Here is a 54898-nt window from a genome sequence, read left to right as displayed (position 1 = left end):
GCCAGCTCGCGCTCGGCGGGCTCGACGACGGTGATCGCTCCGGGCGTCGCGCCCTCGGCCGCACCCTTGCGCAGCAGGGATTTGATCCGCACCGCCTGGTACAGCAGATAGGGACCGGTCTTGCCCTCGAAGCTGGTGAAGCGGTCGAGGTCGAAGATGTAGCTGGTGCCGCGATAGTTCGACAGGTCGGCGAACTTCAGCGCCGCCACCGCCACCTTGCGGGCGATCTCCTCGAACTCGTCCTGGGGCAGCGCCTCGCCCAGGCCGGCCTCGCGCAGGCGCTCGCGCGCCTTGTCCGTGGTCATCGAGATCAGGTCGTGCAGCTTGAGCACGCCGCCGGCGCGGGTCTTGAACGGCTTGCCGTCCGTCCCGTTCATGGTGCCGAAGCCGATGTGCTCCAGCGCGCCGTCCTCGGCGTAGCCGGCCAGGTAGGCGGCGCGGAACACCTGCTCGAAGTGGTCGGCCTGCCGCTGGTCGACGCAATACAGCATCAGGTGCGGGTCCTGGCTGCGGCGGCGGTCGAGGATGGTGGCCAGGTCGGTCGTGCCGTACATGGCCGAGCCTTCCGACGAGATCACCAGCAGCGGCGGCAGCTCGCGCTTGTCGCCCTCGCGCGTCACCCGGACGATCTGGGCGCCCTGGTCCTCGACCAGCAGGCCCTTGGCCTTGAGGTCCTCGACCATGCCGGGGATCAGCGGGTCGGCGTCGCTCTCGCCCTTCCACAGGTCGAAGTCGACGCCCAGGGCGTGGAACTCGCGCTCCAGGGCCACGCGGCTGACCTCGATGAAGCGCCGCCACAGGGTCAGGTAGCCGGGCTTGCCGGCCTGCAGTTCGGCGGTCGCCTTGCGGGCGCGGTCGCGGTAGGCGGGGTCTTCCTTGGCCTTGGCGGCGGCCATCGGATAGAGCCGGTCCAGCATCGCCAGGTCGATCCGCGCCAGGGCCTCGGCGTCGTCGGCGCCTTCGCCGAGGGCGGCCCAGCGCGGGTCCTCGTCGCCGGCGGCGACGATCAGGAGGCCCATCTGGAAGCCCCAGTCGCCGAAGTGGGCGTCGCCCCAGACGGTATCGCCGCGGAAGCGGTAGATGCGCTTGATCGATTCGCCGATGATCGCGGCGCGCAGGTGGCCGACGTGCAGCGGCTTGGCCACGTTGGGGCCGGCGTAGTCGACGATCACCCGGCGCGGCCGGGCGACGATCTCGGCGCCGGCGCGCGCGTCGGCGGCGATCTGGCGGGCGCGGGCCGACAGGGCCTGGTCGCTGATCTTCAGGTTGACGAAGCCGGGGCCGGCGATCTCGATCCCGGCCAGCATGGGGCTCCCGGCCAGGCGCGCGACCACGGCGGCGGCGATCTCGCGCGGGTTGCGCTTGGCGGCCTTGGCGGCGGCCAGGGCGCCGTTGCATTGGAAGTCGGCGAGGTCGGGGCGGTCGGAAGGCGTGACCCGTCCCAGGTCGGCAGGCAGGCCCTCGGCGGCGAAGGCGGCGCTGACCGCTTCGCCGAGGGCCGTTTTCAGATCGCTCATGGCTTGGCGGCGGCCTGCTGGGTTCCGCTGGCGTTGACGCGGAAGCGTTTGCCCTCGCGGTTGAACTGAGCCATCTCGGGCGTGACGTCGAAGCCGACCAGGACCTCGAAATTGTTGCCGCTGATGGTGGCCTTGGCGCGGGGGATGACGATCTCGTTGATGGTGTCGGTGACGTAGACGCGGTCCTGACCGGCGGGGAAGTCGGCCTTCACGTCGAAATACTGCTTGGCCAGCACCGAGCGGTTGCGGTCGGTGACCGCCACCCAGTAGCGATAGGCGTGGGCCGAGCCCTCGGCTTGCGGGCCGCGCCCGAACTCGAACAGGACCTCGAGGGCCAGCTTGATCGGCTCGTCCGACTTGTACTCGCAGCCCGAGCCCAGCTTCTGGATCTCGCCGGTGTAGCCGGCCTGGGCCGAGGCGGTCTTGTTGTCCTTGAACTCGACATAGCGGCCGGCGTCGTAGAGCACCTTGACGTAGGGGCAGGGGCCGGCGTTGCGCAGCTGCTTCAGCGGGGCCTGGCCGTTGCCCCATTCCTGGTCGCGCTTCTTCTTCTTGGCGTCGTCGGCGCCCTGGTCCTGGCCGCCCTGGCCTCGGCCGCCGCGGCTCTGGGCGTAGGCGGCGGGAGCGCTCGCGACGAGAGCCGCGATCACGGCGGAAACCAGCAGGAACGAGCGGCGCATGGACGGTCCGGAATTGTAAGGAGCGGGCCGCGAGACTGCGGCGCGCATCGACTAGAGCCTGAATAAAGGCTTCTGTTTGACGTCGCAATGCAAACGGCGCGTGGCGATCGCCCCGCGGAAGGCTTAAGTTCCGCGCCATGAGCGCCCAGATTCCCGCCGCCGCCGCGCCCCGTCCGCCCCTGACCGTGCTGCTGGCCAGTCCGCGCGGCTTCTGCGCCGGCGTCGATCGGGCCATCCAGATCGTCGAGCGCGCCATCGAGAAATACGGCGCCCCGGTCTATGTGCGCCATGAGATCGTCCACAACCGCCACGTGGTCGAGCGCCTACGCGCCCTGGGCGCGGTGTTCGTCGAGGAGCTGGACGAGGCGCCGACCGACCGGCCGGTGATCTTCTCCGCTCACGGCGTGCCCAAGTCGGTGCCGGCCGAGGCCTCCCGTCGCCAGATGCTCTATCTGGACGCCACCTGCCCGCTGGTCTCCAAGGTCCACGTCGAAGCCGAGCGCCATCACGACGCCGGCCGCGAGATCGTGCTGATCGGCCATGCCGGCCACCCGGAGGTGATCGGCACCATGGGCCAGCTGCCGGCCGGGGCCGTGGCGCTGATCGAGACCGTGGCCGACGCGGCGGCCTTCCAGCCGCGCGACGCGGCCAATCTCGCCTTCGTGACCCAGACCACCCTGTCGGTGGACGACACGGCCGAGATCATCGCCACCCTGCAGGCGCGCTTCCCCGGGGTCGCCGCGCCGCACAAGGAAGACATCTGCTACGCCACCACCAACCGCCAGGAAGCGGTGAAGCGGCTGGCCGAACGGTGCGAGCTGCTGCTGGTGGTCGGTTCGAAGAATTCCTCCAACTCGGTGCGGCTGGTCGAGGTCGGCCATCGCGCCGGCGTCGCCGAGGCGCGCCTGATCGACGACGCGGCGGGGCTGGACCTGGCCTGGTTCGCCGGCGTGGGCGTCGTCGGCCTGACCGCCGGCGCCTCGGCGCCCGAGACCCTGGTCGAGGGGGTGATCGAGGCCCTGCGCGAACGCTTCGACCTGACGGTGGAGGAGGTGTCGCCCACCCGCGAGGCGGTCAGTTTCAAGCTGCCCCGGGTGCTGACCGAGCCGGCCTGACGCCCGCCTTCCGACTGGCGGCTTGACCTTGGCGCGCGGCTACCGCATCCCCGCGCCATGGCCGTCTACACCGACATCACCGACGCTGAGCTCGACGCGTTCCTCGCCGACTACGACCTTGGGCGGCCCCTGGCGTTCAAGGGCATCGCCGAGGGCGTCGAGAACTCCAACTTCCTGCTGGAGACCGAGGCGGGGCGTTTCATCCTGACGGTCTATGAGCGGCGGGTGCGCAGCGAGGACCTGCCCTATTTCCTGGGCCTGATGCGCTGGCTGGCCGACCACGATTTCCCGTCGGCGGCGCCGGTCGAGGACCGCCGGGGCCGGGCGCTCAAGACCCTGCGGGGCAAGCCGGCCGCCATCGCCGACTTCCTCACCGGGGTCTCGGTGCGCAAGCCCGGCGTCCAGCACTGCCGCGAGGCGGGCGAGGGGCTGGCCCGCCTGCACCTGGCCGCCGAAGGCTATCCGGGGCGACGGCCAAACGACCTGGGCCACGCCGCCTGGGCGCCGATGTTCGCCGGCCTGCGCGGCGCGGCCGAGGCGCTGAAGCCCGGGCTGGCCGCGGTGATCGAGAAGGACCTCGCCACCCTGGCCCTGACCTGGCCGCGCGACCTGCCGGTCGGCGTCGTCCACGCCGACTACTTCCCCGACAACGTCTTCTTCCGCGACGGCCGGTTCGCCGCCGCCATCGATTTCTACTTCGCCTGCGAGGACGCCCTGGCCTACGACGTCGCCGCCGCCCTCAACGCCTGGTGCTTCGAGGCCGACGGCACGTTCAACGTCACCAACGCCCGCGCCTTCGTCGCCGGGTACGAGCGCCGCCGGCCGCTGGCCCCGGCCGAGCGCGAGGCCCTGCCCATCCTGGCCTGGGGCGCGGCGATGCGCTTCTTCATCACCCGGCTGGCCGACTGGGGCGCCACCCCGTCGGGCGCGCTGGTCCGCCCCAAGGACCCGCTGGAATACGAACGCAAGCTGGCCGTCCACCGCGAGGCCCAGGGCCACGCGCGCGGCCTGATGCTGTTCGAGGCCGAGGCGTGAGCGCGAGCCTGGGCGAGCCCAAGGTCATCATCTACACGGACGGCGCCTGCCGGGGGAATCCTGGTCCGGGCGGCTGGGGCCTGATCCTGATCTGGGGCGGGCTCGAAAAGGAGATGTGCGGCGGCGAGCTGTCGACCACCAACAACCGCATGGAGCTGATGGCGGCCATCCAGGCGCTGGAGGCGCTGAAGCGGCCGTGCAAGGTCGAGCTGCACACCGACAGCCAGTACGTGCGCAACGGCGTCACCCAGTGGATCCACGGCTGGAAGGCGCGCGGCTGGAAGACCGCCGACAAGAGCCCGGTCAAGAACGAGGACCTGTGGCGCCGCCTCGACGCCGCCCGCGCCCGGCACGAAGTCGATTGGCGCTGGGTCAAGGGCCACGCCGGCCACCCCCTGAACGAACGCGCCGACGGTCTGGCGCGCAAGGGCATGCTGCAGGTGCTGGGCGAGGCCTGACCGCCGGCGGCGGCTCGTCCTTGATGGTTCGCGTCGCCCGACGCCGAGGGCTTGTAGGACAGCCGTGCGCCCAAGCGGCATGGCTTATGGTTGCATGAATCGTCGATAGTCCGCCTACCTTGCACGCGCAGGGTGCAGCAGGGGCGACATGGCCAAGCCAATTTTATGCAGCGATCACCGCCGCTCGATTTCAGGTCGTCAGGCGGCTGTCTGGCTGGCGGTCGCGGGCCTCGCGGCGCTGTGGACCCTCGTCGTTCGCGGGCCGTACCTTGATGTGGTCGCCCTGGATGGCGATGAGGCGCTGTTCTTGATGATCGGCAAGGCCTGGGCGTCGGGCCATCCGCCCTATACCGTCATTTGGGATCTGAAGCCGCCGGGGCTCTACCTGATCTACGCCGCCGTATGGTCGATGTTCGGGGACGATCTGGTCGGCCCCAAGGTCGCCTGCTTGGCGGCGGTCATCGCCACCAGCTTGGGGCTCTACGTTTTTGCGGCTTGGTTCCTAAAGAGCCGAAGAACGGGCGTGGCGGCCCTGCTGCTCTACCCGCCGATGACCCTGGTGCTGGACGGATTGGCCAGCAAGCCGGACCTGTTGATGACGCCGTTCCTGGCCTGGGGGGCGGTCGCGGCGTTCGCCAGCTTGCGTTCGCGGAACAACCGGTCGGCTGTCGCGCTTGCCGCGGGCCTGCTCGTGGGATGCGCGGGCATGGTGAAGCAGACGGCCGCGTTCGAGGCCGCTTATTTCTTTTTCGCCCTGGCTATCGCTGACAAGGGTCTTGGCCGGCGTGCTATGGCTTTCGTAGCTGGTTGCGCCTTCGCGCCGATGCTCTTCGTCTTCTGGTTTACGAAGCTCGGGTTGGTGAACGCCCTGTTTCAGGGCGCTGTTCTATCGGCGTTTCAACGGCTCGGCGGCGACGGCGTCGCCTTCACGGAGACGCCCGTCAGGTTCCTGGCGATGCTCAAGCCGGTGTTGCCCCTGGTTATCGGGGCCGGGCTGGCGTGGTGCGAACGTCGACGGCTGGTCTCTGAGGGGTGCCGCGCCGAGCTGAGCTTCATCGCGGGTTGGGCCGGAGCCAGCGCGGCGGGGGCGTTCGTCATGCGCGCGATGTATGCAGCCTATTTCCAGCCGCTGCTGCCCACGCTGACGCTCCTGACGGCGGCGTTTCTGATGCTTGGAATCTGGCCTGCGCTGACCGGGCGGGCAAGGACGGCGACAGCGGTCGTCCTGGCGGTCTGCGCGATTGCCTACCCGATGGTCTTCTTGCAGGTTTCGCAAGAGCACCGCCTGATCGCCAATCGGACGCCTCGGGAGATCGGAGCCTATCTCCGCCATGAGGCGCTGGCGCCTGGCGACAGCATCTATGTGGTGGACTATGAGCCCGTCGTTTATCTGCTTGCGGGCGCGACGGCGCCGACCCGTTTCGTTCTGCCGCAGCATTTGGTCTGTCCATTTCCCGCCTCCGGCGTCCAGGCGGATCAGGAAATCATCCGAATCATGGCCAGCCGGCCGCGCTGTCTTGTGTTGGCGGCGAGTCGTCGGCGAATGGCTTGTGAGCAGGAAACCCTCGTGCGCCTGCCCGAGCGTCTCGGCGAGGGGCATTATACCGTGCATCAGCGTTTTGTCGGCGGTGGAGAGGCGGTGGACGTCCTTTGCCGCCAATAGTGAAGCCGGACCTGAGCGCCGGCGATGTTGGCGTCCCGTTCTGCGCAGGCGTGGCGAGCGGCTTCAAGTCGTGCGGGGACGGGGGAGCGGGCGGCGTTGATAGTTCAGCATTAAACTAATACGATGGTTTATCGTTGAACCATTGGAGGCCGCCGTGTCCTCGTCTCGCCGCGATGTCATCCGCCTGGTCGGGGGCGGGGCGGTGGCCGCCGCCGTTCCCTTGGCCGGATGCGCGCCGCTTCCCGACGTCCGGGCCGCCTGGGTCGATCCCGGCGCCGGCGAGGCCGACCCGCGCCGCCGCGCCCTGGCCTGGGCCCTGCTGGCGCCCAATCCCCACAACATGCAGCCGTGGATGGCCGACCTGCGCGAGCCGGGCGTCGTCACCCTGTACGCCGATCCCGCGCGGCTGCTGCCGCAGACCGATCCCTTCAACCGCCAGATCGTCGTCGGCTGCGGGGCTTTCCTGGAGCTTTTACGGCTGGCGGCGGCCCAGGGCGGGCTCGACGCTCGCATCGCGCCTTTCCCCGAGGGGGAGGCCGACCGCCTCGACGGCAGGCCGTTCGCGCGGGTGACGTTCGCTCCAGGGGGCGTCGCCGACCCGCTGTTCGGCCACGCCCTGGCGCGGCGCACCACCCGCGCCCCGTTCGACGACAGGCCGGTGGCCGAGGCGGCGGCCCGCAGGATCGCCGGCGCCGCGCGGTCCGGCGCGACGGCCGGTTTCACCCTGGAGCCTGGTCGGACGGCGCGCCTTAAGGCCCTGGCCTATCGGGGGGCGGAGATCGAGGCGCATACGCCGGCGGCCCACCGCGAAAGCTGCGAGCGCACCTTCATCGGTTCGCGCGACGTCGCCGCCCATCCTTGGGGCGTGCCGCTGGACGGGGCGGCGATCGACGCGGCCCACGCCGTCGGCCTTCTGACGCGGGAGAAGCTGGAGACGCCGGGGACCTGGGCCTACGGCCAGTCGCTCGCCTTTCTGAAGGGCCTGGCCGACACCGCGCGCGGGTTCGTGTGGCTGACCACGGCGCAGAACCGCCGCGCCGACCAGATCGGCGCCGGGCGGGACTATTTCCGCGTCAACGCCCAGGCCGCCGCCGAGGGCGTGGCCATGCACCCCTGGAGCCAGTGCCTGGAGGAGTATCCGGCCATGGCGAACCTGCTCGACGAGACGCACCGGGAGCTGGCGCCGCAGGGCGGCCGGGTGCAGATGTTCGTGCGCATCGGCTACGCCAAGCCTGTACGCCCGGCGCCGCGCCGGGGCCTGGCCGCCCAGATCCGGAGCGCCTGATGTCGGCCAAGGATCGGCCCGACGTCCAGGTCTTCACCGAGATCGGCATCATCGATCAGTTGGCGCGGACCCAGCTCGAGCGGGTGCTGCCGCCCGGCCTGAGCGAGGCCCAGTTCACGGTGCTCAACCACTTCGCCCGCCGGGGCGGGATGGAGAGCCCGGCGCAGCTGGCCTCGGCCTTCCAGGTGACCAGGGGGGCGATGACCAACACCCTGCAACGCCTGGAGGCGCGAGGCTTCGTCACGGTCGCCGGCGATCCGGCCGACGGCCGCAGGAAGCTGGTCTCGATCACCCCGGCGGGATTGGCCGCTCACGAGGCCGGGTTGATCGCCATGCGTCCTTACCTGGAGCGCCTGCGGGCCGCGTTCGCGGACGCCGACTTCGCGGCGGCCCTGCCGTTCCTGCGCGCGCTGCGGGCGTGGCTGGACGACAACCGCTGACCGGGCCGCAGGCTCAGGCCGGGCGCACCTTCAGCCGCGCTCCGCCCAGCACGCCGACCACCTGCACCGTCTGGCCGGCGGCCGGCTGGGCGTCCCCGTCGACCTCGGCGATCCATTCGGCGCCGTCGACCAGCACCCGGCCGTGGCCCAGCGAGAAGTCGTTCGTGGCCTGGCCCTCGCGGCCGATCAGGCTGGCGGCGCGGTCGTTGATGTCGGGCCCGGGCTGCAGGCGCTTGGGCGGCAGGTAGCGGCGGGCGAGGAAGGTCGAGACCAGGGTCAGGACCGCGAACAGCGCCAGCTCGCCCGGCAGGCCGAGGTCGAGCCCGGTCAGGGTGAACAGGCCGACGACCACGGCCGAGGCGGCCGGCCACAGCAGGTAGCCCGAGCCGGTGGCGACCTCGGCGGCGAGCAGCAACGCGCCGACCGCCAGCCACACCCACATCGGATGACCCAGATAGAACACCATCAAGCCATGCATCTAGGCGTTCGCGCTCCGTCTATTTCACTGGGGGGACCGCCCCCCGGCCGCCCGGCGCGGGCGGCGTATGGGGCGCATTCTGCGCCGCCTTGACCAGTTCCGTCACGCCGGCGATCGATCCGACCAGGCCGGCCATGTCGGCGGGCACGATCACGGTCTTCTGCTGGGGCGAGGAGGCGAGGGCGGCGAAGGCCTCGACGTATTTCTGGGCGATGAAGTAGTTGACGGCCTTGACGTCGCCCTTGGCGATGGCCTCCGAGACGTAGGCTGTGGCCTTGGCCTCGGCCTCGGCCTGGCGCTCGCGGGCCTCGGCGGTGCGGAAGGCGGCCTCCTTGCGGCCCTCGGCCTCCAGCACCGTCGACTGCTTGCCGCCTTCGGCGCGCAGGATGGCGGCCTGCTTCTCGCCGTCGGCCTCGGTGATCGCCGCCCGCTTTTCACGCTCGGCCTTCATCTGGCGGGCCATGGCGTTGGTGATGTCCGGCGGCGGCTGCAGGTCCTTGATCTCGATGCGCGTGCACTTGACGCCCCAGGGATGGGTCGCCTGGTCGATGGTGGTCAAGAGGCGGGTGTTGATGGCGTCGCGCTGCGACAGCACGTCGTCGAGGTCCATCGAGCCGACCACGGTGCGCAGGTTGGTCATGGCCAGCTGGCCGATGGCGTAGTTGAGGTTGTCGACCCGATAGGCGGCCTGGGCGGCGTCGATCACCTGGATGAACACGATGCCGTCGATCTGGACGGTGACGTTGTCCTTGGTGATGACGTCCTGGCGCGGGATCTCCAGCACCTGCTCCATCATGTTCACGCGGCGGCCGATGGCCTCCACGAACGGGGTCAGGATGCTCATGCCCGGCTTCAGCGTGCGGGTGAACCGGCCGAACCGTTCGACGGTGAACTCGCGCCCCTGGGGCACGATCTTGATGACATTGAACAGCACGAAAGCGGCGAGGAGCAGAAACGCGACCGCGACGAACAGAGACATGGACGCCCTCCCAAGCGATGCCAGGCCCACACCCTAGCGCGGGGTTGCGTCGTTCGCCACCGCCGCCGCATGGGTTGTCGTGCGGCCGAGCTCGGCGGCGAGGTCGCGGCCGCGCTCGGCCGCCGCCGCCAGGGCCGCGCGACTGTCGTCGTCGCAACGGGGATAGCGGACCTGGGCCCGGCGATAGCCGGCGTTGAACGCCTCCTTGAGGTCGATCTCCTGGTCCTGCGGCGCATGCTCGTTGTCCAGCAGCCGCTGCATCCGGCCGCGCCAGAACTGGTCGCCGGTTCCCCGGCAGGCCTGGCGCAGGGCGTGGCTTTCGCCGATCACGGCGGCGAGCTCGGCCAGGACCTGGTCCCTGGCGCCGTCGCGGTCCTGGGCGGCGGCGGGCCGGACGGGCAGGGCCGCCAGCGCGAGGCAGGCGATGAGGGCGGCGCGCTTCATGGCGTCATTGAACACCCGGCGCGGGGGCTTGTCATGGGGCCGACCCCTCCCAGCCCGGCGCGAAGGGGAAGCGTTCGGCCCAGAACGCCTGGAGGCGCGGCTCGGCGTCGACCCGCCGCACGACCTCGGCCAGCCTGGGCGCCTCGCGATAGAAGCGCGCGCGCCTGGGACCCCAGCGCGAGACCACGGCGACATAGAGGTCGAGCACGCCCAGCGTCTCGCCCAGGATGAAGGGGGCCGGCGCGACCTGGGCGTCCATCTGGGCCCAGCAGAAGGCGATGCGCTCGGCGGTGCGTTCGGCGAGCACGGCCTCGTGCGCTTCGTCGGCGGCCAGCCGCGAGAGGTCGTCCCGAATCCAGTAGAGCGAATAGATCGCCGCCGAGACATAGGCCATCCAGCGCAGGAAGGCCGGCCGCGCCGGATCGCCCGGCGGCGGGGCGAGGCGGGCCTCGGGGAAACGCTCGGCCAGCCAGATCAGGATGGCCGCGCTCTCGGTCATCACCCCGCCGTCCGGCAGCACCAGGGCCGGCACCTGGCGCAGCGGGTTCACCGCCCCGGCGCGCCGGTCGCGCAGGGGGGCGGACAGCGACGGCTCCTCGATCAGGCGATAGGGCGCGCCCGCCAGGGTCAGCGCCGCCTCGACAGGTACGGAGCCGGCCCCGCGCGCGCCGTAAATCGTGAATGGCTTATCCACAGCGGTAACCTTATCTTGTGAATTGAGGCCTAGTTCACACTACATATGGTGGTCAGCGAGCCCTTCGCTGCTTACCGTGACGCCAGTCTAGACCCGACCGCTCGATTCGCCTGAGGACGCCGCCATGACCGCCGCCAAACTGACCGGCCTGCTCACCCCCTCAGCCGCCTACAAGCCGTTCCGCTATCCCTGGGCCTACGAGTTCTGGAAGCGCCAGCAGCAGGTCCACTGGCTGCCGGAAGAGGTGCCGCTCGGAGAGGACTGCAAGGACTGGGCGACCAAGCTGTCGGACGGCGAACGCAACCTGCTGACCCAGATCTTCCGCTTCTTCACCCAGTCGGACATCGAGGTCGCCGACAACTACATGGAGCGCTACGGCCGGGTGTTCAAACCGACCGAAGTGAAGATGATGCTGTCGTCGTTCGCGAACATGGAGACCGTCCATATCGCGGCCTACGCCCTGCTGCTCGAAACCATCGGCATGCCCGAGAGCGAGTTCGGCGCGTTCCTCGAATACCAGGCGATGCGCGACAAGCACGACTTCATGCAGAAGTTCGGGGTCGACACCAACGCCGACATCGCCCGCACCCTGGCCATGTTCGGCGGCTTCACCGAAGGCCTGCAGCTGTTCGCCAGCTTCGCCATGCTGATGAACTTCCCGCGCTTCAACAAGATGAAGGGCATGGGCCAGATCGTGTCGTGGTCGGTGCGCGACGAGAGCCTGCACTGCGAAGGCATCATCAAGCTCTACCACGCCTTCAACAAGGAGACCGGCGCGGTGACCAAGGCGGTGGCGGACGACATCGTCGACTGCTGCAAGACGGTGGTGAGCCTCGAGGACAAGTTCATCGACCTGGCCTTCGAGATGGGCTCGGTCGAGGGCATGACGCCCGAGGACATCAAGGCCTATATCCGCTTCATCGCCGACTGGCGTCTGCGGCAGCTCGACCTGCCGGCGGTCTACGGCGTCACCGAGAACCCGCTGCCCTGGCTGCAGGCCCTGCTGTCGGGCGTCGAGCACGCCAACTTCTTCGAGGCGCGCGCCACCGAATATTCCAAGGCCGCCACCCGCGGCCAGTGGCAGGGCGACGCCGGCGTGTGGAGCGAGTTCGACCGCATGATGACCAAGCGTTCCGAGAACGTGCTGCCGGCCGAATAGCGGCGATCGCGTCCGTGCGCGACTGGCGTCTGTTCAAACTGCTGAGTTGGGTCTGGGCGCTGGCGTTCTTCGCCTTCGTGGGGCTGGCGCTCGCGGGCGCCGGCGTTCCGGTGATGCTGTGGTCGGGCGGGGCGCTGCTGGTCGTCAGCCTGGTCCAGCACTTCTGGCGCTGCCCACGATGCGGCGGGCTGTTCAACATCGGTCGCGATGCGCGCACCGGTCTTTGGACGAACCTGGACGCGCGCGCCTGCCGCCATTGCGGCTTGGCCAAGCTGGAGGCCGACGACGACGACGGCCCTCCGGGGTCGGGGGAGACCCGCCGTCAGCGCACCGGCTTCTCGACCAGCCACAGGTCCTGGCCGCCCTCATAGGTCGCCTCACCGAGCCACGCGCCCAGGCGGACCGGCTCGACTACGTCGAGGCCGGCCTCGGCGACGACGGCGCGCAGCAAGGTCTCGTCGAAGGCGATGGCCCGTTCCGGCGCCTTAGGGTCGAGGACCATGACCCCCGGCTCGAACGGCGACAGGGCCGGCTCGCCCCGTCCCGGGATCAGCGTGTAGGCGGTGAACAGGAAACGGCCGCCGGGCTTGAGCGCCCGCGCGCTCTCGCGCAGCTGCCGGGCCACCACCGGCAGGCGCAGATGGGTGAAGACCGAGGTGGCGAACACCAGGTCGATGCTCTGGTCGGGGCAGGGAAAGACGTATTGCTCGGGCGCCGCCGAGCCTCTGACGTTGTAGACAGGGTTGGCCACGTCGGCGTGGTGAAAGGCGAAGTCGGGGCGTCGGCGGCGAAAGCGGCGGCGGCAGGAGTCGACCGCGATCCGCGAGACGTCGAAGCCGACATAGCCGCCCTCGGGGGCCAGGAACTCCGCCAGGGGCGCGGCCGCCCGCCCGGTGCCGCAACCGATGTCGAGCACGCGCCAGTCCCGCCGCAGGCCGGCGATATCGACGAGCTGACGCAGAATGGCCTCGCCCGAGGCGCGGAAGTCGCCGCCGCCGACATTGTGGAAGGTCTGCCAGGGCTCGTTCCAGCGGCCAGGATCGCGCAGGCGCGCCGGCAGGCTGCTGACGTCGAGCCAGGCGCCCGCGCAAATTCGGCGCACGACGGCCGGCGTGCGGTCGGCGATGGGCCGCAGCAGACTTCCGGACGCGAGGCCGATGACGCCTCTTTCGGTCGATCGGGATTCCGTCATGAGCGCCCGTCGCCGAAGGTTGGTCCCGTGGCCGCCGTTTGGCATGTTCCGGCGTGTCGGGGAAGGCTCCGGCGCGCGGCGCCTCGAAAGTTTCACCGATCTGCGTTATGACGCTCGCGCATGACTAGGAAAGAAGATCTGCCGGCGATCGTAGACCGGCTCAATGAACTGTACCTGCAATCCGTCCAGACCCTGCGCCGAGCGCTTCAGGCCTACCTGACCAAGGGCGAAAAGCCCGATGCGGGCGCCCGGCTGGAAGGCGCGTTCACCTATCCCGAACTGCGCATCGTCTATACCGGCGAGCGCAAGACCGCCCGGCTCAGCCGCGCCTACGCCCGCCTGACCACCCCCGCCGTCTATTCGGCGACGATCACCAAGCCGGATTTCTTCCGCGGCTATCTGATCGAGCAACTGTCGCTGCTGGTCGAGGACTTCGAGGTCGACATCGAGGTCGGCCGCTCGCAGCAGGAAATCCCCTATCCCTACGTGCTGGACGGCGCCGAGGACCTGGCCCTGGACGCGGTGTCGTCGCAGGAGCTCGCCCGCTGGTTCCCGGCCACCGACCTCGCCCATATCGGCGACGAGGTCGCCGACGGCTTCTGGGAGCCGGCGCTGGAGGAGACGCGGCCGCTGTCGCTGTTCGACGCCCTGCGCGTCGACTTCTCGCTGGCCCGGCTGAAGCACTACAGCGGCGCCCCGGCCGAGCACGTGCAGCCCTATGTGCTGTTCACCAACTACCACCGCTATGTCGACGAGTTCGTGCGCTGGGCGTGCGAGGAGCTGCGCAAGCCGGACAGCCGTTACACGGCCCTGTCCTGCGCCGGCGGCGTGGTGGTCACCGCCGAGACCGAGAACCCCGAGGCGGCCGTCGCCAACGGAACCTGGCGCAAGCACCAGATGCCGGCCTATCACCTGATGGCGCGGGACGGCAAAGGCGTGACCCTGGTCAACATCGGCGTCGGCCCGTCCAACGCCAAGACCATCACCGACCATCTGGCGGTTCTGCGGCCCCAGGCCTGGCTGATGATCGGCCACTGCGGCGGCCTGCGCCCCAGCCAGACCATCGGCGACTACGTGCTGGCCCACGCCTATCTGCGCGACGACCACGTGCTCGACGACGTGCTGCCGCCGGAGATCCCGATCCCGCCGATCGCCGAAATCCAGCAGGCGCTCTACCGGGCGGCCGAACTGGTCAGCGGCGAGACCGGCGACCAGCTCAAGAAGCGGCTGCGCACTGGCACCATCGTCACCACCGACGACCGCAACTGGGAGCTGCGCTACACCCTGTCGGCCCTGCGCTTCAACCAGAGCCGGGCGGTCGGCATCGACATGGAATCGGCGACCATCGCCGCCCAGGGCTATCGCTTCCGCGTGCCCTACGGGACCCTGCTGTGCGTGTCGGACAAGCCGATCCACGGCGAGATCAAGCTGCCGGGACAGGCCAACCGCTTCTACGAGCAGGCGATCAGCCAACACCTGGCCATCGGCCTGACCACCATGGACATCCTGCGCCAGGAAGGGCCGCGCCTGCATTCGCGCAAGCTGCGCGCCTTCGACGAGCCGCCGTTCCGGTGAGGCGCGGGGACGGACGCGGCCGCCCGGCGGCCCGTCCGTTCAGCAGTCCCAGGCCTGGACGTTGGTCTGCTCGACGATGCGGCCGCCCGACAGGGTGAGCATGGCCGAGCACGACACCTTTAGCCCGTCGGCATAGGCGCAGGATTCGAGGAAGGCGATGTGGCTTTCGTCCGCCGAGATCGCGTCGACATGATGGGTCATGGCGCGGCCGCAGACGTCCTCGTAATAGCGCGCGATCTGGCCGCGGCCGCGAAGCTCCAGCGGTCGGCTGGGCGGGTGGTCGCGATCGATGAAACGCACGACGGCGTCCTCGGTGTAGAACGACAGCAGGGTCTCGGCGTCACGCCCTTCCAGGGCGCGGGTCAGGTCCTGGGCGGACAGGGGATGCATGGCGGCCTCCCGGATTTGCGCAAGAAGACGAAGGTTAGGCTCGCCGGGCGCGGCGGTCGAATCAAACCCTGTTGTCCGGGGCGGCTTCGTCTCGCTTTTGTCGCAGGCCGGCGCTAACAACGGCGCATGACCCAGCGCATCCTTCCGTTCGACGGCGTAGAGAATTTTCGGGATTTCGGCGACTACGGCGCGGGCAGGGGCCGGCTGCGGAAGGGTTTCCTCTACCGCTCGGCCCACCACGCCCACGCGACCGAGGCCGATCTCGAGGCGATGGCCGGGCTCGGCCTGCGGACCATCGTCGACCTGCGCCGCGTCAACGAACGCCAGCGCGACCCCAGCCGGCGCTGGACGGGTTTCGACGCCGAGGTCATCGACAATGACATCGGCGAGTCGACCGAGGACCCGTGGATGGAGTTCATCCGCACATCGGACCTGACGGCGGAATCCTTCCGGGGGCACGCCCACGAATTCTACGAGCGCGCGCCCTACGAGCAGCGGCATATCGACCTCTACGCCCGCTATTTCGCGGCCCTGGCCCGGGCCGAGGGGCCGCTGCTGATCCATTGCGCGGCCGGCAAGGACCGCACCGGCATCCTGGCGGCGCTGACCCACCACCTCGCCGGCGTCGCCGACGACGACCTGATCGCCGACTACCTGCTCACCAACGATTCCGCCCGTATCGAGGCGCGGGCGCCGCATGTCGCCAGACTGATCGCCGAGGTCGCCGGCCACGCGCCGAGCGACCAGGCCGTGCGCGTGGCGATGGGGGTCGAGGCCCGTTATCTTGAGATCGCCCTGGCCGCCATGGCTGCGACCAGCGGCTCGGTGGACGCCTATATCGAGACCGTCCTGGGCGTCGACGGCGCCATGCGTTCGTCGATCGAGGCGCGCCTGCTGGCCTGACCGCCGGGCGGCCGGCCCTATCCGCCGATAGCCGCCCCCGCCGGATAAAGAAACGCGCCCGCCGACCGGCCCTGGGCCGTCTGCGGACGCGTAAGGCGCTTGGACCTCCATCCAGAAGACCGAATAGTGCGCGCGCCTCCGGCGTCGCTCCAATCAACAGCGTGTGAAAGTCGCCGGGCGTCTCGAACTGTTGATTTGCAAACGATTCTCAATATCATAGACTGATCCCGAGCGGCGGGTCGCTGAAAATGCGGGGAGCAGGCTTGACGCGATACGATTTAGATATATCTGTAATTCCGACATATCGAAATTGTGTCGGAAAGAAAGAGACCCATGTTCAGACATCACCATCATCACCACCATCATCCGCACGCCCGTTTCGGCCCGCGTGAGTTCGGCTTCGGCGGCCGCGGTTTCGGCGGGCGCGGCCACGGGCACGGGCCGGGACGTCGCGGCCGCTTCTTCGACCAGGGCGACCTGCGCTTCGTCATCCTGCAGCTGATCTCCGAGAAGCCGGCCCACGGCTACGAGATCATCAAGGAGATCGAGGAGCGCCTCGGCGGCGCCTACGCGCCGAGCCCCGGGGTGGTCTATCCGACCCTGACCCTGCTGGAGGAGCTGGGCTACGTCACCGCCGAGGCGGACGGGGTCAAGAAGCTCTACACCATCACCGAAGCCGGCCGGCAGGCGCTGCGCGACAACCAGCCGTCCATCGACGCCATCTTCGAACGCATCCGCGACATCAGCGCCCGCTTCGGCGGCGGCGTCTCCATGCCGATCATGCGCGCCCGCGAGAACCTGAAGACGGCCCTGCGGCTTCGCCTGTCGCGCGGGCCCCTGACCGACGAACAGATCGTCGCCATCGCCGCGGCGCTCGACGCCGCCGCCAAAGCCGTGGAGGAAGCCTGATGAGCCACGTGTCTCACGCCCACATCGAGACGGAGCGTCCGGGGGGGCGCTACCTCCAGCAGCTGTGCAAGCACTTCGCCCACAAGCTGCCGGTGGAGTTCACCCCCGATCTCGGCCGCATCTCCTTCCCCACCGGGGTCTGCTACCTGGCGGCGGAGGGCTCGATGTTGCGTCTCAACGTCCTCGCCCGGAACGAGATGGAGCTGGTCCAGCTCGAAGACGTCGTCGCCCGCCATCTCGAACGGTTCGCCTTCCGCGAACCCCTGGCCATCCAGTGGGTGCGGACCGGCGCGGAGCGTTAATCGCCGCGTCACGCAAACCATGCTGACAACTGTTTGAATTCGGTTCAGCTTACCGCCCGGTAGCGGTCGCGTATCAGACGGCCCACCGGGAGGAAGTATGACCGAGGCCGTTCACGCCGGGATATCGCCGGCAGCATCCGATTCGTCGGCGCCCGTCGCCGCGGAGAACCAGACTCCCTCGAAGCTGTCTCTCGGGGGACTGGCCTGGGCGCTGTTCGAGGGCGCGCGCAACCCCTACGTCATCCTCGTCACCATCTACGTGTTCATGCCGTACTTCTCGACCGTGGTCGTCGGCGATCCGGTCAGGGGCCAGGCGGCGGTGGCCGCCTACGCCATGTACGTCGGCTTCATCGTCGCCCCGACCGCGCCCTTGCTGGGCGCCTCGATCGACAAGCTCGGGCGGCGAAAGCCCTGGCTGTTCCTGTGCGTGGCCGGCATGGTTCCGCTGATCTGGGCCCTGTGGTGGACGAGGCCCGACCGCAGCGGCCTCAGCGTCAACGCCGTGATCGTCATCGCCACCGTCATCAACGTGCTGTTCGCCTACAGCGAGGTGCTGCTCAACTCGCTGCTGGTGCGCGCCGCCGGACTGAAGAACGTGCACAAGGCCTCGGGCCTGGCGCTGTCGCTCAGCAACTTCCTGGCGGTGACCGCGCTGATCTTCATCATGTGGGCCTTCGCCCTGCCGGGGAAGGTGCCGTGGTCGTTCCTGCCGCACGCGCCGCTGTTCGGCCTGGACCCGGCCCAGCACGAACCCGACCGCATCGTCGGGCCGATCTCGGCGCTGATCTTCATTATCGGCGCCATTCCGATGTTCCTGTTCACGCCGGACGCCGACCGTAGCCGCGTTCCGGTCCTGCACGCCTTCAAGGACGGGGTGATGCAGCTGTGGAGCATGGTCAAGCGGCTGAAGGATCATCGCGACGCGGCGATCTTCCTCGGCTCGCGCATGCTCTATGTCGACGGCATGACCGCCATCCTGTTCTTCGCCGGCGTCTATGCGGCGGGGGTGATGAAGTGGGGCGCGCTGGAGATGCTGGCCTACGGCGTCTCGCTGTCCGTCTTCGCGGTGGCGGGCGGCTTCATCGGCGGCGCGCTGGATCACTGGCTCGGCCCGAAGCGGGCGGTGCAGATCGAGCTGCTCGTCACCCTGGTCGGCATCGCCGGCATGCTGGGCATGGCGCCCGACAGAATCTTCTACTTCTGGGCCTATGACGCGTCGGCCCACCCGCCGCTGTGGAACGGGCCGTTGTTCCGCACCCTGCCCGAAGCGCTCTATATCTTCATCGGCTTCTTCAACGCCATCTTCATCACCGCCCAGTACGCGTCGAGCCGCACCCTGCTCACCCGGCTGACGCCGCCCGACCAGACCGGCGTGTTCTTCGGGCTCTACGCCCTTTCCGGCACGGTGACGCTGTTCCTGGGCTCGACCCTGGTGCACGTGGCGACCGAGGTGTTCCACAGCCAGCAGATCGGCTTCTCCATGACCGCCCTGCTGCTGGCGCTCGGGTTCATCGGGCTCTCGTTCGTGCGCGGCGGCGGGCGGGAGGCCTGACCGGCGTGCTCCTTGGCAGGCGCGCCCCGACTGGCGCGACAGAGGGCGTCGATGGCGCGGTGACCGCATCGGCGCTATTGGGGCGCGATGCAGGCGGTTTCCATACTTGAGGGCCCTTGGCGCGACCCGGTCGAGGTGCTGGGGGGCTTCGCCGACGAACCCTTCGCGCTCGCCCTGCTGTCGGACGGCGGCGAACGGGGGCGCTGGTCCTATGTGGCGCGGCGGCCGGACGCCGTCCTGGCCCTGACGCGGGACGATCCGCGCGATCCCGCCGCCGCGCTTCGCGATCTGCTGGGACCGCCGCTGGCCGTCGACCCCGACGGCCCGCCGTTCCAGGGCGGTCTGGCCGGATTGGCGGCCTATGAGCTGGGGGCCCGGTTCGAGCCCGTCGCGCTCGCCCGCTGCGCCGGCTGGCCCGATCTCGTCGTCGGTCGCTACGCCGCGCTGCTCGCGTTCGACCATCGCCGCCGCCGGATGCTGGCGGTCGGCCGCGGCGCGGCCGGACCGGAGGCGAAGGACCGCGCCCGCGAAGCCCTGGGCTGGGCGGCTTTTGGCCCGTCGCCCGCGCCGCCGTCGGGGCCGTTGGCCGAACGGATCGAGGCCGCGTCGGCCGCCGCCTACGAGGCGGCTGTCGCCGAGGTGGTCGGCCGCATCGCCGCCGGCGAAATCTTCCAGGCCAACATCGCCCGCGTCTGGTCGGGCCGCCTGGGGGAAGGGGCGTCTCCCTATCACCTGTTCGCCCGGCTGGCCGGGCCCAGCCCCGCGCCGTTCGCGGCCTATCTGCGGCTGGACGACCGGGCGGTGGTGTCGAACTCGCCGGAGCGGTTCGTCGCCGTCGAGGCGGCGGCCGGGGGGCTGCGCGTCGAGACCCGGCCGATCAAGGGCACGCGCCCGCGCGGGCGAGACGCGGGCGAGGACGCGGCCCTGGCCGCCGAGCTGACGGCCAGCGTCAAGGACCGCGCCGAGAACCTGATGATCGTCGACCTGATGCGCAACGACCTGGCCCGGGTCTGCCCGCCGGGGGCGGTGGCGGCGCCGGAGCTGTTTCGCCTGGAGAGTTTCGCCAACGTCCATCATCTGGTCTCGACCGTGACCGGCGTCCTGGCCGAGGGCCGGGACGCGGCCGACCTGCTGGCGGCGTCGTTCCCGCCCGGATCGATCACCGGCGCGCCCAAGGTGCAGGCGATGACGATCATCGCGGGGCTGGAGCCGCCGCGCGGCCCCTATTGCGGCTCGATGTTCTGGGCCGGCTTCGACGGCGCGTTCGATTCGAGCGTGCTGATCCGCACGGCGGCCCTCGTCCGCGACGGGGCGGGATGGCGGGTGGAGCTGCGGGCCGGGGCCGGGATCGTCGCCGACAGCGACCCCGTCGCCGAGCGGATGGAGACCGAGGCCAAGATCGCGGCCCTGCTCGGCGCGCTGACGGACCGGCGCGCATGAACCTGCCGGCGGACGATCGCGGCTTCGCCCTCGGCGACGGCCTGTTCGAGACCGTCCTGGCCCTGGACGGCCGGCTGATCCGTTGGGGCGAGCACATGGCGCGGCTGCGGCGAGGCTGCGCGGCGCTGGACCTGCCCGCGCCCGACCTCGCCGTCGTTCTCGCCGCCGCGGCCGAGGCGCTGGCGCAGGCCGGCCTGACGCGCGGGCGGGCGGCGGTTCGGGTGTCGGTCACCGCCGGGTCCGGCGGCCGGGGGCTCGACCGGCCCATGGAGCCGGCCCCGCGCGTGGTCGCGACGGCTTCGCCGTCGCCCGCCCCGCCCGCGGACGCGCCGCCGGTCCGCCTGGCGGTCGCCACGATCCGCCGCAACGAAACCTCGCCCGCCGCGCGGTGCAAGACGCTGGCCTATCTCGACAACCTCCTGGCCCGCCGGCAGGCCCGCGCCGCCGGAGCGGACGACGCGGTGATGCTGAACCTGGCGGGCGCGCCGGCCTGCGCCACGGCCGCCAATCTGTTCTGGATGCGCGAAGGGCGCCTGTTCACGCCGGCCCTGGCCTGCGGCGTGCTCGACGGGATCATGCGTCACGCCGTCCTCGACGCCGCCGCCGGCTTGGGGATCGAGACGGTCGAGGCGGTCGCCGACCTTTCCGAACTCGCCCAGGCCGAGGCCGTGTTCCTCAGCAACAGCCTGATCGGCGTCCGGGCGGCCGTCCTCGCCGGCGCGCCGGCCGCGCCGCGCCATGACATGGCGGAGCGCCTGGCGGGCGCCGCCTGGACGCTCTACGAGGGCGGCGGGCAGTCGGTGCAGGCGACCGCCGACGACCGGCGCGGCCGCAGATAGAAGACGTTGCTGAACGTCACCGGCGTCGAGATGAAGTATTTGGTGAAGGGGCTGTACCGATACTTGGCCTCGGCGACGATGACGCCGTCGCCCTTGCCGATCATGGTCACGGTCTTGGTGGTCGGATCGGTGATGTCCGACTGGATCTGGCTGAGGGTGCGCCAGCCCGCGCCCGAACCCTGCGTGGCGTTCCAGACTACTTTCAGCGATCCGGTGGTCGGGTCGGAGACCACGCTGGTGATCTTCATGCTGAGATTGGCGTCGGTGGCCGGATAAGGCGCCATGATCAGGGCCGCAGCCTTGAAGACGTCGCTGAGATTGGCCTGGTTGATGCTGCTGACCTGAGCGGTGAGATCGCCCAACGTGGCCGACACGTGATCGGCGCGTCGCTTGGCCAGATAGCCCTGGGTCAGTTCGGTCATGCCGCAGTAGAGCAGGACCATCAGGGGCGCGAGCAGGGCGAACTCGACCGCCGAGACTCCGCTGCGGTCTCGATGGAAGGTCCGAAGCAGGGACGCGAGGCGAGGGATCAGTTGCATGACGGCGGCGTCGGCGTGGTTTGGCCGTAAGGCTCGTTGCGGAACGCCGTCGAGGCGGTGACGAGAACCTGGCCCGGCTTGAGCGGAGTCACCGCGTTCTCAAGGAGCGGCGCCAGCAGCCCCCATTTGTAGTAGGCGCGAACGACGATGATGTCTCCCGGCCCGCCCATGTTGAAGACCAGCTTGGTCGGGTCGACGGTCTGATTGGTCACAGGCGCTGTCGGCGTGGTCACGTCGCGAAAGCAGCTGAAAGCGCGGACGTCGAGGCTGAGGTTTGCGCCGCAATTGGCGCTGGGGATGGCCAGGTTGCCGCACACGGCGTTCTTGAAATCGGTCGGGCCCATGCCCTGGGTCTGGGCGGAGCCGGTGCGGATCTGCCGCGCCGTCTGTGCGATGGCGTTGTCGAGCGAGGCCGAGATCGAATAGAGCAGCCCGAGATCGAACAGAACGAACAGGAAGAACAGGAACGGCGCGGCGATGATGGCGAACTCGACAGCCGTCGCGCCGCCGTTCGCGGTGGGGGCGGCGGCGATCCGCGCCCGCAGTTCCTTGATGCAAATCCCCATGGTCGAAGCCTAGCGGCCTGTCCCTAATCGACGTTTAAGCCAGGCCAATTTTTACGGCGGCGAGACGGGCAGGGCGGCTGGCCCCGCAGGCGGGCTTGGGGGAGATCCTGAGGCGTCGCTTTTGGAGATCTGTTCGCAACGGGGCGAACACGCGTACTGTACAGGCTTGGCGCCCCGATAGAGTGACATGCGGCCGACGTCGTCGCTGGACACGGTGATCTGCCCGCTGAAAAGCGGACGGCCAGCCTTGTCCAGGACCAGCAGGTTGGTGACGCCGTACCCCTTGCCCAGCACCAGGACGTTGCGCTTGTCGATCAGGTTGACGTCGGCCACCGCCGGGTTGCCGACGACAACGCTGGCGGCGTCTCCGCGCAGAGCGATGGGGCGGCTCTGATCTATCGGAATGGCCAAGCTGGCGGCCGAGGCGGCCGAGGCGAGGGCGGCGGCGGCGAGAAGGCAGGGCGTGAAGAGGGCGGAACGGCGCATGTCGGGCGACGCCTTATATTCTGGAGAGCACGCCCAGGATGGTCGGGATTGGTCAATAAAATCTGAACGTTCGGCCTGGGTGAGGGGCAATTGCGGCGCCGCCGGTTTGAATAAATTGAACTTTCTCGCGAACAGTTAATCGTTGTAAATAGTAAATGCATGTAAACTATAGAAAAATATCTAGCAATACTTCGCTGTTTACTGCCCATTAAGTGAGTGCTGCGAAATTGCTCGTGTTTTCGGGGGCAAGCAGGCCAGTGCGGCTTGATCCGCCCTAATCACTGCTTGCTGAATGGAGATCTGACATGACCAAGTTTTTCTCGCGCTTCCTGAAGGACGAGTCGGGCGCCACGGCCATCGAATACGGCCTGATCGTCGCCATGATCGCCGTCGTCATCATCGGCGCGGTGACCACGCTGGGCGGTTCGCTGAAGACCGTGTTCAGCAACGCGAACACCAAGCTGCAGCCGGCGACCACCGCCAGCTAAGAGCTATCGCCTAACGGTGATGCAAGGGCTGCGACCGCTGGAGCGGTCGCAGCCCTTCTGCTTTTGGGGCGGGTTTGCAGGACTTTGTTCACGTCGATGCGGCAGAATGAACTGTCCATCGCGGGCCAGGGCGAGATGAGGATTGATGCACGCGCTTCAGATTCTGCTGCTGCTCGCCTTTCCGGGGCTGATGATCCTGGGAGCCTTGAGCGACGCGACCTCCTTCACCATCCCCAACCGCATCAGCGCGGCCGTGATCGGCGCCTTCTTCCTCGCGGCGCTCTGCATGGGGATGCCGCTTTCCGCGATCGGATGGCATGTCGCCGTGGGCGCGTCCGCCCTGGTCCTCGGCATGGCCATGTTCGCCTTGGGCTGGATCGGCGGCGGCGACGCCAAGCTGTTCGCCGGAGCGGCGCTCTGGCTCGGTTGGCCGGCGTCGTTGAACTTTGTCCTGATCACCGGCCTGGCCGGAGGCGCCTTGGCGCTGCTTCTGCTGAACCTTCGACGCGACAGCGTCCGCCCGTTCCTCGCCGGGTACGGTTGGACGGCGCGCCTGGCCGAACCGGGCGCCGCTGCGCCCTATGGCGTCGCCATCGCCGTCGGCGCCCTGTTCGCCTTTCCCGACAGCCCGATGATGGCGCTGTTCTCCGGCTTCTAGGAGCGCCGCCGCCGCTCCGCCGCCCCAAGGATTAGCGCGCCGTTAACCAAGACCTGAGCAATTTGGCGCGGCGTCCAGAAGGGGCGACGATTCTGTTCGGGGGCGGCGATCGATCGATGTTTCGCGCCTTCCGATGTCCTCGGATGGAGTTCCGCCGCCCATGGGTTCGCCACGCGCCATCATCCTGCTGATCGTCGCCGCCTTCGCGGCGATCGCATTGGCCGTGATCGTGCGCGGCGCCTTCGGCCATAAGACCCCGACCGCCGCCGCGCCGATCATCGCCGCCAAGGCGCCGACCACCCAGGTGCTGGTCGCCCAGCGCGATCTCGGCGTCGGCGAGCGCTTGGCCCAGGGCGACCTCGGCTGGCAGGCCTGGCCTGCGGGCGACCTCAATCCCAACTACATCACCGACGGCGGCGCGCCGGTCGCTGCTTCCGCCGGCGTCGCCGCCAAGGCCGAACAGAAGGTCGCCCAGACCGCGCGGGCCGTGACGGTCGGCCAGGACCGGATGGGCGCGCTCTATGGCGCCATCGTCAAGCAGGCCCTGGTCAAGGGCGAGCCCGTGGTCTCCGGCAAGCTGGTGCGGGGCGGCGAGGGCGGCTACATGGCCGTGGTGCTCGATCCCGGCATGCGGGCCATGTCGGTGCCGATCAGCGTCGACAAGGCGGCCGGCGGCTTCATCCTGCCCGGCGACCATGTCGATGTGATCCAGAGCCGCGAACTGGCCGGCGTCGGCCCGCAGACGCGGCCGACCATGGTGTCCGACACCCTGCTGCGCAATGTCCGCGTGCTGGCGATCGACCAGAAGACCACCGCGGACAAGAACGCCCAGGCCATGGTCGGCGCCGTCGCCACCCTGGAGGTGGCGGCCAGCGCGGCTGAGGCCCTGGCGCGCGCCCAGGCCCAGGGTCAGGGGCAGGGCGGGCTCTCGCTGGCCCTGCGCTCCCTGGCCGATTCCAAGGGGCCGTCCGAGCGGGCCCACACGGTCTTCGACGAGGACGCCGATCACGGGCGGGTGGTGCGCATCTTCCGCGGCGATCAGGTCAGCGAGGTGAGCACGCGATGAGGGGACGGGGACGCATGATCCGGACCTGGGCCGCCTGCGCGGCCGTCCTGCTGCTTGCGGGAGGCGCGCGGCAGGCCGTCGCCCAGCCGCTTTCCGCCGCGAGCGACCTTTCGGGCCCGGCGCCGGCCGGCGTCATGCGGGTCGACCTGGCCAACCTAGGCCGGGGTGCGCAGAACCTTTCCATTCCGCGCGGCAAGTCCGCGATCGTCGAACTGCCCACCGACGCGCGCGACGTGCTGGTCACCAATCCGCAGGTGGCCGACGCCGTGCTGCGCTCGCCGCGCCGCATCTATGTGCTCGGCGTCGCCGCCGGCCAGACGGACGCGGTGTTCTTCGACGCCGCCGGGCGGCGAATCCTGTCGCTCAATGTCCGGGTGGACCAGGATGTCGGCGCGCTGGCTGAGACCCTCGCCCGCGTCCTGCCCGGCTCCAGCGTGCACGTCGAGGCGATCAACGACAGCGTCATCCTGACCGGCCAGGTGGCCAGCGCCTCGGATTCCGACCGGGCCAACCAGGTCGCCGCGCGCTTCGTGTCCAAGCCGGAGCAGGTGCTGAACATGCTCTCGCTCACCGGCAAGGACCAGGTGATGCTCAAGGTGCGCGTCGTCGAGATGCAGCGCAACATCATCAAGCAGTTCGGCGTCAACACCAGCGCGGTTCTGGGACAGATAGGCGGCGTGCAGTACAATTTCAGCAACGCCGCCAGCTACGCCATCAACAACGGATTGGTCGGCGGCATGAGCGGCGGCTATTCCCTGGATACGACCCAGCAGCCTGTCCTGCAGATGCCTTGCGTGCCTGGCGACTACTCGCACATGTGTCCTACCGTGGTGCACAGCGCCGCCGATGCGGCGAACTACAAGGCGGCGCAGCTGGCCAATGTCGTCGGCTCGTCGGGATTAAACAAGGCCGCCGCGACACTGCAGGCGTTCGAACGGGTGGGTCTGGTTCGCACCCTCGCCGAGCCGAATCTGACAGCGGTTTCGGGAGAAAGCGCCAAGTTCCTCGCCGGCGGCGAGTACCCAGTGCCCGTCGGACAAGACACTACCGGCCGCGTAACCCTGGATTTCAAGCCCTATGGCGTCGGTCTCGGCTTCACGCCGGTGGTTCTGTCCGGCGGGCGCATTTCGCTGAAGGTTTCCACGGAGGTTTCCGAACTGACGAGCATCGGCGCCTATTCGTTGACGCAGACGAACAGCACGACGTCAGGCGGCACGACGAGCACCACCAGCGCGCCGACATTGGTCGTGCCGGGACTGAGCGTGCGTCGTGCCGAGAGCACCGTGGAGCTGCCTTCCGGCGGGTCGCTGATGATGGCCGGCCTGCTGCAGGAGAAGACCAAGGAGAACCTCGATTCCCTGCCCGGCATGAACGCTTTGCCGGTGCTGGGGGCTTTGGCGCGCTCGCGCGATTTCCAGAGCGGCGAGACCGAGCTGGTCGTGCTGGTGACGGCCTATATCGTCTCGCCCACCAGCCCCAACAAGTTCCAGACGCCGGTCGACGGCCTGCAGGTCGCCAGCGACGCCGAGACCCTGCTGCTGGGCCGTCTCAACAAGGCCTATAAAGCGCCGGCCGCCGCCACCGCCGGGCGCAGCTATCAAGGACCGGTGGGCTATGTCATCCAATAGGCTCCCTTGCGCCGTCATCGCCGTGAGCGGCTGCGCCCTGTTTCTGACCGCGTGCGCCACGTCGGCTCCTCCACCGGGCAAGGTCGCCAATCCGGCGACGCCGACCGAGCAGTATCCGTTGCGCGCCGAGCCGAGCTCCGACGAGATGCTGCTCGCCCTGCACATGGACCTGTCCCAGAACCAGCAGGCGGCCCTGGCCGGCTTCGCGGGGCGTTGGTCCGAGGAGCAAGGCGGCGACATCGTCGTGCTGACGCCCGATCGGGGCGGAGAGCCGGCCTCGCGCACGGGTCGCAACATTGGGGCGGCGCTGCTGTCGCTCGGCGTGCCGCCGGCCCGTGTCCGCCTGAGCACCTATGACGGCGAGCCGGGCGCGCCAGCGCGGGTGGGCTACGCCCGCTTCGAGGCGGTGGTCGACAAATGCAACCAAAGTTGGGGCAATCTGACCTCCACGCGGAAGAATCAGGCCCAGCAGAACTTCGGCTGCGCGGTGACCGCCAACATGGCCGCGCAGATCGCCAATCCGGCCGACATCGACCATCCGCGCGCCATGGACCCCGCCGACGGCCAGCGCCGCGCGACGGTGTTCGACAAGTATCGCAAGGGCGACGTGACGTCCTCGCAGAAGGACAGCCAGGCCTCGGGCTATGTCTCCAAGGTCGTGCAGTGAGGACGGCCGGGCGATGAACCCCAAGACCCTGCATGACGATCCCTTCGACCCCGGTTTCGACGCCGAGGACGAGTTCGCGCCGCATCCGGCCGTCGACCCGTGGAGCGAACCGGCCGCGGGCCACCCCGACGCCTTCCTGTCGCCCGCCGACGAGAGCCATCGGCTGGACGATCCCCTGATCGCGCTGGGCGAGGCCGATTTCGACCATGAGGGCGGGGCGGCCGCCAATCCGATCGGCGACCTGATCGCCGACGCCGAGGTGGCCCTTGGCGGCGGGGTTCCGCCTTCCGCCGCGGCCGGCGGCGCGCCCGGAGAGGCCGGCGTTCCGCGCATCACCATCCACATCTTCTGCGCCAAGGCCGAAACCGCCGAGACGGCGGAGCGCGCCGCGGCCGACCGCCGCATGGCGCGGGCGTCGACGACGATCCTGTCCGGCGGTCTGGCCGCCGCCGTCGAACACTACCAGAACCATCCGACCCCATCCCTGCTGATCGTCGAAAGTCTCGATCCGGGGCCGGTCCTGCTGGGCCTGCTCGACGACCTCGCCGAGGTCTGCGATTCCGGCACCAAGGTGGTGGTGGTCGGCGATTCCAACGATATCGCCCTCTATCGCGAACTGATGCGGCGCGGCGTCAGCGAGTACATCGTGCCGCCCCTGCAGGTGCTCGGCCTGATCAATGCGGTGACCTCGCTCTACGCCGACCCCTCGGCGCCGTTCATCGGCCGCTCCATCGCCTTCGTGGGCGCCAAGGGCGGGGTTGGGGCGTCGACCATCGCTCACAACTTCGCCTACACCCTGACCGAGCGGATGCAGACCAACGGCGTCATCGCCGACTTCGACCTGCCGTTCGGCACCGCCGGGCTCGATTTCAACCAGGACCCGCTACACGGCGTCGCCGACGCTCTGTCGCAGCCCGAACGCCTCGATCCCGTTCTGCTGGAGCGGATGATGGCCCGCTGCACCGAGCGGCTCAGCCTGTTCGCCGCGCCGGCCACGCTGGAGGACGACTACGACATCGCGCCCGAGGCGTTCGAGGAGGTGGCCAGCAAGATCCGCACGGCGGCGCCGTTCGTCGTCATGGACCTGCCGCATCTGTGGTCGGGCTGGATGCGTCGCACCTTGCTGGCGGCCGACGAGGTGGTGGTGGTGGCCACGCCCGATCTCGCCTCGCTGCGCAACGCCAAGAACATGGTCGACGTCATCCGCCAGGCCCGCCCGAACGACGCGCCGCCGCGACTGGTCCTCAACCAGGTGGGCGTGCCCGGCCGGCCCGAGATTCCGCCCAAGGACTTCGCCGCCGCCCTCGGCCTGGACCCGTCGCTGATCGTGGCCTTCGATCCCAAGCTGTTCGGCCAGGCCGCCAACAACGGCCAGATGCTGGCCGAGGTCAACGCCAAGGCCAAGGCGGTCGAGGGCCTGGAGCAGCTGGCCCAGATCATCAGCCGCAGGGACCCGCCGCCGGCGCCGAAGAAGACGCTGCTCGGCGGCCTGTTTAAGAAGTAGGGCGCGGTGTTCGGAAGACGCTCCCAGGATGGCGAGGCCGGGCCGGCGCGGGGCGAGCGGCCGCCGCCGGCGGCGGCCGGCGTCGCCATCGCCACGCGGCCCCAGCGCGTCGATCCCGCCGTCGCGTCCGCGCCGACGCCGGCCGCCGGCAAGCCGGGCGGCGGACCGCGCCAGACCAGCGCCTTCGAACAGCTGAAAGCCGCCCAGGCCGCCGCCGCGCCGCCGGCCGCGCCGGCCCAGATCGTTCGTGAGCAGAGCGACTACTATCACGCCACCAAGACGACGATCTTCAACGCGCTGATCAACACCATCGATCTGGCGCAGCTGGCCCAGCTCGACGCCAAGACCGCCGCCGAGGAGATCCGCGACATCGTCGCCGAACTGGTGGCGATCAAGAACGTCTCGATGTCGGTGGCCGAGCAGGAGCACCTCGTCCAGGACATCATCAACGACGTCCTCGGCTATGGCCCGCTGGAGCCCCTGCTGGCCCGCGACGACATCGCCGACATCATGGTCAACGGCGCCGGCCGGGTGTTCATCGAAGTCGGCGGCAAGGTGCAGCTGACCAATGTCCGCTTCCGCGACAACGGCCAGCTGATGAACATCTGTCAGCGGATCGTCAGCCAGGTCGGCCGCCGCGTCGACGAAAGCTCGCCGATCTGCGACGCGCGCCTGCCCGACGGTTCGCGCGTCAACGTCATCGCCCCTCCCTTGGCTCTGGACGGTCCGACCCTGACCATCCGGAAGTTCAAGAAGGACAAGCTGACCATGCGCAACCTGGTCGAGTTCGGCTCGGTCAGCCCGGAGGGAGCGCGGGTTCTCGGCGTGATCGGCGCCAGCCGCTGCAATGTGCTGATCTCGGGCGGCACCGGTTCGGGCAAGACCACCCTGCTCAACACCATGACGGCGTTCATCGACCCGACCGAGCGGGTGATCACCTGCGAGGACGCCGCCGAGCTGCAACTGCAGCAGCCGCACGTGGTGCGCCTGGAGACCCGGCCGCCCAACCTGGAAGGCCAGGGCCAGATCACCATGCGCGACCTGGTCAAGAACTGCCTGCGGATGCGCCCTGAGCGGATCATCGTCGGCGAGGTGCGCGGCTCCGAAGCGTTCGACCTCCTGCAGGCGATGAACACCGGCCACGACGGGTCGATGGGCACCTTGCACGCCAATAGCCCGCGCGAGGCGATCAGCCGCCTGGAATCGATGATCACCATGGGCGGCTACGGCCTGCCGTCCAAGACCATCCGCGAGATGATCGTCGGCTCGGTCGACATCATCATCCAGGCCGCCCGCCTGCGCGACGGCTCGCGCCGGATCACCCACGTCACCGAGGTTCTCGGCCTCGAGGGCGAGGTGATCATCACCCAGGACCTGTTCGTTTACGACATCACCGGCGAGGACCCGCAGGGCGGGGTGGTCGGCCGCCACCGTTCGACCGGCATCGCCCGCCCGCGCTTCTGGGACCGCGCCCGCTATTACGGCCTGGAGCGTGAGCTGGCCGAAGCCCTCGACGCGGCGGAATAGGCATGGACCAGACGCTGGCCCTCATCCTGGTCGCCGTCCTGGCTTTCGTGATGGTGGCCGGCGTCGGCCTGGCCTTCGCCGGTGGCGACGGCTCGAACAAGGTCGTCAAGCGGGCGCAGTCGGTGACGGGAGACAACGCCCGCAGGGACGCCGGGGGCCGCGGCCGTCCGGCGGCCAATGATCCGCTGGCGCGTCGCAAGCAGATCCTGCGCACCCTGAAGGAACAGGAGAAGCAGCAGCGCAAGGTGTCGCTGACCCTGGAGGCGCGCCTGCGCCAGGCCGGGCTGGACGTCACCGTCCGCCAGTTCTGGATCGCCAGCGCCGCGCTGGCCATGCTGGTGCTGGTCGCGGCCCTGGTTCTGCGGGCCCACCCGCTGATTGCGATCGGGGCGGCCTTCGCGGCAGGCGGCGGCCTGCCGCGCTGGGTGGTTGGATTCCTGGCCAAGCGGCGGACCAAGAAATTCACCGAGGCCTTCTCGGACGCCATCGACATCATCGTGCGCGGCATCAAGTCGGGCCTGCCGGTGCATGACTGCCTGCGCATCATCTCGGTCGAAAGTCCCGAGCCCCTGGGCGGCGAGTTCAAGCGGCTGGTCGAGAATGTCGGCATGGGCATGACTATCGACCAGGCTCTGGAGCGGATGTACGAGCGCATGCCCACCTCCGAGCTGCGCTTCTTCACCATCGTCCTCAACATCCAGCAGAAGACTGGCGGCAACCTGGCCGAGGCGCTGGGCAACCTGTCGGCCGTGCTGCGTTCGCGCAAGCTCATGCGCGAGAAGATCAAGGCCCTTTCCGCGGAAGCCACGGCCTCGGCCTTCATCATCGGCTGCCTGCCGCCGGGCGTGATGGCGCTGATCTCGGCCGTGGCGCCCACCTACATCGCGCCTCTGTTCACCGACAATCGCGGCCATCTGATGCTGATGGTCGCCGCCGTGTGGATGACCGTCGGCATCGTGGTCATGCGCAAGATGATCAATTTCAAGTTCTAGCCGGGGCCTCGCCATGAACCTCGTCCAGATCTTGACCAACCCCGACAACATCCTGGCGGTGGTGGTCGCCGCCATCTGCTTCGCCACCATCGTCACTATCGTCGGGCCGATGCTGAACAGGTCGGGCCTCGAGAGCCGGATGAAGTCGGTGGCCGACCGCAAGGAGCAGCTTCGCCGGCGCTCGCGCGAGGCCTTGGCCGCGCGCGGCTCTTCGGCGGGCGCGGGCCTTCGCCACGCCGACGAGGGGCTCTACAAGCGGGTAGTCGAGCGCCTGCAGCTCTCGCGTCTGCTCGAGGACCCGAAGGTGGTCGACAAGCTGGCCCAGGCCGGGTTTCGCGGGCCGCGGCCGGTGACCACCTTCTATTTCTTCCGCTTTGTCACGCCGTTCGTGTTCGCGGCGCTGATCGCCTTCTATCTGTTCGTGATCAACGGTTTCGGCTTGCCCGGCTTCACCCGTTTCGCTTTCTCGATCGCCGGCCTGACGCTGGGCTACTACGCGCCCAACGTCTACATCACCAACGCCGCCCAGAAGCGCCGCCAGTCGATCATGGAGGCGTTCCCGGACGCGCTCGACCTGCTGCTGATCTGCGTCGAGTCCGGCATGTCGATCGAGGCCGCCCTTCAGAAAGTCGGCGCCGAGGTCGGAGCTTCCTCGATCGAACTCGCCGAGGAGCTCGGCCTGCTGGTCGCCGAGCTGTCCTACCTGCCCGAACGCCGCCTGGCTTACGAAGGCCTCGGCAGGCGGACCAACCACCCGGGGGTCAAGTCCGTGGTCACGGCGATGATCCAGGCCGAACGCTATGGCACGCCGCTGGGTTCGGCGTTGCGGGTGATGGCCAAGGAGAACCGCGAGCTGCGCCTGTCGGCGGCCGAGAAGAAGGCGGCGGCCCTGCCGGCCAAGCTCACCGTGCCGATGATCCTGTTCTTCCTGCCGGTGCTGTTCATCGTCATCCTCGGACCGGCGGTGATGAAGGTGCAGGACGCCTTCCATCACTAGATCTGCGCCGGCGCGGTCGGATCAGTCGCCCGCGTCGATCTTGTAGCCGTAGCCGCGCACGGTGCGGATCAGTCCGGCCTCGGGGTCGAGCTCCAGCTTGGCGCGGATGCGGCGGATATAGACGTCGACGACGTTGGTCAGCGGGTCGCTGTCGTAGCCCCAGACCTTGTTCAGGATGCGCGTGCGGCTCATCACCTTGCCGGGGGCGCTCATCAGCAGGTCGAGCAGCTGGTATTCCTTGGCGGTCAGTTCGACCACCCGGCCGCTCTTGCGGATCTCCATGGCGTCGCGGTCGAGCGAGACCTCGCCGATCACCACCCGGGGCGGCGGTCCGGCGTCGAAGCCGCGCCCGCGCCGGGCCAGCGCCTCGACCCGCGCCAGCAGCTCGTCGAAATCGAAGGGCTTGGTCAGATAGTCGTCGGCGCCGCCACGCAGCCCGTCGATCTTGTCCTCGGTGGCGTCCATCGCGGTCAGCATCAGGATCGGCGTGGCCAGGCCGCGCAGGCGCAGCTTGCGGCACAGCTCCTTGCCCGAGAAGCCGGGCAGCATGACGTCGAGGACGAGGACGTCGAAGTTCTCGCTGGTCGCCCGCGCGTAGCCTTCCGGGCCGTCCTTGGCGTGGGCGACGCTGTGCCCTTCGGCTTCGAGCCCGCGGATCAGGAAGTCGGCGACGCGCAGGTCGTCTTCGACCAGGAGGATGGACATCAGGCGGCCTCGGAGGCGTTGGTGTTGGCGTCGGCGGGATGCGCCTTGGCGCGGCGGGGCAGGCGGATCAGGGCCCGGGCGCCGCCGTCGGGGCGGTTCTCCAGGCTGGCGGTTCCGCCCTGGGCTTCAATGAGGGCGCGGACCACCGACAGGCCCAGGCCCGAACCGTCGCCGCGGGTCTCGCCGCGGCGGAAGCGCGCGAACAGCTCGCCTTCGAGGCCGGCCGGGACGCCGGGGCCGTCGTCGTCGACCGCGATCCAGGCCTCGGCCTCGTCGGCGCCGGCGCGCAGGGTGATGGCCACGCCCGGCCAGGTGTGGCGCAGGGCGTTGTCGACCAGGGCGGTCACGATCTGCCGCAGCCGGTCGGGGTCGGCGTCGACCTCGGCCGCCAGGCCCGGCGCCACGCCGATGCTGGCGCTCTTCTCCCCGGCCAGGGCGTCGAAATCGGCCGCCACGCGCTGGACCAGCTCCTGCAGGTCGACGCGCTCGCGCCTGAGCGGCAGGCCGCCGGCCTCGGCGCGCGCGATCAGGAACAGGTCGTCGACCAGCCGGCCCATGCCCTGAGTCTGCTCCAGAATGCGGCCGAACGCCGTGGCGGCGTCGACCTCGCCGCGCTCCACGGCGCGCAGCGCCACCTGGGCCTCGCCTCGGATGATGGTCAGCGGCGTGCGCAGCTCGTGCCCGACGTCGGCCAGGAAGCGCCGCCGGCGCTCGTCCTCGGCGGCGAGGGCGGCGTTGGCGGCCTCCAGCTCGGCGGTGCGGTTGGCCACGGCGCTCTCCAGCCCCGTCTTGGCGCGGATCAGCGCCGCCTGCTTCTCGGCCAGCTCGCGGGTCATGCTGTCGAAGGCGTCGGACAGCCGGGCCAGCTCGTCGTCGCCGCCGAGGCAGATGCGTCGCGACAGGTCGCCCGCGCCGACGTCGCGCGCGCCGCGCTCCAGCCGCTCCAGGCCCCGCCGCAGCCGCCAGAAGGTCAGGGTGAAGATGCGTAGGGCCAGGACGAAGCCCACCACCACCGACACCGCCGCCGTGGTCGAGGCCGCCCGGGCCAGGGTCGAGGCGCGGGCGGCGGCGGCCTGGATGGCCTGGTCACCGGTGATGATCTCGGTCTCGATCAGCTTCTTGAACCGCTCTTGCGGCGCGAAGAACGCGTCGGCGGCGTGGGCCATGCCGACCGGGCCGCGCTCGGACTGCAGCCTGGGCAGGTCGGCGAAGAACCGCGGATAGTCGTGGAACACCACCAGGCTGTTCTCGGCGCTGGTCTGAATGACGGCGTTGGCCGCCGCCCGCCGGCCGCCGGCCGCCTTGGCCAGGACCGCCGTCTCGGCCAGGCTGATGCGGAAACGGCTCAGGGCCTCGGCTCGGTCGCGCTCGGCCTCGGGGCCGACGCCGGTGGCCACCCGCCAGTTGGCCTGCTCGAGGGCGGCGGATTGATAGTAGAGCCGGGTGTAGGACGCGGTCAGGCGGTGGGTTTCGCGCACCATGTCGACCGCGTCGCGGGCGGCGTGGGCGGCGTGCAGATAGACCGCCCCGCTCAGGGCGATGAGCACGAAGCCGACCACGGCGACGACGGCGAATTTCAGGCGCAAGGATCTTCGAAAGGGGGGCATGGCGGCGGCGTGGATGACGGACGCCCTGTGGCGCGTGTCGCTCATGCTACAGTCTCGACGCCGTGGCATGAAGTCGGCGTGGTCGAGCGATGAAAATCCCATGACGAGGATGGCGGCTGTTCCGTGTCTTCTATTATTCATCCGAGGTCTATGGGGTGTTCATGGGGAGGGAACGGCGGCTGTCATCGACGAAAACGTGTTTGCAGTCGTCAGGGATCACCCCATCCATCCCGGCGCCCTTCCCGAGGCGGGACGATCCCGCTCGTACTGGTGAACTGATGAAACGTCTGCTGATCGGCGGCCTGATGCTTACGCCCCTCGGCGCCTGCGCCCTGGGCGCGGCCCCGCCGGCGCCCGACCTGCGCACCCCCGCCGCCTATGAGGCGCCGGCGGGACAGCCGCTCGCCGCCCAGGCGCTCGACCGCTGGTGGACGCTGTACGGCGACGCGCAGCTGGAGAGCCTGGTCGAGCGGGCCTTGGCCGAGGCGCCCGACGCCCGCACGGCGGCCGCCAAGCTGCGCGAGGCCCAGGCCGTGCGCCGCCAGGCCCTGTGGGCCACCCTGCCGCAGGGCGACATCCAGGGCTCGGCCGCCAAGACCCGCACCGACCAGGTCTCCGGCGCCCAGACCGGGTTCGTCTCCGGGTTAGGCGAAAGCGAGAGCGAGACGCTGAACTTCAACGTCAGCTGGGAGCTCGACCTGTGGGGCAAGCTCCGCGCCGCCCGCCGGGCGGCCAACGCCGACCTCGCCGGCGCCCGCTTCGACTATGAAAGCAGCCGCGCCGCCCTGGCCGCCAGCGTCGCCGACAGCCTGTTCCAGGCGCGCGGCCTGGCCGTCCAGCTCGACGACGCCCGCGAGACCCTGCGCATCCAGCGTGCGCTGCACGACGTCGCCGCCAAGAAGGCCGGCCTGGGCCTCGCGCCGTCGTCTGACGCCGACCGCACGGCGGCCGACGTCGCCCAGTCCGAGGCCCAGGCCGCGTCGCTCGCCGCCCAGCTCCAGGCCGCGCGCCGGACGCTGCTGGTTCTGGTCGGCCGGGGCGCCGACCCGCTCGACAGCCTGCCGGCCGCAGCCGCGGTTGGAACCGCGCCGCCGCCGCCGGCCGCCGTTCCCGGCGACCTCCTGGCGCGCCGGCCGGACGTGCGCCAGGCCCAGACCCGTTTCGAATCCGCCCTCGGCAGGCTGAGCTACGACAAGCGCGCGCTGTTCCCGAGCTTCACCCTGAAGCCCGGCGTCGGCCTGACGCGCAACGTTCAGCCCGGCAGCAACATCCCAGGCGTCGGCGTCATCCCCGGGCTGGATTCGACCACCTCGAACTGGACCCTGGGCGCCGGCCTCACCGTGCCCGTGCTCGACCTGCCCAAGCTCCTGGCCGAGGTCCGCGCCCAGAACGCCCGCGCCGAGCAGGCGGGGATCGCTTACGAAAAGGCGGTGCAGACCGCCTATTCCGAGGCCGAGAACGCCCTGGTCGGCCTCAATGCGGACGAGAACGGCGTGCGCCTGCTGACCGCCGGCGAAGCCAAGGCCCGCAGCGCCTACGACGCGGCGCGCAAGGGATACGGCGCCGGCCTTTCCGACCTGACCTCGGCCTTGCAGGCCGAACAGCAGTGGCGCGCCGCGCGCACCGCCCTGACCGGCGCCCAGGTGCAGGCCCTGCGCCGCTCGGTCCAGACCTTCAAGGCGCTGGGCGGCGGCTGGTCGCCGGCCGGCCTCGCCCAACAGCCCGCCGCGCCCGCGGCTCCCAAATCCTCCCGATGAGAACGCCCCGCATGACCAAGACGAAAGCCTTGATCGCCTCGACGGCCGCGCTGGCCCTGGCCGTCGGCCTGGCCGGATGCGGCGGCAAGGACGCCGCCAAGAAGGCCGCGCCGGCCGCCGCCGCACGCGCGGCCACCGTCGTGCGCATCGAGCAGCGGCCGCTGACCGGCGGGGTCGAGGCGTCCGGGGTGCTGGTCTCGCGCGAGGAGGCGGCGGTCGGCTCGGAGCTGAGCGGCTATCGCATCGCCCGCGTGCTGGTCGAGCAGGGCGCGCGCGTGCGCGCCGGCCAGCCGCTGGTCCAGCTCGACGACACCCTGCTGCGCGCCCAGATCGCCCAGCAGGCGGCCCAGACCGCCCAGTCCGAGGACCAGGCCAAGCGCGTGGTCGGCCTCGACGGCCAGGGCGTGCTGTCGCAGGAGCAGATCGAGACCCGCCGCTTCCAGGCCAAGGCCCAGGCCGCGGCCCTGGCCGAGCTGAAGACCCGCGAGAGCCGCATGACCATCACCGCGCCGGTGGGCGGCCTGGTGCTGGAGCGCAATGCCCGGCCCGGCGACGTGGCGGGGGGCGGCACGACGCCGATGTTCCGCATCGCCCGCGACAGCCTGGTCGAACTGGAGGCCCAGGTCGCCGAAAACGACCTGTTCCGCATCCATGTCGGCGACGCGGCCAAGGTGACCTTGCCCGGCGGCCAGACGATCGAGGGGACAGTGCGCCTGATCGACCCTACCGTCGACGCGCAGACCAAGCTCGGCAAGGTGCGCATCCGCCTGCCGGTGCGCGACGACCTGCGGCCGGGCGGATTCGGCCGCGCCTCGTTCACCGACCTCAGCCGGCCGGTGCTCGTCGCGCCGGAGAAGGCCGTTCGCTATGACGCCAACGGCGCCTCTGTGGTGATCGTCGGGCCCGACAACCGCGTGCGGCAGACCCCGGTCAAGACCGGCCAACGCGGCGGCGGCTTCGTCGAACTGCTGGACGGCCCGCCGGCCGGATCGCGCATCCTGCTGGGCGCGGCGTCCTTCGCGCTGGAAGGCGACGTGGTCAAGCCGCAGGAAGCGCCGGCCGCGGCCGCCCCTAGCGCGAGCGCCCGCTGATGGCCGAGCTTCGCGTATCCGCCTGGGCGATCAGGAACCCGATCCCGGTCGCGGTGCTGTTCATCGCCCTGGTGATCGCCGGGCTGGCGGCCTACGCCGCCCTTCCGGTCAAGCAGTTCCCCAATGTCTCGTTCCCGGCCGTGCTGGTGACGGTGACGCAGAGCGGGGCCGCGCCGGGCGAGATGGAGACCCAGATCACCCGGCCGGTCGAGGACGCGATCGCCGGCATCTCCAACGTCAAGACCCTGCGCTCTACGGTGACCCAGGGCGCCTCGGTCACCACCGTCGAGTTCGAGATCGGCGAAGACCTGCAGAAGGTCACCGACGAGGTGCGCTCCAAGGTCGACCAGGCCCGCGCCCAGCTGCCGCGCGAGATCGACCCGCCGGTGGTGCAGCGGCTGGAGATCGATTCCGCGCCGATCCTGACCTACGCGGTCTCGGCGCCGCAGATGTCCAACGCCGACCTGTCATGGTTCATCGACGACACGGTGACCCGCGCGTTGCAGGGCCAGAAGGGCGTGGCCCAGGTGGCCCGCGTCGGCGGCGTCAACCGCGAGGTCAACATCATCATCGACCCCGACCGCATGGCGGCGGTGGGGTTGACCGCGCCCCAGCTCAACAACGCCCTGGCCGGCTTCAGCATCGACGCGCCCGGCGGACGGGTGCGGATCGGCGACCGCGAACAGACCCTGCGCGTGCTCGGCGCCGCCGACACCATCAGCCGGCTGCGCGACCTCAGCATCCCCACCACGGGCGGCCGCTTCGTCAAGCTGATCGACGTGGCCCAGATCGGCGACGGCCAGGCCGAGGAGCGGGGCTTCGCCCGGCTGGACAACCAGCCGGTGGTCGCCTTCCAAGTGATGAAGACCAAGCAGTCTAGCGACGTCCAGGTCGAGGACCGGGTCCGGGTCGCGCTGAAGACGCTGGAGACCAACAATCCCCAGGTGAAGTTCACCAAGATCTTCTCGACGGTGGACGACACCCGCGCCAGCTTCGCCGCCACCGAGCACACCCTTTTAGAGGGCATGGTGCTGGCGGCGCTGGTGGTGTTGCTGTTCCTGAAGGAATGGCGGGCGACGGCGATCACCGCCATCGCCATGCCCGTGTCGCTCATCCCGACCTTCGCCTTTATGGCGGTCATGGGCTTCTCGCTCAACGTCGTCACCCTGCTGGCCCTGACCCTGGTCATCGGCATCCTGGTCGACGACGCCATCGTCGAGATCGAGAACATCGAAAAACGGGTGGCGGCCGGGGCCAGGCCCTACCGCGCGGCCATGGAGGGCGCCGATTCCATCGGCCTGGCCGTGGTGGCGACCACCTTCACCATCGTGCTGGTGTTCACGCCGGTGTCGTTCATGCCGGGGGTGGCGGGCCAGTTCTTCAAGGAGTTCGGCCTGACCGTCGCCATGGCGGTGCTGTTTTCGCTGGTGGTGGCCCGCCTGCTGACGCCGCTGCTCGCCGCCTACTTCCTCAAGCCCGCCCGCCATCCGCACCCGCGCAAGGTGTTCAAGGGCTTCTACCGCAACACGCTGGACTGGGCGCTCGACCACCGCATCGTCGCCTGCGTCATCGGCGGGGTCATCTTCATCGGCTCGGTGTCGCTGGCCGTCTTCCTGCCGACCGGGTTCCAGCCCCCGGCCAACAACAACTATTACTATATCAAGGTGCAGGGGCCGCCCGGCTCGACCGTGGCCGACATGGACCGCACCGCCCGCGCCATCACCGAGCTGTTCGCCAAGGAGCCGGAGACCGAGCACGTCTTCGTCCAGATCGGCTCGACCGTGGCGGCGAGCGGACCGGGCGGCGGCGCGGGCGGCAGCGACCTGACCGACGGCACGGTCACCGTGGTGCTGAAGGACAAGCGCCACCTGACGGTCACCCAGATCAAGCAGAAGATGCGCGACAGGCTGCACGCCATTCCGGACGCGCGGGTCAACCTGCTCGGCGACTTCGGCGCCTCGGACGTGCAGACCATCCTGACCAGCAACGACGGCGTGGCCCTGGAACGGGCCGCCCTGGAGCTGGAGCGCCAGATGCGCACCCTGAAGACGATCGCCGACCCGCGTCCGTCGGCGCCGCCCAGCGGCCCGGAGATCGTCATCCGGCCCAAGTCCGACGAGGCCTCGCGCCGGGGCGTCAGCTCGGCCGACATCGCCTCCATCGCCCGGGTGGCCACGGTGGGCGACATCGACGCCAATGTCGCCAAGATGACCCAGGGCGAGCGGCGCATCCCCATCCGGGCGCGTCTGCCCGAGAGCGCCCGCACCGACCTTGAGGCGATCAAGGCCCTGCAGGTTCCCATCGCCGGGGGCGGGACCACGCCGCTGTCCAGCGTCGCCGACGTGGAGTTCCAGGCCGGGCCGGCCAAGATCGACCGTTTCGGCCGCAAGCGGCAGCTGACGATCGAGTCGGACCTGAGCCACGGCGCCCAGCTCGGCGAGGCGGCGCAGGAGATCAACAAGCTGCCGATCATGCAGAACCTGCCGGCCGGCGTCACCCAGGCCCAGGCGGGCGACCAGGAGGCGATGGCCGAACTGTTCGGCGGCTTCGCCGCCGCCCTGCTGGCGGCGGTGGGGCTAGTCTACGGCGTCATGGTCCTGCTGTTCCGCAGCTTCTTCAAGCCGGTGACGATCATGTCGGCCCTGCCGCTGGCCATCGGCGGCGCCTTCGCCGGCCTGCTGGTCGGCGGCATGTCGCTGTCGATCCCGTCGATGATCGGCTTCCTGATGCTGATGGGGCTGGCGGCCAAGAACTCGATCCTGCTGGTCGAGTACGCCATCGAGCGCGAGCGCGCCGGCTTGACCCAGCGCGAGGCGATCATCGAGGCCTGCCGCGAGCGGGCGCGGCCGATCGTGATGACCAGCCTGGCGATGATGGCGGGCATGCTGCCCACGGCGCTCGGCATCGGCAAGGGCTCGGAGTTCCGCCAGCCGATGGCGGTGGCGGTGATCGGCGGCCTGATCACCTCGACGGTGCTGTCGCTGGTGCTGGTGCCGGTGGTCTACGAGATCATCGACGACGTCGAACGCTGGCTGGCGCCCAAGCTGGCGCGCTGGGTCACCCCGCGCGAGGAGCCGGTCCAGGCCGCTCCGGTCGACCGCCTGTAGGTCCAGGATCGTTCCAGGCCGGTCCCGTCTCGACGGGGCTGGCCTGGGGCCCCCGGCCAAATCCGCTCGACGGGCGCCGATGAAGCTCTAGAAGGGAAGGCATGCCCGTCTCCCCCTCCTATCGGCCCGATCCGCGCTTCATGGCTCTGGGGCCGGACTTTTCCGACCCGGTCGCGCCGGCCGATTTCCCCAGGGCCGACATTCGCTTCCGCAACGACCGAGCCGCCGCGGCGGTGGGGCTGGAGGGCCTGACCGACGCCGAGTGGCGGGCGGCCTTCGCCCGCTTCGAGCCGTTGCCCGGCAACCAGCCCGGGCCGCTGGCGATGCGCTATCACGGCCATCAGTTCAGGGTCTACAACCCCGACCTCGGCGACGGCCGGGGCTTTCTGTTCGCCCAGCTGCGCGAAAGCCCCGGCGGGCGCCTGCTCGATCTCGGCACGAAGGGGTCGGGCCAGACGCCCTTCTCCCGTCAGGGCGACGGCCGGCTGACGCTGAAGGGCGGCGTGCGCGAGGTGCTGGCCACCGAGATGCTGGAGGCGCTGGGCGTTCCGACCTCGCGCTCGTTCTCGCTGATCGAGACCGGCGAGGCCCTGGCCCGCAACGACGAGCCGAGCCCGACCCGCTCGGCCGTGCTGACGCGGCTGTCGTGGAGCCACATCCGCTTCGGCTCCTTCCAGCGCCACGCCTATTTCGAGCGGGCCGACCTGATCGGCCGCCTCGTCGAGCATGTGGTCGAGAACTATTATCCCGAGCTGGACGGCGCGGAGGACCTGCCGTCGGCCCTGCTGGCGGCGGTGGTCGAGCGGGCGGCGCGGCTGGCGGCGCGCTGGATGGCGGCCGGGTTCGTGCACGGCGTGCTCAACACCGACAACATGAACATCACCGGCGAGAGCTTCGACTACGGGCCCTATCGGTTCCTGCCCCGCAACGATCCCAACTTCGTCGCCGCCTATTTCGACCAGACCGGCCTCTACAGTTTCGGCCGCCAGCCGGAGGCGGTGTTCTGGAACCTGCAGCAGCTGGCCGGCTGCCTCACCCTGGTCGCCGACGAGGGGGCGCTGGCGGCGGCCCTGAACGGCTTCGGCCCGGCCTATCGCGACGCGTTGCGGGGGGCGATGCTCGACCGGCTGGGGCTGGCCCAGGGCGGGGCGGAGGAAGATGTCGCGCTGGTCAACGCCGCTTTCCGCGCCCTGGCCGCCGGCGGCGAGACGCTGCGCTGGGAGCCGTTTTTCTTCGACTGGTTCGGCGGCGCGGCGTCGGAGGCGCGCGCGATGTCCGGTCCGCGGGCGAGGCTCTACGCCGGCGAGGCGTTCGTTGCGTTCCGCGCGCTGCTGGCCGAGCGGGCGCCCGCGCGGCCGGAACGGCTGGCCCACCCGTACTTCGCCAGGGCCGAGCCCGAGGAGCTGCTCTACGACGAGATCGAGGCGATCTGGTCGGCGATCGCCGACGAGGACGACTGGCGACCGTTCACGGCCAAGATCGCGGCGATCCGGACCGCCGGCCAGGGCTGGGGGGCGCCCTAGCCGGCGGCCTCACGCATCGAGGCGGCTGGACGCGCGGACGATGTCGAGCGCGTCGGCGAGCAGGCGCACGGCGGCCTCCTCGCCCTCGGCGGTCTCGATCTCGGCGACGCGGCGGACCACCGTGCGCAGGAAGTGCGAGATGTCGGACGCGGATTGGTCGTAGGTCTCGGCGAACGCTTCGATCTCGGGTTTCGGCAGCGCCTGCAGCGGATGGCCGGGCTGGATGTGGAGGCGGGGCGAGCGGTCGAGCGCCAGGCGCTCGCGCAGCTCGACCACGGCGCCTTCGGACACCTCGACCTCGACCGCGACGCCCTGGCCCTGGCCGTAGTCGGCGGGGATGCCGATCGGCTTGACCCGCCAGCCCGAACGCATGGCCGGGCCCAGCAGGTAGAGGTCGGTCATGCCGACGATCTTGCGCACGCCGCAGGCCAGGGCCTGCTCGATGACGGCCAGACGCAGTTCGCCCCGGCGATTGAAGCCTTCGGGGCCTCGCGTGCGGCCGACGGCGACCCAGCGGGCGATCTCCCAGACGTCCGGGGCCTTGGCCGAGGCCGGGCCGTCGGCGAGGAAATGCGGGAAGACGTCGGCCACCACGCAGAAGTCGTCGGTGGGGCGGGCGCGCATGCTGGCCTCGACCTGTCCGGCCTTGTCGATGGCCAGGAAATAGATCGCGCGCTCGTCGTCGCCCTCGTCGTACTCGCCGCCGTCCTCGCGCACCGAGAGGGGCCAGCCCCGCTGTTCGACAAAGGCCTCGCGACGCTGGCGATGGGCCTGGAGCAGTTCGTCCGCGTAGAGGTCGCGGTTGGCGTGGGTGACGATATGGATCATGGCGCACCTGTCGGCGGGGAGGGCCGAATGGAGCGGCAACCTGCTCCCCGCCGCCGGCCCGGTCACCTACACGAACGTGTAGGTAGGGCCGCCGCGACGGCTCAGGGGTTCTCGTCGAGCAGAACGCCCAGATACCAGGCGCGGTTCGGCAACTGGGCGCGGGTGGTCACGCCCAGCTTCTTCTTGGCGTTCTGGATGTGGAACGCGACGGTGTCCTCGGCGATGCCGAGGATGCGGCCGATCTCCCAGTCGGTCTTGCCCTTGTTGATCCAGTAGACGCACTGGATCTCGCGCCGGGACAGCTGCGGGCCCTCGGTGCGCTCGCGCTCGATCTCAAGCAGGGAAAGGCCCCGCGTGGCGAAGATGGTGCCCGCCACGTGCATGGTGTTGCGGGTCTGGTCGTCGAAGGTGTCGATGACCTCGCTGACGAGGCTGACCGACATCACTTCGCCCAACGGTCCGTGTACGGGCACGATCAGGCCGTCGCGGGCGCCGGCGGCGCGGGCGGCGTCGAACACCGCCTGGCCCTCGGCCGACTTCACGCCGGCCTCGATCTCACGCCAGCTGACGGGACGGACGTTGGTGAACACCGCCTGGATGGCGGGGTCGTAGCGCGACAAACGGCCGCGCGTGTACTGATCGGCCCACGCCGTGACGCCGAAGCCGAACAGCACCTTGGGCTGCACCGGCTCGCCCGGCGTGGCGATATGGACGCAGGCGCCGCGCTGAAAACCATGCGCGCCGGCCACGGACGCGAAAGCTGTCTGCAACGCCTCCAGGGTCTCGACCGTGGAGGCGGCGCTGAAGAATGCGAGGGCGGCTTCTTTAGGGCTCGTCTGTCCGGTCATGGTCCTCGGTCGCGGCGGTGGCCGCCTTGACCAAAGCCAGAACCGACGAGCGAACGCGAGGAGATTTTATCGCGGCGAAGGCCGACATCAGTTCGGCCGCCCCCGGCGTGGCCACGCTCGACCAGTCGACGGCCTCGACCGCCTCGACGTCGTCGTCGCCGAGCAGCACGCCCGGCCGCATGCGCAGGGCCTGGGCGACACGCACCAAGGTGGATCCGGAAACGCGGTTCACGCCCTTCTCATATTTCTGGACCTGCTGGAACGTCAGGCCGAGGTGCTGGGCGAGGACTTCCTGCGTCATGCCCAAGCCCCGCCGCCGCAGTCGGATACGGGCGCCGATGGCGATGTCGATGGGGTCTGGCTCGGATCGTTCAATCATGGTTTTGGTTCTCACGTCACTGGGTCACGTTACAAAGTGCGCCGTCGGCGTCGGCCTAACGATTTACCATGCCGTTCAACTGGCGAGTGTATGACGCATTGACGCGGGGAAAAGACCTTTTCTCCTCCTGAGCGAAAAAATGGGCTGAGGTTGAGTCGCATTTCACGCCGAAGGCGGCATGAAACCTTTCGTTCGCAAGGTTTCGGCAAGAAAATCAATGAAGGCCCGCACCCGCGCCGGCAGGTAGCCGCCCTGGCCGAGATAGACCGCGTTGATCTCCTCGACATCCCCAGGATTGAAAGCCTCGAGCACGGGAATCAGCCGGCCGGCGGCGATGTCCGGCCCGATGTGGAATAGCGCCAGCCGCGCCAGGCCGTGACCGGCCAGGGCCAGCCGGCGCGCCGTCTCGCCGTCGCCGACGCTGACGTCGCCGCAGGCCGGGGCCGAGGTGAGCCCGGCCGGCGTGCGGAAGGGCCATTCGTCGAAGATGCGGGCGAAGTTGAAGCTGATGCGGTTGTGGGCGAGCAGGTCCTCGAGGGTCTGGGGCGTGCCGCATCTGGCCAGATAGTCCGGCGAGGCGACCACGGCCGTCCGGCTCTCGCCGAGCTTGCGGGCCATCAGCTGCGACGGCTGCATCGGGCCGACGCGGATGGCCACGTCGGTGCGTTCGTCCAAGAGGTCGATCACCTGGTCGGTCAGCACCAGGTCCAGGCAGATATGCGGATGCTTTTTCAGGAAGACGGGAATCAACGGCGTCAGGTGGTGCAGGCCGAACGACACGTTGGCGTTGACCCGGATCCGTCCCCGCGGCGCCGATCCGGCGGCGGCCATGCTCTCGGCCTCGTCGATGTCGGCCAGCACGCGCACGGCCCGGGCGTGGAACGCCTCGCCCTCGGCGGTGAGCTGCAGCTTGCGCGTCGAGCGGTTGATCAACCGCGCGCCCAGGCGGGCCTCCAGGCGGCTGACCAGCTTGCTGACCGCCGAGGGCGTCATGCGCAGGCTGCGCGCGGCGTGGGTGAAGCCGCCGTACTCGACCACCCGCGTGAACACCTCCATCTCGCCGGACCGGTTGACGTCCATCCGCGCCATTGTGAATTCATCTCATATATGACTGTCCTTAAGGCATACTAATTCATCCTAGGCGTCGTCGCCATCTGGAGCCGGTCCGTTTCCGTGGAGGCTCCATGCCCGTCGCCCTTCTCGCCCTCGCCGTCGGCGCCTTCGGCATCGGCGTCACCGAATTCGTCATCATGGGCCTGGTCCTGCAGGTCTCGGCCGACCTGGGCGCGTCGCTGCCGGCGACCGGCCTGCTGCTCTCCGGCTATGCGCTGGGCGTCACCGCCGGCGCGCCGCTGCTGACCCTGGCCACCCGCCGCCTGCCGCGCAAGACCACGCTGCTGGTGCTGATGGCCATCTTCACCCTCGGCAACATCGCCTGCGCCGTCGCGCCGACCTACGGCGCCCTGATGGCGGCCCGGGTGCTGACCGCCCTGGCCCACGGCACCTTCTTCGGCGTCGGTTCGCTGGTGGCCGCCAGCCTGGCGGCGCCCGACCGGCGCGCCTCGGCCATCGCGGTGATGTTCACCGGCCTGACCCTGGCCACCTTGCTCGGGGTGCCGTTCGGTGCCTGGCTCGGCCTGGCCTTCGGCTGGCGCTCCACCTTCTGGGCGGTGGCGGCCATCGGCGTCGTCGCCTTCGCCGTGCTGGCGGCCTTCGTGCCCCGCGCCCAGGCCGCCGCCGAGCCCGCGCCGCTGCGCGAGGAGCTGGCGGTGCTGGCGCGGCCGCAGGTGCTGCTGGGCTTGGCCATGACCGTGCTGGGTTTCGGCGGCGTCTTCGCGGTGTTCACCTACATCCAGCCGATCCTGACCGAGCTGGCCGGCTTCTCGAAGTCGGCGGTGTCGCCGATCCTGCTGGTGTTCGGCGCGGGGCTGGTGGCCGGCAACCTCGGCGGCGGCCGCTGGGCCGACCGCAGCCTGTCGCCGGCCCTGCTGGGCAGCCTGGCGCTGCTGGCCGTGGTGCTGGGCGTCTCGGCCTTCGCCTTCCACAACAAGATCTCGGCCGTGGTCTTCACCGCCCTGCTCGGCGCGGCGGCCTTCGCCACCGTGGCCCCGCTGCAGGTGCGCCTGCTGCAACAGGCCGGCGGCGCGGGCCAGGGCCTGGCCTCCAGCCTGAACATCGCCGCCTTCAACCTCGGCAACGCCTTCGGCGCCTGGCTCGGCGGGGCGGTCATCGCCCACGGCCCCGGCCTGGCGGCGGTGCCGCTGGCCGCCAGCCTGGTGCCGCTGTCGGCCCTCGGCCTGGCCGTCTTCAGCCTGCGCCTGGAGCGGCGCACGGCCCCGCAACCCGCACTCTGCAACTGAGGAGAACCCTGTCATGGAATACAGAACTCTCGGCGCCTCGGGGCTCAAGGTCCCGGTCCTGAGCTTCGGCGCCGGCACGTTCGGCGGCAAGGGGCCGCTGTTCAGCGCCTGGGGCGATTCCGGCGTCGACGAGGCCCGCCGGCTGATCGCCGTCTGCCTGGAGGCCGGGGTCAACCTCTTCGACACCGCCGACGTCTATTCCGACGGCGCCTCGGAGGAGATCCTGGGCGAGGCGCTGCAGGGCCGTCGCGACGAGGCTCTGATCTCGACCAAGATCGGCCTGCCGACCGGCGAAGGGCCCAACGACGCCGGCGCCTCGCGCCTGCGCCTGGTGCGCGGCGTCGAGGCGGCGCTGCGCCGGCTGCGCACCGACCGCATCGACCTTCTGCAACTGCACGCCTTCGACGCCGCCACGCCGGTCGAGGAGACGCTGGCGGCCCTGGACGTCCTCGTGCGCGACGGCAAGGTCCGCTATGTCGGCGCCTCGAACTTCAGCGGCTGGCAGCTGATGAAGTCGCTGGCCGCCGCCGACCGCTACGGCTTTCCCCGCTACGTGGCGCACCAGGCGTATTACTCCCTGATCGGCCGCGACTACGAATGGGAGCTGATGCCGCTCGGCCAGGACCAGAAGGTCGGCGGCCTGATCTGGAGCCCGCTGGGCTGGGGCCGGCTGACCGGCAAGATCCGGCGCGGCCAGCCGGCGCCGAAGGTCAGCCGCCTGCACGACACCGCCGACATGGGCCCGCCGGTGGACGACGAGCGGCTGTTCGCCGTGGTCGAGGTGCTCGACGCCCTGGCCGCCGAGACCGGGCGCGCCGTCCCGCAGATCGCCATCAACTGGCTGCTGGGGCGGCCGACCGTGGCCAGCGTCATCCTGGGCGCCCGCGACGAGGCCCAGCTTCGCCAGAACCTGGACGCGGCGGGCTGGTCCCTGACCGCCGATCAGGTCGCCCGGCTGGACGCGGCCAGCGCGGTCACGCCGGCCTACCCCTATTTCCCGTACTGGCGGGAAGGCGGCTTCCAGCGGGTGAACCCGCCTCCGGTCTGAGGCGGCGCGGCCGAAGGCGCGCGCCGCCCCTTCGGCTCAGAGACGCTCTTGCAGGGTTCTGTGGCGCTCGGCGGCGTCGGGCGGCAGGATGTCCTCGGGGAAGTCGGACATCTCGAACAGCGGGCGGATCTCGATCTCGCCCGCGCCGTCGCCGCCCGGCGGCGGGCAGCGCTTGAACTGTTCGATCACCGCCTCCAGCGACGGGGCCTGGATCATCCAGTAGCCGGAGACCAGCTCCTTGGTCTCCGTGAAGGGCCCGTCGGTGATCATCGCCGGGCCGCCGGCCCAGGTCAGCCGCGTGGCCTTGCTGGTGGGGTGCAGGCCGTCGGCGCCGAGCAGCATGCCCGCCGCCGCCAGTTCCTCGTTGAACCGCCCCATCTCCTCGATGAGCGCCGCGCTCGGCATCTCGCCGGCTTCGGAATGGGCCGTCGCCTTCACCAGAACCATGAACCGCATGGTCGTCTCTCCTCGGTTTACCGACGGGGGCTCCCGTCCTCGGCCACAGGACGCGGCGGGGCCGGCCAAGCCGACATCCGCTGCGAACTTTTTTCGCCGGGCCTCAGAACGGCGGCTGGCTGGCGGCCGGTTGAGCAGGAGCCGGTTGGGCCGGGGCGGGCTGGGCCGGCGGCTGGCCTGGCTGCTGGAGCGCAGGGGCCATGTCGGCCGGCGGCGGAGGCGGCGCGGGCGGGGGCGGTCCCGGCGGAATGGCGGAGACCGGCAGCTTGCGGACCGCCGCGGTCATGAAGCCGCGCCAGGCCTCGGCCGGGGCCGCCCCGCCGGTGATCTTGCGCATGGGGGCGGCGTCGTCGCGCCCCATCCACACCACGGCGGTCAGGCCGCCGGTGAAGCCGCAGAACCAGGCGTCCTTGTAGTCCGAGGTGGTGCCGGTCTTGCCGGCTATGTCGTAGCCGGGGATGGCCGCCTTGGCGCCGGTGCCCGAGGCCACGACCGTCCGCAGCATGCGGTTCAGTTCGCCGAGCGGCGGGTTGGCGATCGCCTGGACAGGCGGGGCGGCCTTGCGCTGATAGACCACGGCGCCGGCGCCGGTGCGGATGCGCTCGACCCCGTAGGCCGGCGCCCGGACGCCGCCGTTGGAGAAGGTGGCGTAGGCCTGGGCCATCTCCAGCGGCGTCACCAGGGTGGTGCCGAGGGCCATGGCCGGGTCGGTGTTGATCGGCGAGACCACGCCGATCCGCTTGGCGGCCCCGGCCACGGCGTCGCGCCCGACCTCGTCGGCCAGCCGCGCCGCCACCGTGTTGATCGACTGGGCGAGGGCGCGCTCGAGCGTGATCTGGCCCAGATAGCCCTCGGTGTAGTTGCGCGGCGTCCAGCCGTTGATGGTGACCGGCTCGTCGACCACCGGCATGTCGGGCGTGCGCCCCGCCTCCAGCGCCGCCAGATAGACGAACGGCTTCCAGGCCGAACCGGCCTGGCGGTGGGCGTCGACGGCGCGGTTGAACGGGCTGGCGGCGTAGTCGACGCCGCCGACCATGGCGCGGATGCGGCCCGCGCCGTCGACCGCCACCACGGCGGCCTGGGTCGCGCCCTGGGCCTCGTGCTTGGCCACCGTGGTCTTGGCGGCTTCGGCGGCGGCCGTCTCGGCCGCCATGTCGAGGGTGGTCTCGACGACGAGGTCCTGCTTGGGCTGGCCGACGATCTGGCGGGTCTGGCCGTCGAGCCAGTCGATGAAGTACTGGGCGGGGGCGGTGGGCGAGGCGCGCCACACCTTGGCCGGCTGGGCCAGGGCCTTGGCCTTCTGGGCCTGGGTGATGACGCCGGTCTCGGCCATGGCGTCGAGGACCAGGGCTGTGCGCTGGGCGGACCGTTCCGGCTCTTCGGCCGGATTGTAGTTGGTGGGAGACTTCAGGATGCCGGCCAGGGTCGCCGCCTCGCGGACGGTGAGCTTGGCGGCCGGCTTGTTGAAGTACCGCTGCGAGGCCGCCTCGATCCCGTAGGCCCCGGCGCCGAAATAGGTGCGGCTGAGATAGAGCGCCAGGATCTGCTTCTTGGTGTAGGTGCGCTCCAGCTGGACGGCGTAGACCAGCTCCATCGCCTTGCGTTCGACGGTGCGGTCGGCGCTGAGGAACAGGTTGCGCGCCAGCTGCTGGGTGATGGTCGAGGCGCCCTGCGCCGCATGGCCCTGGCCCAGGTCGGCGACGATGGCCCGGGCGATGCCCATGGCGTCGAAACCGGTGTGCGAATAGAAGCGGCGGTCCTCGATGGCCACGAAGGCGCCCGGCACGTAGGCCGGCAGCTTGGCCAGGTCGGTCGGCGGCGCGTAGCGGCCGCCGCGCACGCCGAGCACGGCGCCGGAGCGGTCGACATAGGTGATCTGGGGGTCGCGACGGATTTCCGGCAGGCGCGGCAGCTCGGGCGCCGGCGCGAACAGGGATGCGGCAGCAAGCAGGGCGATCAAGCGTAGGACTCCGCGGCGACGGCCGTCGGAGGCGCGGTCCGTCGAAGTCTCCTTCTGTCGCCTTCGCCGGCTTCAGCAAAGATAATTCGACGTAATCCGCGCGGGCGCGGTCAGCGGCCGCGCCGTTGCAAGGTTTCGTCGACCAGGCGGTCGATGCGGGCGAGGTCGGGATCGCGCCCGCCGATCAGGGCTTGAAGCTGGGCCAGGTCGCGCCTGTCGAAGGCGAAGCGGGCGGGGGGGCGCGGCGAGCCCTGCGACGCGGAGGCGCGGTCCGGCCTGAACAGCGATCCGGCCGCCGGCGGCGGGGCGGCGCCGGCGTCGGACCAGCGCGGCCCGCCCCAATAGACCGCCGCGTACATCAGCTTGGCGCGGATCGGTTCGATCCCCGAGGCCAGCATCGCCTCATGGAACATCCGGTGGACGTCGCGCCACGGGCGGCTGCGCCGGTCGCAGTACCAGTCGTGGATCACCCAGGCGTTGCGGTAGCGGCCCCCGAACGGGCCGTCGGTCAATGTCCAGGACGCCTGGGGAACCGAGGCCCCGTCGACGACGGCGCCGGCCGGGGCCGTCCAGCGCAGGCCGGCCTTGTCGACATAGGTGAAGGCGCCGCCCAGTCGGACGCGGCGCCCGTCGTCCAGCGGGACGATTTCGAGCACGCCCTCATAGACGCCCTGGCCCGACGCCTGACCCGGCATGAGCTGGCCCTCCATACGAGGAGGCAGTCTAGCGAGGCTGGCTATTTACACAACTGTAAGTTTATATTCCAAACAGAGCTATTCCTGGTCGTTTAATGTTTCAACGGTGCGACACGAAGACATTTGTGTGACATCTCAGTACGTGATCAGTTGTTCCTGGGAGCGGCGAAGAATGCGCCGCCGATGGGGAGCGAACGTGAGGGCGTCCTATCTCGTGGCGGCTGCGGCCTTCGCGGCTATTTTGGCGTTCGCCAGCGTCAGCGGCGCGGTGTTGATCCCGCGCGGCCAGTTGTCGGAGGTCGGCTTCGCCGCCGGCGTCTGCGCCATCGCATTGTGGACTCTGGCCGTCCAATGGGGCGCCAAGCGCCTGTTCCGCCACTGGCGGCGGCGCTAGGGCCCGTTCGGCCGGCGAAAGCTGGGATCGACAGCGGTCAGGCCCGGGCCAACCGGGTGGCGACAGCTACGATGCGGATGGGCAAGCTCGACATCGCCAGGCTGGAGCAGGCCCACGCCGGATGAGGGCGCGGCCGGCCCCCTCGCCTGGATTGCCGATCCTTAACATGCGTCGCCGCCGGCCTCGGGCAATATGGCCGAGAGGATGACGGCGGGAGGAGCCGATGCGATCCAAGCTTGGCGGCGAACTGGCCGGTTTCGTGAAGACGATGGCCTTCGCCCTGACCCTGGCCCTCGTGCCCCGGGTGGTGCTCTGTCAGCCCTTCACCATTCCGTCGGGATCGATGGAGCCGACGCTGCTGGTCGGCGACTACGTGCTGGTGTCCAAGTTCGCCTATGGCTGGAGCCGGCACTCGGCGCCGTTCAGCCCGCCGCTGGGCGAAGGGCGGCTGATGGGGCGCGAGCCCCATCGCGGCGACATCGTCGTCTTCAAGCGCCCGAGCGACGGCCGCAACGACATCATCAAGCGCCTGGTCGGCCTGCCCGGCGACCGGCTGCAGGTGGTCGGCGGCGTGCTGCGGCTCAACGGCCGGCCGGTCGAGCGGCGGGCGGTGTCGAGCCTGCGCGCCGAGGGGCCGTCCGGTGAAACCATCAGGGTGTCGCGCTTCAAGGAGACCCTGCCGAACGGCCGCAGCTATCTGACCAACAGTTACGGGCCGGGCACGCCCGCCGGCAACACCGGCGTCTATGTCGTGCCGGCCGGCTGCTATTTCATGATGGGCGACAACCGCGACAACTCGCTCGACAGCCGTTTCGATCCCGGCGAGGTCGCGCCCGGCGAGGCGCGCTGCCCCTGGAACGCCGAGCTCGACCGCTACCTGCCGCCCGAGGAGGGCATGGGTTTCGTGCCGTTCGACGACCTGGTCGGGCGGGCCGACCTGATCCTGTTCTCCTGGAACGCAGACGCGTCCCTGGCGCGGCCCTGGACGGCGATCCGCTGGGACCGGCTGCTGCATCCGCTGGGCCGGAACGTGTCCTGACGCCCGCCGGCGCCAGGGTCAGGCGAACATGTGCGGGACGAAGCGGCCCATGTTGTCGGTGATGACGTGGGTCGATTCCCGGATGCCGATCCCGGCGGATTCGCCGTCGATCAGCCAGCTGCCGATGACCGCGTAGTTGCCGTCGGCCTCCATCAGCTGCGCCTTTTCCTGATAGACGTACTGGTTGTCGCCATAGGCGCCGCCGACTTCCTCGGCCACCGAGCCGTCGGCGGCGAAGATGGTGACGTTCTGGCCCTCGCGGCCCCAGACCGGCTTGCGGACATAGGCCTTGCCGGCCAGCGGGGCGGCGGTGGTGAAGGTCGGCAGCAGGCTGGGGTGGTAGGGATTGAGCTCCCACATCGTCGCCAGCAGCCGCTTGTTGGCCGCCAGCATCTTCCACGCCGGCTCGATCACCGTCAGGCGGTCGTTCATCACCTCGTCGCGCAGTTTCTGGCCGAAGGGGTCGGCCAGCAGCCACTCCCACGGGACCAGCTTGAACAGGGTGTGGATGCGCTTCTCGTCGAGATCGACGAACCAGCCGTCCTGGACCTCGCCGTTGTAGCTTTCCTCTTTCCAGCCGATGTCGGTCAGCGGCGTGAACTGCACCGCCACCCCGGCCTCGCGCGCGCACATCTCCATATAGGCGACCGTGCCCTGGTCCTCCTCGTGCGGGGTGACGCAGGTGACGTGCACGGTCGGGTCCCAGCCGGCCCCGCCCTGGGCCTTCACCCGGTTGGCGAACTCGATCTGCTTCATGCGCCGCACGAGCCGGTCGTGGATCGAATTGAACTGGTCGGCGCCGTCGATCTTCTGGTCTTCGAGCCAGTACCATTGCACGACGCTGGCCTCGTAGAGCGAGGTCGGCGTGTCGGCGTTGAACTCCAGGATCCTGGCCTGGGTCCCGTCATAGGCGAGGTCGAACCGGCCATAGAGGTGGGGAAGCGCGTCGCTCTCCTCCCAGCTCTTCTCGATCAGGGCGGCGGTGTCCTCGTCATAGCCGAACAGGGGCAGGTGCCGGTTCTCGATGACGTGGCCGATGGCCTCCAGGGCCATCTGATAGCCCTCGTTGGTCACCGCCTCCAGGTGGTCGACCTCGTCGGAGGTGAAACGCCAATAGGCGCTCTCGTCCCAGTAGGTCTGGCCGTCGATGGTGTGCCAGGTGAAGCCGAGCGCCTCGGCCTTGGCCTGCCAGCCGTCACGCGGGGCGATCTTGATGCGGCGCATAGGGACGCGATCCTTGAAAAGGCGGGAAGGCCGCCCCGAAAGGGGCGGGCCGGACCAAAGGGAGATGTCAGCCGCAGCAGCCGCCCATGCGCGAGGCCGTCGCGCCGAAGCCGCCGCGGGAGACCGTCGAGTTGTAGCTGGAGGTCGAGCTGGTCGAGCGGGCCGGAGCATAGGCGCCGGTGGAGGCCCCGCCGACCGGAACCGCGGTCGGCAGCGGCCGGCCGCCCGAGAACATCTCGCCGCCGCGGTTGATGTAGACCGGCTGACCGGCGTAGGAGCCGCCGCCGCGGTTGGCCAGCATCTGCCCGACCATGAAGCCCATCATGGCCGGCATGAAGAAGCTGCCGCCCTCGCTGTTGGTCCGCGACTCGCAGTTGCCGCTGCCGAACTCGGCCTCGCACTGCGCCTTGGCGGTGTAGTGCGGTGCGGTGGCGGCCTGGGCCTGGACGGCGCCCGAGAACGCCCGGTCGCAGGCGGCCGGGTCGTTGCCGGAGTCGGCCTTGCACTCGGCCAGGGTCTTGTAGACCTTGGGCGGCTGGGCGGCGACGTTCTGGTTCTTGGGGGCCGGGTCCGAACAGGCCGCCAGCGCCCAGGCGCTGACGGAGGTGGTCAGGACCAGCGGGATCGCTTTGCTTTTACGCACCGGGACCGTCTTTGTGCTCGATCTGCAGGGGGGCGGGCGCCGGCTTAGGACCGCCGAGGGCGGCCAGGCGATCGGCGAACGGCAGGCTGGGCGAGGTTCCCTGCACCGAGGCCAGCGCCTCCAGCACGTTGGGGTCGTCCATGCTGCCGTGGTCGGCCTTGGTCAGGACGGCGGCCTTCAGGCGCTTGGCCTCGGCGTCGCCGCGGGCCTCCTCGGCCTTGCGGGTCATGGCGGTCAGGGCGGCGTTCAGCCCGCCCACCTCGTTGTCGCGCAGGCCGGCGATCTGCGCGGCGCGCTCGGCCTGCATGTTGGCGTGCTCCTGGGCGGTCTTGGCCCGCTCCAGCTCGCGCGCCGCCTTGCTCAGCGAGGTCTTGGCCTCGCGCAGGGCCGTCGCCTTCTCCTGGTAGATGGCCTCGGTCTCGGCCACCAGCTTGTTGGCGTCGACGGCCTCCTGCGCTTCCTGGTCCAGCTCGTGCTTGACCTCTTCCAGGGTGGTCAGCAGGCCGTTGAGGCTCTTTTCCAGGTCGGCCTTCTTGGCCGGGTCGGTCTCGGCGTTGTAGCGGGCCAGCAACTGGTCGCCGGCCGCGCGCATGCGCGCGAAACGGGACTGGACGGCGTCGGCCTCGGACTGCTCGCGCGCGGCTTCGGCGCGGAACTTGGCCAGCTCGCGGCCCACCTTGTCGAGGTCGCGCTCCATCACTTCGAGTTGCGCGGCGGACGCGGTGGTCGGATCGGTGGCGACGATGGCGTCGGTCACCTCTTGAATCACCTTCTTGCCGTGGGCTCCGGCGAGCGCGCGAACAAAACCCCACATAGTCTTGGCCTTTCCGATTGGGATGGGCGGCTTCTGCGATGCGGCCCCGACGAGGTCCGATCCGCCGGTGCAATACCACGGACATATTTGTGCATGCCAGGGAGCGGCGCCAACCTGGACTTCGATTCCGGCGGCTTTTTCTTTTGGCGCAAGCATTCCCGCCGCACGCCCGCGAAGCGGTCGGCCGGGACGGCGCCGGGCGGGCTCTTGATCGTCGCCGGCGCGGAATTAAATGTGTTGGTGTGGACGGCCT

The 54898-nt window shown here is 70.0% G+C and carries 55 protein-coding genes (1 of these 55 cut by a window edge); 32 read left to right on the top strand and 23 right to left on the bottom strand.

What is annotated here, in order from left to right; genetic code table 11:
* Together argS and C5708_RS13660 are read right to left on the bottom strand one after the other, a co-directional pair.
* Positions 1-1517, bottom strand: partial view of an arginine--tRNA ligase gene (gene argS / locus C5708_RS13665; protein WP_242921962.1) — the 5' portion only. The gene continues 244 nt to the left of window position 1, outside the view; 1517 of the gene's 1761 nt are visible here — the first part of the coding sequence; it begins with the start codon at positions 1515-1517; its stop codon lies off the left edge, out of view.
* Positions 1514-2197, bottom strand: a complete 684-nt coding sequence (locus C5708_RS13660; protein WP_242921960.1) for a Tat pathway signal sequence domain protein — start codon at positions 2195-2197, stop codon at positions 1514-1516. Before C5708_RS13660 ends, argS begins: the two co-directional genes overlap by 4 nt.
* Before the next feature lie 137 nt (positions 2198-2334).
* Here C5708_RS13660 and ispH point away from each other — a divergent pair, with 137 nt between their 5' ends.
* From ispH to C5708_RS13630, 6 genes are all read left to right on the top strand, one after another.
* Positions 2335-3312 carry a 4-hydroxy-3-methylbut-2-enyl diphosphate reductase gene (gene ispH, locus C5708_RS13655; RefSeq protein ID WP_242921958.1) on the top strand — a complete coding sequence of 326 codons (978 nt, stop codon included), beginning with the start codon at positions 2335-2337 and terminating at the stop codon, positions 3310-3312.
* 57 nt (positions 3313-3369) lie between these two features.
* Positions 3370-4347, top strand: coding sequence for a homoserine kinase (gene thrB, locus C5708_RS13650; protein WP_242921956.1), 978 nt, complete (start codon positions 3370-3372; stop codon positions 4345-4347).
* 8 nt (positions 4348-4355) lie between these two features.
* Positions 4356-4805 carry a ribonuclease HI gene (gene rnhA / locus C5708_RS13645; RefSeq protein WP_242922198.1) on the top strand — a complete coding sequence of 150 codons (450 nt, stop codon included), beginning with the start codon at positions 4356-4358 and terminating at the stop codon, positions 4803-4805.
* 148 nt (positions 4806-4953) lie between these two features.
* A complete protein-coding gene (locus tag C5708_RS13640; protein ID WP_242921954.1) occupies positions 4954-6468 on the top strand; it encodes a glycosyltransferase family 39 protein in 1515 nt (504 codons plus the stop codon).
* A 154-nt stretch (positions 6469-6622) separates the two neighbouring features.
* Complete coding sequence (locus C5708_RS13635) at positions 6623-7753, top strand: hypothetical protein (RefSeq protein WP_242921952.1); 1131 nt, start codon at positions 6623-6625, stop codon at positions 7751-7753.
* Entirely contained in the window at positions 7753-8193 is a 441-nt protein-coding gene (locus C5708_RS13630; RefSeq protein WP_242921950.1) for a MarR family transcriptional regulator, read from the top strand. The genes C5708_RS13635 and C5708_RS13630 overlap by 1 nt, the downstream gene beginning before the upstream one ends.
* Before the next feature lie 13 nt (positions 8194-8206).
* Here C5708_RS13630 and C5708_RS13625 read toward each other — a convergent pair whose 3' ends face one another.
* The 4 genes from C5708_RS13625 to C5708_RS13610 are packed head-to-tail and all read right to left on the bottom strand — an operon-like array spanning position 8207 to position 10788.
* Positions 8207-8671 (bottom strand): NfeD family protein, encoded by a 465-nt coding sequence (locus C5708_RS13625; RefSeq protein ID WP_242921948.1) that lies wholly within the window; start codon positions 8669-8671, stop codon positions 8207-8209.
* A gap of 19 nt (positions 8672-8690) precedes the next feature.
* Positions 8691-9650, bottom strand: a complete 960-nt coding sequence (locus tag C5708_RS13620; protein WP_242921946.1) for an SPFH domain-containing protein — start codon at positions 9648-9650, stop codon at positions 8691-8693.
* A gap of 33 nt (positions 9651-9683) precedes the next feature.
* A complete protein-coding gene (locus C5708_RS13615; RefSeq protein ID WP_242921944.1) occupies positions 9684-10094 on the bottom strand; it encodes a TIGR02301 family protein in 411 nt (136 codons plus the stop codon).
* 31 nt (positions 10095-10125) lie between these two features.
* The gene (locus C5708_RS13610) at positions 10126-10788 is read right to left on the bottom strand and encodes a glutathione S-transferase family protein (RefSeq protein ID WP_242921942.1); all 663 of its coding nucleotides are present in this window, start codon (positions 10786-10788) and stop codon (positions 10126-10128) included.
* A gap of 124 nt (positions 10789-10912) precedes the next feature.
* Here C5708_RS13610 and C5708_RS13605 point away from each other — a divergent pair, with 124 nt between their 5' ends.
* On the top strand, positions 10913-11947 hold the full coding sequence (locus C5708_RS13605) for a ribonucleotide-diphosphate reductase subunit beta (protein ID WP_242921940.1): 1035 nt from the start codon (positions 10913-10915) through the stop codon (positions 11945-11947).
* A gap of 14 nt (positions 11948-11961) precedes the next feature.
* Positions 11962-12318 carry a hypothetical protein gene (locus C5708_RS13600; RefSeq protein WP_242921938.1) on the top strand — a complete coding sequence of 119 codons (357 nt, stop codon included), beginning with the start codon at positions 11962-11964 and terminating at the stop codon, positions 12316-12318.
* On the opposite strand, the gene C5708_RS13595 is transcribed toward C5708_RS13600, so the two are convergent.
* On the bottom strand, positions 12270-13139 hold the full coding sequence (locus C5708_RS13595; RefSeq protein ID WP_242921937.1) for a class I SAM-dependent methyltransferase: 870 nt from the start codon (positions 13137-13139) through the stop codon (positions 12270-12272). The genes C5708_RS13600 and C5708_RS13595 overlap by 49 nt on opposite strands.
* A gap of 120 nt (positions 13140-13259) precedes the next feature.
* Between C5708_RS13595 and C5708_RS13590 the strand changes: the two genes are divergently transcribed.
* Positions 13260-14714 (top strand): AMP nucleosidase, encoded by a 1455-nt coding sequence (locus C5708_RS13590; protein ID WP_242921936.1) that lies wholly within the window; start codon positions 13260-13262, stop codon positions 14712-14714.
* A 39-nt stretch (positions 14715-14753) separates the two neighbouring features.
* Here the strand turns inward: C5708_RS13590 and C5708_RS13585 are convergent, their stop codons facing one another.
* Positions 14754-15104 (bottom strand): nuclear transport factor 2 family protein, encoded by a 351-nt coding sequence (locus C5708_RS13585; RefSeq protein ID WP_242921935.1) that lies wholly within the window; start codon positions 15102-15104, stop codon positions 14754-14756.
* 126 nt (positions 15105-15230) lie between these two features.
* On the opposite strand from C5708_RS13585, the gene C5708_RS13580 reads away from it, so the two are divergent.
* The 6 genes from C5708_RS13580 to C5708_RS13555 all read left to right on the top strand — a co-directional run bounded on the left by C5708_RS13580 (position 15231) and on the right by C5708_RS13555 (position 21049).
* Entirely contained in the window at positions 15231-16007 is a 777-nt protein-coding gene (locus C5708_RS13580; protein ID WP_242921934.1) for a tyrosine-protein phosphatase, read from the top strand.
* Between the two features lie 333 nt (positions 16008-16340).
* On the top strand, positions 16341-16916 hold the full coding sequence (locus C5708_RS13575) for a PadR family transcriptional regulator (protein WP_242921933.1): 576 nt from the start codon (positions 16341-16343) through the stop codon (positions 16914-16916).
* Complete coding sequence (locus C5708_RS13570) at positions 16916-17218, top strand: DUF2218 domain-containing protein (protein WP_242921932.1); 303 nt, start codon at positions 16916-16918, stop codon at positions 17216-17218. Before C5708_RS13575 ends, C5708_RS13570 begins: the two co-directional genes overlap by 1 nt.
* Before the next feature lie 97 nt (positions 17219-17315).
* Positions 17316-18770 (top strand): MFS transporter, encoded by a 1455-nt coding sequence (locus C5708_RS13565; RefSeq protein ID WP_242921930.1) that lies wholly within the window; start codon positions 17316-17318, stop codon positions 18768-18770.
* A gap of 87 nt (positions 18771-18857) precedes the next feature.
* A complete protein-coding gene (locus tag C5708_RS13560) occupies positions 18858-20210 on the top strand; it encodes an anthranilate synthase component I family protein (RefSeq protein ID WP_242921928.1) in 1353 nt (450 codons plus the stop codon).
* A complete protein-coding gene (locus C5708_RS13555) occupies positions 20207-21049 on the top strand; it encodes an aminotransferase class IV (RefSeq protein WP_242921926.1) in 843 nt (280 codons plus the stop codon). Before C5708_RS13560 ends, C5708_RS13555 begins: the two co-directional genes overlap by 4 nt.
* Here C5708_RS13555 and C5708_RS13550 read toward each other — a convergent pair.
* Genes C5708_RS13550 through C5708_RS13540 form a run of 3 tightly spaced genes read right to left on the bottom strand, consistent with a single transcriptional unit; the run spans position 20989 to position 22640 of the window.
* The gene (locus tag C5708_RS13550) at positions 20989-21588 is read right to left on the bottom strand and encodes a TadE/TadG family type IV pilus assembly protein (protein WP_242921925.1); all 600 of its coding nucleotides are present in this window, start codon (positions 21586-21588) and stop codon (positions 20989-20991) included. The genes C5708_RS13555 and C5708_RS13550 overlap by 61 nt on opposite strands.
* Positions 21579-22154 carry a TadE/TadG family type IV pilus assembly protein gene (locus C5708_RS13545; RefSeq protein ID WP_242921924.1) on the bottom strand — a complete coding sequence of 192 codons (576 nt, stop codon included), beginning with the start codon at positions 22152-22154 and terminating at the stop codon, positions 21579-21581. The genes C5708_RS13550 and C5708_RS13545 overlap by 10 nt, the downstream gene beginning before the upstream one ends.
* A gap of 51 nt (positions 22155-22205) precedes the next feature.
* Positions 22206-22640, bottom strand: a complete 435-nt coding sequence (locus C5708_RS13540; protein WP_242921923.1) for a pilus assembly protein N-terminal domain-containing protein — start codon at positions 22638-22640, stop codon at positions 22206-22208.
* A gap of 305 nt (positions 22641-22945) precedes the next feature.
* Here C5708_RS13540 and C5708_RS13535 point away from each other — a divergent pair, with 305 nt between their 5' ends.
* The 9 genes from C5708_RS13535 to C5708_RS13495 all read left to right on the top strand — a co-directional run bounded on the left by C5708_RS13535 (position 22946) and on the right by C5708_RS13495 (position 32167).
* Entirely contained in the window at positions 22946-23128 is a 183-nt protein-coding gene (locus C5708_RS13535; RefSeq protein ID WP_242921922.1) for a Flp family type IVb pilin, read from the top strand.
* A gap of 145 nt (positions 23129-23273) precedes the next feature.
* Positions 23274-23786, top strand: a complete 513-nt coding sequence (locus C5708_RS13530; RefSeq protein WP_242921921.1) for a prepilin peptidase — start codon at positions 23274-23276, stop codon at positions 23784-23786.
* 160 nt (positions 23787-23946) lie between these two features.
* Positions 23947-24852, top strand: a complete 906-nt coding sequence (cpaB, locus tag C5708_RS13525; RefSeq protein ID WP_242921920.1) for a Flp pilus assembly protein CpaB — start codon at positions 23947-23949, stop codon at positions 24850-24852.
* A gap of 14 nt (positions 24853-24866) precedes the next feature.
* Positions 24867-26480, top strand: coding sequence for a type II and III secretion system protein family protein (locus C5708_RS13520; protein ID WP_242921919.1), 1614 nt, complete (start codon positions 24867-24869; stop codon positions 26478-26480).
* Complete coding sequence (locus tag C5708_RS13515) at positions 26467-27147, top strand: CpaD family pilus assembly protein (protein WP_242921918.1); 681 nt, start codon at positions 26467-26469, stop codon at positions 27145-27147. Before C5708_RS13520 ends, C5708_RS13515 begins: the two co-directional genes overlap by 14 nt.
* A 13-nt stretch (positions 27148-27160) precedes the next feature.
* Complete coding sequence (locus C5708_RS13510) at positions 27161-28651, top strand: CpaE family protein (protein ID WP_242921916.1); 1491 nt, start codon at positions 27161-27163, stop codon at positions 28649-28651.
* 6 nt (positions 28652-28657) lie between these two features.
* The gene (locus tag C5708_RS13505) at positions 28658-30178 is read left to right on the top strand and encodes a CpaF family protein (RefSeq protein ID WP_242921914.1); all 1521 of its coding nucleotides are present in this window, start codon (positions 28658-28660) and stop codon (positions 30176-30178) included.
* A gap of 14 nt (positions 30179-30192) precedes the next feature.
* Positions 30193-31170, top strand: coding sequence for a type II secretion system F family protein (locus tag C5708_RS13500; RefSeq protein WP_242922196.1), 978 nt, complete (start codon positions 30193-30195; stop codon positions 31168-31170).
* A gap of 13 nt (positions 31171-31183) precedes the next feature.
* The gene (locus C5708_RS13495; RefSeq protein ID WP_242921912.1) at positions 31184-32167 is read left to right on the top strand and encodes a type II secretion system F family protein; all 984 of its coding nucleotides are present in this window, start codon (positions 31184-31186) and stop codon (positions 32165-32167) included.
* A gap of 21 nt (positions 32168-32188) precedes the next feature.
* Here C5708_RS13495 and C5708_RS13490 read toward each other — a convergent pair whose 3' ends face one another.
* Positions 32189-32872: a response regulator transcription factor gene (locus C5708_RS13490; RefSeq protein WP_242921910.1), complete on the bottom strand. Its 684-nt coding sequence runs from the start codon at positions 32870-32872 to the stop codon at positions 32189-32191.
* A complete protein-coding gene (locus tag C5708_RS13485; protein WP_242921908.1) occupies positions 32872-34524 on the bottom strand; it encodes a HAMP domain-containing sensor histidine kinase in 1653 nt (550 codons plus the stop codon). The genes C5708_RS13490 and C5708_RS13485 overlap by 1 nt, the downstream gene beginning before the upstream one ends.
* A gap of 233 nt (positions 34525-34757) precedes the next feature.
* Between C5708_RS13485 and C5708_RS13480 the strand changes: the two genes are divergently transcribed.
* From C5708_RS13480 to C5708_RS13465, 4 genes are all read left to right on the top strand, one after another.
* Positions 34758-36236, top strand: a complete 1479-nt coding sequence (locus C5708_RS13480) for a TolC family protein (RefSeq protein ID WP_242921906.1) — start codon at positions 34758-34760, stop codon at positions 36234-36236.
* Positions 36237-36247: 11 nt separating this feature from the next.
* On the top strand, positions 36248-37327 hold the full coding sequence (locus C5708_RS13475; protein WP_242921904.1) for an efflux RND transporter periplasmic adaptor subunit: 1080 nt from the start codon (positions 36248-36250) through the stop codon (positions 37325-37327).
* Positions 37327-40434, top strand: a complete 3108-nt coding sequence (locus tag C5708_RS13470; protein ID WP_242921902.1) for an efflux RND transporter permease subunit — start codon at positions 37327-37329, stop codon at positions 40432-40434. Before C5708_RS13475 ends, C5708_RS13470 begins: the two co-directional genes overlap by 1 nt.
* Positions 40435-40535: 101 nt before the next feature.
* A complete protein-coding gene (locus tag C5708_RS13465; protein WP_242921900.1) occupies positions 40536-41957 on the top strand; it encodes a protein adenylyltransferase SelO in 1422 nt (473 codons plus the stop codon).
* Between the two features lie 9 nt (positions 41958-41966).
* Here C5708_RS13465 and C5708_RS13460 read toward each other — a convergent pair whose 3' ends face one another.
* The 4 genes from C5708_RS13460 to C5708_RS13445 all read right to left on the bottom strand — a co-directional run bounded on the left by C5708_RS13460 (position 41967) and on the right by C5708_RS13445 (position 45101).
* Complete coding sequence (locus C5708_RS13460; RefSeq protein ID WP_242921898.1) at positions 41967-42785, bottom strand: acyl-homoserine-lactone synthase; 819 nt, start codon at positions 42783-42785, stop codon at positions 41967-41969.
* 101 nt (positions 42786-42886) lie between these two features.
* Positions 42887-43633, bottom strand: a complete 747-nt coding sequence (locus C5708_RS13455; protein ID WP_242921896.1) for an autoinducer binding domain-containing protein — start codon at positions 43631-43633, stop codon at positions 42887-42889.
* Entirely contained in the window at positions 43611-44012 is a 402-nt protein-coding gene (locus C5708_RS13450; protein WP_242921895.1) for a helix-turn-helix transcriptional regulator, read from the bottom strand. The genes C5708_RS13455 and C5708_RS13450 overlap by 23 nt, the downstream gene beginning before the upstream one ends.
* A 162-nt stretch (positions 44013-44174) precedes the next feature.
* Entirely contained in the window at positions 44175-45101 is a 927-nt protein-coding gene (locus C5708_RS13445) for a LysR family transcriptional regulator (protein ID WP_242921893.1), read from the bottom strand.
* Positions 45102-45196: 95 nt separating this feature from the next.
* On the opposite strand from C5708_RS13445, the gene C5708_RS13440 reads away from it, so the two are divergent.
* Both C5708_RS13440 and C5708_RS13435 read left to right on the top strand, forming a co-directional pair.
* Positions 45197-46372, top strand: a complete 1176-nt coding sequence (locus C5708_RS13440; RefSeq protein ID WP_242921891.1) for an MFS transporter — start codon at positions 45197-45199, stop codon at positions 46370-46372.
* A 13-nt stretch (positions 46373-46385) separates the two neighbouring features.
* Positions 46386-47420 (top strand): aldo/keto reductase, encoded by a 1035-nt coding sequence (locus C5708_RS13435; protein ID WP_242921889.1) that lies wholly within the window; start codon positions 46386-46388, stop codon positions 47418-47420.
* A 36-nt stretch (positions 47421-47456) separates the two neighbouring features.
* Here C5708_RS13435 and C5708_RS13430 read toward each other — a convergent pair whose 3' ends face one another.
* The 3 genes from C5708_RS13430 to C5708_RS13420 form a co-directional block, all read right to left on the bottom strand.
* Positions 47457-47876, bottom strand: a complete 420-nt coding sequence (locus tag C5708_RS13430) for a YciI family protein (protein WP_242921887.1) — start codon at positions 47874-47876, stop codon at positions 47457-47459.
* 103 nt (positions 47877-47979) lie between these two features.
* Positions 47980-49836, bottom strand: coding sequence for a PBP1A family penicillin-binding protein (locus tag C5708_RS13425; RefSeq protein WP_242921885.1), 1857 nt, complete (start codon positions 49834-49836; stop codon positions 47980-47982).
* A gap of 110 nt (positions 49837-49946) precedes the next feature.
* Positions 49947-50531, bottom strand: coding sequence for a DUF1353 domain-containing protein (locus C5708_RS13420; protein ID WP_242921884.1), 585 nt, complete (start codon positions 50529-50531; stop codon positions 49947-49949).
* Positions 50532-50727: 196 nt separating this feature from the next.
* Here C5708_RS13420 and C5708_RS13415 point away from each other — a divergent pair, with 196 nt between their 5' ends.
* Positions 50728-50925 carry a hypothetical protein gene (locus tag C5708_RS13415; RefSeq protein WP_242921882.1) on the top strand — a complete coding sequence of 66 codons (198 nt, stop codon included), beginning with the start codon at positions 50728-50730 and terminating at the stop codon, positions 50923-50925.
* A gap of 223 nt (positions 50926-51148) precedes the next feature.
* Positions 51149-51964, top strand: a complete 816-nt coding sequence (gene lepB, locus C5708_RS13410) for a signal peptidase I (protein WP_242921880.1) — start codon at positions 51149-51151, stop codon at positions 51962-51964.
* Positions 51965-51982: 18 nt separating this feature from the next.
* On the opposite strand, the gene C5708_RS13405 is transcribed toward lepB, so the two are convergent.
* From C5708_RS13405 to C5708_RS13395, 3 genes are all read right to left on the bottom strand, one after another.
* The gene (locus C5708_RS13405) at positions 51983-53188 is read right to left on the bottom strand and encodes a glutathionylspermidine synthase family protein (RefSeq protein ID WP_242921879.1); all 1206 of its coding nucleotides are present in this window, start codon (positions 53186-53188) and stop codon (positions 51983-51985) included.
* A 67-nt stretch (positions 53189-53255) separates the two neighbouring features.
* A complete protein-coding gene (locus C5708_RS13400; protein ID WP_242921878.1) occupies positions 53256-53831 on the bottom strand; it encodes a DUF1190 domain-containing protein in 576 nt (191 codons plus the stop codon).
* Entirely contained in the window at positions 53824-54588 is a 765-nt protein-coding gene (locus C5708_RS13395) for a hypothetical protein (RefSeq protein ID WP_242921877.1), read from the bottom strand. The genes C5708_RS13400 and C5708_RS13395 overlap by 8 nt, the downstream gene beginning before the upstream one ends.
* Positions 54589-54898 lie beyond the last annotated feature (310 nt).

The organism is Caulobacter sp. CCUG 60055 (assembly GCF_022750545.1).
Taxonomy (GTDB): domain Bacteria; phylum Pseudomonadota; class Alphaproteobacteria; order Caulobacterales; family Caulobacteraceae; genus PUIC01.
This window is presented reverse-complemented; position numbering and strand designations above follow the sequence as displayed.

Bases quoted from the DNA above. Each gene is read 5' to 3' on its own strand.
- C5708_RS13640 (WP_242921954.1), top strand. From the start codon at position 4,954: ATGGCCAAGCCAATTTTATGCAGCGATCACCGCCGCTCGATTTCAGGT.
- C5708_RS13595 (WP_242921937.1), bottom strand. From the start codon at position 13,139: ATGACGGAATCCCGATCGACCGAAAGAGGCGTCATCGGCCTCGCGTCC.
- C5708_RS13460 (WP_242921898.1), bottom strand. From the start codon at position 42,785: ATGATCCATATCGTCACCCACGCCAACCGCGACCTCTACGCGGACGAA.
- C5708_RS13495 (WP_242921912.1), top strand. From the start codon at position 31,184: ATGAACCTCGTCCAGATCTTGACCAACCCCGACAACATCCTGGCGGTG.
- C5708_RS13535 (WP_242921922.1), top strand. From the start codon at position 22,946: ATGACCAAGTTTTTCTCGCGCTTCCTGAAGGACGAGTCGGGCGCCACG.
- C5708_RS13510 (WP_242921916.1), top strand. From the start codon at position 27,161: ATGAACCCCAAGACCCTGCATGACGATCCCTTCGACCCCGGTTTCGAC.
- C5708_RS13570 (WP_242921932.1), top strand. From the start codon at position 16,916: ATGAGCCACGTGTCTCACGCCCACATCGAGACGGAGCGTCCGGGGGGG.
- C5708_RS13465 (WP_242921900.1), top strand. From the start codon at position 40,536: ATGCCCGTCTCCCCCTCCTATCGGCCCGATCCGCGCTTCATGGCTCTG.
- C5708_RS13550 (WP_242921925.1), bottom strand. From the start codon at position 21,588: ATGCAACTGATCCCTCGCCTCGCGTCCCTGCTTCGGACCTTCCATCGA.
- C5708_RS13630 (WP_242921950.1), top strand. From the start codon at position 7,753: ATGTCGGCCAAGGATCGGCCCGACGTCCAGGTCTTCACCGAGATCGGC.
- C5708_RS13450 (WP_242921895.1), bottom strand. From the start codon at position 44,012: ATGATTGAACGATCCGAGCCAGACCCCATCGACATCGCCATCGGCGCC.
- thrB (WP_242921956.1), top strand. From the start codon at position 3,370: ATGGCCGTCTACACCGACATCACCGACGCTGAGCTCGACGCGTTCCTC.
- C5708_RS13620 (WP_242921946.1), bottom strand. From the start codon at position 9,650: ATGTCTCTGTTCGTCGCGGTCGCGTTTCTGCTCCTCGCCGCTTTCGTG.
- C5708_RS13480 (WP_242921906.1), top strand. From the start codon at position 34,758: ATGAAACGTCTGCTGATCGGCGGCCTGATGCTTACGCCCCTCGGCGCC.
- C5708_RS13590 (WP_242921936.1), top strand. From the start codon at position 13,260: ATGACTAGGAAAGAAGATCTGCCGGCGATCGTAGACCGGCTCAATGAA.
- cpaB (WP_242921920.1), top strand. From the start codon at position 23,947: ATGGGTTCGCCACGCGCCATCATCCTGCTGATCGTCGCCGCCTTCGCG.
- C5708_RS13455 (WP_242921896.1), bottom strand. From the start codon at position 43,633: ATGACCGGACAGACGAGCCCTAAAGAAGCCGCCCTCGCATTCTTCAGC.
- C5708_RS13625 (WP_242921948.1), bottom strand. From the start codon at position 8,671: ATGCATGGCTTGATGGTGTTCTATCTGGGTCATCCGATGTGGGTGTGG.
- C5708_RS13420 (WP_242921884.1), bottom strand. From the start codon at position 50,531: ATGCCGGGTCAGGCGTCGGGCCAGGGCGTCTATGAGGGCGTGCTCGAA.
- C5708_RS13475 (WP_242921904.1), top strand. From the start codon at position 36,248: ATGACCAAGACGAAAGCCTTGATCGCCTCGACGGCCGCGCTGGCCCTG.
- C5708_RS13405 (WP_242921879.1), bottom strand. From the start codon at position 53,188: ATGCGCCGCATCAAGATCGCCCCGCGTGACGGCTGGCAGGCCAAGGCC.
- C5708_RS13515 (WP_242921918.1), top strand. From the start codon at position 26,467: ATGTCATCCAATAGGCTCCCTTGCGCCGTCATCGCCGTGAGCGGCTGC.
- C5708_RS13575 (WP_242921933.1), top strand. From the start codon at position 16,341: ATGTTCAGACATCACCATCATCACCACCATCATCCGCACGCCCGTTTC.
- C5708_RS13615 (WP_242921944.1), bottom strand. From the start codon at position 10,094: ATGAAGCGCGCCGCCCTCATCGCCTGCCTCGCGCTGGCGGCCCTGCCC.
- C5708_RS13440 (WP_242921891.1), top strand. From the start codon at position 45,197: ATGCCCGTCGCCCTTCTCGCCCTCGCCGTCGGCGCCTTCGGCATCGGC.
- C5708_RS13560 (WP_242921928.1), top strand. From the start codon at position 18,858: ATGCAGGCGGTTTCCATACTTGAGGGCCCTTGGCGCGACCCGGTCGAG.
- C5708_RS13445 (WP_242921893.1), bottom strand. From the start codon at position 45,101: ATGGCGCGGATGGACGTCAACCGGTCCGGCGAGATGGAGGTGTTCACG.
- C5708_RS13660 (WP_242921960.1), bottom strand. From the start codon at position 2,197: ATGCGCCGCTCGTTCCTGCTGGTTTCCGCCGTGATCGCGGCTCTCGTC.
- C5708_RS13605 (WP_242921940.1), top strand. From the start codon at position 10,913: ATGACCGCCGCCAAACTGACCGGCCTGCTCACCCCCTCAGCCGCCTAC.
- C5708_RS13530 (WP_242921921.1), top strand. From the start codon at position 23,274: ATGCACGCGCTTCAGATTCTGCTGCTGCTCGCCTTTCCGGGGCTGATG.
- C5708_RS13430 (WP_242921887.1), bottom strand. From the start codon at position 47,876: ATGCGGTTCATGGTTCTGGTGAAGGCGACGGCCCATTCCGAAGCCGGC.
- ispH (WP_242921958.1), top strand. From the start codon at position 2,335: ATGAGCGCCCAGATTCCCGCCGCCGCCGCGCCCCGTCCGCCCCTGACC.
- C5708_RS13585 (WP_242921935.1), bottom strand. From the start codon at position 15,104: ATGCATCCCCTGTCCGCCCAGGACCTGACCCGCGCCCTGGAAGGGCGT.
- C5708_RS13555 (WP_242921926.1), top strand. From the start codon at position 20,207: ATGAACCTGCCGGCGGACGATCGCGGCTTCGCCCTCGGCGACGGCCTG.
- lepB (WP_242921880.1), top strand. From the start codon at position 51,149: ATGCGATCCAAGCTTGGCGGCGAACTGGCCGGTTTCGTGAAGACGATG.
- C5708_RS13565 (WP_242921930.1), top strand. From the start codon at position 17,316: ATGACCGAGGCCGTTCACGCCGGGATATCGCCGGCAGCATCCGATTCG.
- C5708_RS13520 (WP_242921919.1), top strand. From the start codon at position 24,867: ATGATCCGGACCTGGGCCGCCTGCGCGGCCGTCCTGCTGCTTGCGGGA.
- C5708_RS13485 (WP_242921908.1), bottom strand. From the start codon at position 34,524: ATGAGCGACACGCGCCACAGGGCGTCCGTCATCCACGCCGCCGCCATG.
- C5708_RS13580 (WP_242921934.1), top strand. From the start codon at position 15,231: ATGACCCAGCGCATCCTTCCGTTCGACGGCGTAGAGAATTTTCGGGAT.
- C5708_RS13545 (WP_242921924.1), bottom strand. From the start codon at position 22,154: ATGGGGATTTGCATCAAGGAACTGCGGGCGCGGATCGCCGCCGCCCCC.
- C5708_RS13540 (WP_242921923.1), bottom strand. From the start codon at position 22,640: ATGCGCCGTTCCGCCCTCTTCACGCCCTGCCTTCTCGCCGCCGCCGCC.
- C5708_RS13470 (WP_242921902.1), top strand. From the start codon at position 37,327: ATGGCCGAGCTTCGCGTATCCGCCTGGGCGATCAGGAACCCGATCCCG.
- C5708_RS13435 (WP_242921889.1), top strand. From the start codon at position 46,386: ATGGAATACAGAACTCTCGGCGCCTCGGGGCTCAAGGTCCCGGTCCTG.
- C5708_RS13490 (WP_242921910.1), bottom strand. From the start codon at position 32,872: ATGTCCATCCTCCTGGTCGAAGACGACCTGCGCGTCGCCGACTTCCTG.